The organism is Pseudarthrobacter sp. 1C304 (genome assembly GCF_052245515.1).
In the GTDB taxonomy this organism is placed as follows: domain Bacteria; phylum Actinomycetota; class Actinomycetes; order Actinomycetales; family Micrococcaceae; genus Arthrobacter.
In genome coordinates, this window is sequence record NZ_JBQQCH010000002.1 from 227,689 (window position 1) to 283,798 (window position 56,110).

General features: G+C 67.7%; 52 protein-coding genes and 1 tRNA gene (1 of these 53 cut by a window edge). 15 read left to right on the forward strand and 38 right to left on the reverse strand.

Annotated elements, in window-relative coordinates:
• Positions 1-110 precede the first annotated feature (110 nt).
• On the forward strand, positions 111-380 hold the full coding sequence (locus ACTWQD_RS05085; protein WP_443195090.1) for a putative acetyltransferase: 270 nt from the start codon (positions 111-113) through the stop codon (positions 378-380).
• A 191-nt stretch (positions 381-571) separates the two neighbouring features.
• Here the strand turns inward: ACTWQD_RS05085 and ACTWQD_RS05090 are convergent, their stop codons facing one another.
• The 3 genes from ACTWQD_RS05090 to typA all read right to left on the reverse strand — a co-directional run bounded on the left by ACTWQD_RS05090 (position 572) and on the right by typA (position 4,081).
• Complete coding sequence (locus ACTWQD_RS05090) at positions 572-1,381, reverse strand: type IV toxin-antitoxin system AbiEi family antitoxin domain-containing protein (protein WP_443195091.1); 810 nt, start codon at positions 1,379-1,381, stop codon at positions 572-574.
• Between the two features lie 361 nt (positions 1,382-1,742).
• Entirely contained in the window at positions 1,743-2,120 is a 378-nt protein-coding gene (locus tag ACTWQD_RS05095; protein ID WP_443195092.1) for a hypothetical protein, read from the reverse strand.
• A gap of 32 nt (positions 2,121-2,152) precedes the next feature.
• Positions 2,153-4,081, reverse strand: coding sequence for a translational GTPase TypA (typA, locus tag ACTWQD_RS05100; protein ID WP_443195093.1), 1,929 nt, complete (start codon positions 4,079-4,081; stop codon positions 2,153-2,155).
• A 268-nt stretch (positions 4,082-4,349) separates the two neighbouring features.
• Here typA and ACTWQD_RS05105 point away from each other — a divergent pair, with 268 nt between their 5' ends.
• Positions 4,350-5,219, forward strand: a complete 870-nt coding sequence (locus ACTWQD_RS05105) for an SGNH/GDSL hydrolase family protein (protein ID WP_443195094.1) — start codon at positions 4,350-4,352, stop codon at positions 5,217-5,219.
• 81 nt (positions 5,220-5,300) lie between these two features.
• Here ACTWQD_RS05105 and ACTWQD_RS05110 read toward each other — a convergent pair whose 3' ends face one another.
• The 5 genes from ACTWQD_RS05110 to ACTWQD_RS05130 form a co-directional block, all read right to left on the reverse strand.
• Positions 5,301-7,019 carry a dipeptide ABC transporter ATP-binding protein gene (locus ACTWQD_RS05110; RefSeq protein ID WP_443195095.1) on the reverse strand — a complete coding sequence of 573 codons (1,719 nt, stop codon included), beginning with the start codon at positions 7,017-7,019 and terminating at the stop codon, positions 5,301-5,303.
• Between the two features lie 11 nt (positions 7,020-7,030).
• Positions 7,031-7,981 carry an ABC transporter permease gene (locus ACTWQD_RS05115; protein WP_443195096.1) on the reverse strand — a complete coding sequence of 317 codons (951 nt, stop codon included), beginning with the start codon at positions 7,979-7,981 and terminating at the stop codon, positions 7,031-7,033.
• On the reverse strand, positions 7,971-8,900 hold the full coding sequence (locus ACTWQD_RS05120) for an ABC transporter permease (protein WP_443195097.1): 930 nt from the start codon (positions 8,898-8,900) through the stop codon (positions 7,971-7,973). The genes ACTWQD_RS05115 and ACTWQD_RS05120 overlap by 11 nt, the downstream gene beginning before the upstream one ends.
• A 138-nt stretch (positions 8,901-9,038) precedes the next feature.
• Positions 9,039-10,724 (reverse strand): peptide ABC transporter substrate-binding protein, encoded by a 1,686-nt coding sequence (locus ACTWQD_RS05125; RefSeq protein WP_443195098.1) that lies wholly within the window; start codon positions 10,722-10,724, stop codon positions 9,039-9,041.
• 251 nt (positions 10,725-10,975) lie between these two features.
• Positions 10,976-12,805 (reverse strand): ABC transporter ATP-binding protein, encoded by a 1,830-nt coding sequence (locus ACTWQD_RS05130; RefSeq protein WP_443195099.1) that lies wholly within the window; start codon positions 12,803-12,805, stop codon positions 10,976-10,978.
• 79 nt (positions 12,806-12,884) lie between these two features.
• Here ACTWQD_RS05130 and ACTWQD_RS05135 point away from each other — a divergent pair, with 79 nt between their 5' ends.
• Complete coding sequence (locus ACTWQD_RS05135) at positions 12,885-13,514, forward strand: PH domain-containing protein (RefSeq protein WP_443195100.1); 630 nt, start codon at positions 12,885-12,887, stop codon at positions 13,512-13,514.
• A gap of 33 nt (positions 13,515-13,547) precedes the next feature.
• Here ACTWQD_RS05135 and ACTWQD_RS05140 read toward each other — a convergent pair whose 3' ends face one another.
• The 3 genes from ACTWQD_RS05140 to ACTWQD_RS05150 form a co-directional block, all read right to left on the reverse strand.
• Positions 13,548-14,621: an ABC transporter permease gene (locus tag ACTWQD_RS05140; RefSeq protein WP_443195527.1), complete on the reverse strand. Its 1,074-nt coding sequence runs from the start codon at positions 14,619-14,621 to the stop codon at positions 13,548-13,550.
• A gap of 26 nt (positions 14,622-14,647) precedes the next feature.
• Positions 14,648-16,189: an ABC transporter permease gene (locus ACTWQD_RS05145; protein ID WP_443195101.1), complete on the reverse strand. Its 1,542-nt coding sequence runs from the start codon at positions 16,187-16,189 to the stop codon at positions 14,648-14,650.
• A gap of 177 nt (positions 16,190-16,366) precedes the next feature.
• Positions 16,367-18,148, reverse strand: coding sequence for an ABC transporter family substrate-binding protein (locus tag ACTWQD_RS05150; RefSeq protein ID WP_443195102.1), 1,782 nt, complete (start codon positions 18,146-18,148; stop codon positions 16,367-16,369).
• Positions 18,149-18,517: 369 nt separating this feature from the next.
• Between ACTWQD_RS05150 and ACTWQD_RS05155 the strand changes: the two genes are divergently transcribed.
• Positions 18,518-19,072, forward strand: coding sequence for a DUF3090 domain-containing protein (locus ACTWQD_RS05155; RefSeq protein WP_443195103.1), 555 nt, complete (start codon positions 18,518-18,520; stop codon positions 19,070-19,072).
• 52 nt (positions 19,073-19,124) lie between these two features.
• Here ACTWQD_RS05155 and ACTWQD_RS05160 read toward each other — a convergent pair whose 3' ends face one another.
• Together ACTWQD_RS05160 and ACTWQD_RS05165 are read right to left on the reverse strand one after the other, a co-directional pair.
• Complete coding sequence (locus ACTWQD_RS05160; RefSeq protein WP_443195104.1) at positions 19,125-19,778, reverse strand: SDR family NAD(P)-dependent oxidoreductase; 654 nt, start codon at positions 19,776-19,778, stop codon at positions 19,125-19,127.
• A gap of 19 nt (positions 19,779-19,797) precedes the next feature.
• The gene (locus tag ACTWQD_RS05165) at positions 19,798-20,511 is read right to left on the reverse strand and encodes a helix-turn-helix transcriptional regulator (RefSeq protein ID WP_443195105.1); all 714 of its coding nucleotides are present in this window, start codon (positions 20,509-20,511) and stop codon (positions 19,798-19,800) included.
• Between the two features lie 73 nt (positions 20,512-20,584).
• Between ACTWQD_RS05165 and ACTWQD_RS05170 the strand changes: the two genes are divergently transcribed.
• On the forward strand, positions 20,585-21,310 hold the full coding sequence (locus ACTWQD_RS05170) for an alpha/beta fold hydrolase (RefSeq protein ID WP_443195106.1): 726 nt from the start codon (positions 20,585-20,587) through the stop codon (positions 21,308-21,310).
• Positions 21,311-21,336: 26 nt separating this feature from the next.
• On the opposite strand, the gene ACTWQD_RS05175 is transcribed toward ACTWQD_RS05170, so the two are convergent.
• Both ACTWQD_RS05175 and ychF read right to left on the reverse strand, forming a co-directional pair.
• Entirely contained in the window at positions 21,337-21,861 is a 525-nt protein-coding gene (locus tag ACTWQD_RS05175; RefSeq protein ID WP_443195107.1) for a hypothetical protein, read from the reverse strand.
• 218 nt (positions 21,862-22,079) lie between these two features.
• Positions 22,080-23,165 carry a redox-regulated ATPase YchF gene (gene ychF, locus ACTWQD_RS05180; protein WP_443195108.1) on the reverse strand — a complete coding sequence of 362 codons (1,086 nt, stop codon included), beginning with the start codon at positions 23,163-23,165 and terminating at the stop codon, positions 22,080-22,082.
• Between the two features lie 118 nt (positions 23,166-23,283).
• Here ychF and ACTWQD_RS05185 point away from each other — a divergent pair, with 118 nt between their 5' ends.
• On the forward strand, positions 23,284-24,549 hold the full coding sequence (locus tag ACTWQD_RS05185) for a DNA recombination protein RmuC (RefSeq protein WP_443195109.1): 1,266 nt from the start codon (positions 23,284-23,286) through the stop codon (positions 24,547-24,549).
• A 54-nt stretch (positions 24,550-24,603) separates the two neighbouring features.
• On the opposite strand, the gene ACTWQD_RS05190 is transcribed toward ACTWQD_RS05185, so the two are convergent.
• Both ACTWQD_RS05190 and ACTWQD_RS05195 read right to left on the reverse strand, forming a co-directional pair.
• Positions 24,604-25,692 (reverse strand): 4-hydroxy-3-methylbut-2-enyl diphosphate reductase, encoded by a 1,089-nt coding sequence (locus ACTWQD_RS05190; RefSeq protein ID WP_066437169.1) that lies wholly within the window; start codon positions 25,690-25,692, stop codon positions 24,604-24,606.
• A gap of 76 nt (positions 25,693-25,768) precedes the next feature.
• Positions 25,769-26,617 carry a hypothetical protein gene (locus tag ACTWQD_RS05195; RefSeq protein WP_443195110.1) on the reverse strand — a complete coding sequence of 283 codons (849 nt, stop codon included), beginning with the start codon at positions 26,615-26,617 and terminating at the stop codon, positions 25,769-25,771.
• 232 nt (positions 26,618-26,849) lie between these two features.
• Between ACTWQD_RS05195 and xseA the strand changes: the two genes are divergently transcribed.
• Together xseA and ACTWQD_RS05205 are read left to right on the forward strand one after the other, a co-directional pair.
• Positions 26,850-28,136 carry an exodeoxyribonuclease VII large subunit gene (gene xseA, locus ACTWQD_RS05200; RefSeq protein WP_443195111.1) on the forward strand — a complete coding sequence of 429 codons (1,287 nt, stop codon included), beginning with the start codon at positions 26,850-26,852 and terminating at the stop codon, positions 28,134-28,136.
• Positions 28,137-28,212: 76 nt separating this feature from the next.
• Positions 28,213-28,443 (forward strand): exodeoxyribonuclease VII small subunit, encoded by a 231-nt coding sequence (locus ACTWQD_RS05205; protein WP_443195112.1) that lies wholly within the window; start codon positions 28,213-28,215, stop codon positions 28,441-28,443.
• A gap of 10 nt (positions 28,444-28,453) precedes the next feature.
• On the opposite strand, the gene ACTWQD_RS05210 is transcribed toward ACTWQD_RS05205, so the two are convergent.
• The 9 genes from ACTWQD_RS05210 to ACTWQD_RS05250 form a co-directional block, all read right to left on the reverse strand.
• Positions 28,454-29,308, reverse strand: a complete 855-nt coding sequence (locus ACTWQD_RS05210; RefSeq protein WP_443195113.1) for a PPK2 family polyphosphate kinase — start codon at positions 29,306-29,308, stop codon at positions 28,454-28,456.
• 78 nt (positions 29,309-29,386) lie between these two features.
• Positions 29,387-30,607, reverse strand: a complete 1,221-nt coding sequence (locus ACTWQD_RS05215) for a pyridoxal phosphate-dependent aminotransferase (RefSeq protein WP_443195114.1) — start codon at positions 30,605-30,607, stop codon at positions 29,387-29,389.
• 211 nt (positions 30,608-30,818) lie between these two features.
• Complete coding sequence (locus ACTWQD_RS05220) at positions 30,819-31,781, reverse strand: glycine betaine ABC transporter substrate-binding protein (protein ID WP_443195115.1); 963 nt, start codon at positions 31,779-31,781, stop codon at positions 30,819-30,821.
• A complete protein-coding gene (locus ACTWQD_RS05225; RefSeq protein WP_443195116.1) occupies positions 31,778-32,524 on the reverse strand; it encodes an ABC transporter permease in 747 nt (248 codons plus the stop codon). Before ACTWQD_RS05225 ends, ACTWQD_RS05220 begins: the two co-directional genes overlap by 4 nt.
• Complete coding sequence (locus tag ACTWQD_RS05230) at positions 32,521-33,282, reverse strand: ABC transporter permease (protein ID WP_443195117.1); 762 nt, start codon at positions 33,280-33,282, stop codon at positions 32,521-32,523. Before ACTWQD_RS05230 ends, ACTWQD_RS05225 begins: the two co-directional genes overlap by 4 nt.
• Positions 33,282-34,376, reverse strand: coding sequence for an ABC transporter ATP-binding protein (locus ACTWQD_RS05235; protein ID WP_443195118.1), 1,095 nt, complete (start codon positions 34,374-34,376; stop codon positions 33,282-33,284). Before ACTWQD_RS05235 ends, ACTWQD_RS05230 begins: the two co-directional genes overlap by 1 nt.
• Before the next feature lie 272 nt (positions 34,377-34,648).
• On the reverse strand, positions 34,649-35,842 hold the full coding sequence (rsgA, locus tag ACTWQD_RS05240) for a ribosome small subunit-dependent GTPase A (protein WP_443195119.1): 1,194 nt from the start codon (positions 35,840-35,842) through the stop codon (positions 34,649-34,651).
• 280 nt (positions 35,843-36,122) lie between these two features.
• On the reverse strand, positions 36,123-36,587 hold the full coding sequence (locus tag ACTWQD_RS05245) for an NUDIX hydrolase (RefSeq protein ID WP_443195120.1): 465 nt from the start codon (positions 36,585-36,587) through the stop codon (positions 36,123-36,125).
• Between the two features lie 4 nt (positions 36,588-36,591).
• Entirely contained in the window at positions 36,592-37,524 is a 933-nt protein-coding gene (locus ACTWQD_RS05250) for an N-acetylglucosamine kinase (RefSeq protein ID WP_443195121.1), read from the reverse strand.
• Between the two features lie 36 nt (positions 37,525-37,560).
• Here ACTWQD_RS05250 and ACTWQD_RS05255 point away from each other — a divergent pair, with 36 nt between their 5' ends.
• The gene (locus tag ACTWQD_RS05255; RefSeq protein ID WP_443195122.1) at positions 37,561-38,625 is read left to right on the forward strand and encodes a nitronate monooxygenase; all 1,065 of its coding nucleotides are present in this window, start codon (positions 37,561-37,563) and stop codon (positions 38,623-38,625) included.
• A gap of 192 nt (positions 38,626-38,817) precedes the next feature.
• Here ACTWQD_RS05255 and ACTWQD_RS05260 read toward each other — a convergent pair whose 3' ends face one another.
• Positions 38,818-39,801: a LysR family transcriptional regulator gene (locus ACTWQD_RS05260; protein ID WP_443195528.1), complete on the reverse strand. Its 984-nt coding sequence runs from the start codon at positions 39,799-39,801 to the stop codon at positions 38,818-38,820.
• Between the two features lie 91 nt (positions 39,802-39,892).
• On the opposite strand from ACTWQD_RS05260, the gene ACTWQD_RS05265 reads away from it, so the two are divergent.
• A complete protein-coding gene (locus ACTWQD_RS05265) occupies positions 39,893-41,182 on the forward strand; it encodes an MFS transporter (protein ID WP_443195123.1) in 1,290 nt (429 codons plus the stop codon).
• Here ACTWQD_RS05265 and ACTWQD_RS05270 read toward each other — a convergent pair.
• A complete protein-coding gene (locus ACTWQD_RS05270) occupies positions 41,179-42,342 on the reverse strand; it encodes a trans-sulfuration enzyme family protein (RefSeq protein ID WP_443195124.1) in 1,164 nt (387 codons plus the stop codon). The two genes, ACTWQD_RS05265 and ACTWQD_RS05270, sit on opposite strands and share 4 nt — an antisense overlap.
• Positions 42,343-42,474: 132 nt before the next feature.
• On the opposite strand from ACTWQD_RS05270, the gene ACTWQD_RS05275 reads away from it, so the two are divergent.
• Positions 42,475-42,981 carry an Lrp/AsnC family transcriptional regulator gene (locus tag ACTWQD_RS05275; RefSeq protein WP_443195125.1) on the forward strand — a complete coding sequence of 169 codons (507 nt, stop codon included), beginning with the start codon at positions 42,475-42,477 and terminating at the stop codon, positions 42,979-42,981.
• Here the strand turns inward: ACTWQD_RS05275 and ACTWQD_RS05280 are convergent.
• Positions 42,978-44,219, reverse strand: a complete 1,242-nt coding sequence (locus ACTWQD_RS05280; protein WP_443195126.1) for an MFS transporter — start codon at positions 44,217-44,219, stop codon at positions 42,978-42,980. The genes ACTWQD_RS05275 and ACTWQD_RS05280 overlap by 4 nt on opposite strands.
• Positions 44,220-44,395: 176 nt before the next feature.
• Here ACTWQD_RS05280 and ACTWQD_RS05285 point away from each other — a divergent pair, with 176 nt between their 5' ends.
• From ACTWQD_RS05285 to ACTWQD_RS05295, 3 genes are read left to right on the forward strand one after another with little or no spacing between them, the layout of a single operon-like run.
• On the forward strand, positions 44,396-44,869 hold the full coding sequence (locus tag ACTWQD_RS05285) for an Lrp/AsnC family transcriptional regulator (RefSeq protein WP_443195127.1): 474 nt from the start codon (positions 44,396-44,398) through the stop codon (positions 44,867-44,869).
• Positions 44,870-44,876: 7 nt separating this feature from the next.
• Positions 44,877-45,872 carry a magnesium/cobalt transporter CorA gene (corA, locus tag ACTWQD_RS05290; RefSeq protein WP_443195128.1) on the forward strand — a complete coding sequence of 332 codons (996 nt, stop codon included), beginning with the start codon at positions 44,877-44,879 and terminating at the stop codon, positions 45,870-45,872.
• A 9-nt stretch (positions 45,873-45,881) separates the two neighbouring features.
• The gene (locus tag ACTWQD_RS05295; RefSeq protein WP_443195129.1) at positions 45,882-47,561 is read left to right on the forward strand and encodes an AarF/UbiB family protein; all 1,680 of its coding nucleotides are present in this window, start codon (positions 45,882-45,884) and stop codon (positions 47,559-47,561) included.
• Between the two features lie 74 nt (positions 47,562-47,635).
• On the opposite strand, the gene ACTWQD_RS05300 is transcribed toward ACTWQD_RS05295, so the two are convergent.
• From ACTWQD_RS05300 to ACTWQD_RS05320, 5 genes are all read right to left on the reverse strand, one after another.
• Positions 47,636-47,950, reverse strand: coding sequence for a hypothetical protein (locus ACTWQD_RS05300; protein ID WP_443195130.1), 315 nt, complete (start codon positions 47,948-47,950; stop codon positions 47,636-47,638).
• Positions 47,951-48,019: 69 nt separating this feature from the next.
• Entirely contained in the window at positions 48,020-49,612 is a 1,593-nt protein-coding gene (locus ACTWQD_RS05305) for an ABC-F family ATP-binding cassette domain-containing protein (RefSeq protein WP_443195131.1), read from the reverse strand.
• Entirely contained in the window at positions 49,609-50,085 is a 477-nt protein-coding gene (locus ACTWQD_RS05310) for a GatB/YqeY domain-containing protein (RefSeq protein WP_443195132.1), read from the reverse strand. The genes ACTWQD_RS05305 and ACTWQD_RS05310 overlap by 4 nt, the downstream gene beginning before the upstream one ends.
• Before the next feature lie 36 nt (positions 50,086-50,121).
• Entirely contained in the window at positions 50,122-51,834 is a 1,713-nt protein-coding gene (locus ACTWQD_RS05315) for an ABC1 kinase family protein (protein ID WP_443195133.1), read from the reverse strand.
• Positions 51,835-51,839: 5 nt separating this feature from the next.
• Positions 51,840-52,388, reverse strand: a complete 549-nt coding sequence (locus ACTWQD_RS05320) for a PadR family transcriptional regulator (RefSeq protein WP_443195134.1) — start codon at positions 52,386-52,388, stop codon at positions 51,840-51,842.
• 218 nt (positions 52,389-52,606) lie between these two features.
• Between ACTWQD_RS05320 and ACTWQD_RS05325 the strand changes: the two genes are divergently transcribed.
• Positions 52,607-53,488 carry a glycoside hydrolase family 16 protein gene (locus tag ACTWQD_RS05325; protein WP_443195135.1) on the forward strand — a complete coding sequence of 294 codons (882 nt, stop codon included), beginning with the start codon at positions 52,607-52,609 and terminating at the stop codon, positions 53,486-53,488.
• Positions 53,489-53,510: 22 nt separating this feature from the next.
• Here the strand turns inward: ACTWQD_RS05325 and ACTWQD_RS05330 are convergent.
• The 4 genes from ACTWQD_RS05330 to ACTWQD_RS05345 form a co-directional block, all read right to left on the reverse strand.
• Positions 53,511-53,583 (reverse strand) — tRNA-Ala (locus tag ACTWQD_RS05330).
• Positions 53,584-53,630: 47 nt separating this feature from the next.
• Entirely contained in the window at positions 53,631-54,434 is an 804-nt protein-coding gene (locus ACTWQD_RS05335; RefSeq protein WP_443195136.1) for an SDR family oxidoreductase, read from the reverse strand.
• Positions 54,435-54,539: 105 nt separating this feature from the next.
• Entirely contained in the window at positions 54,540-55,511 is a 972-nt protein-coding gene (locus tag ACTWQD_RS05340; protein ID WP_443195137.1) for a hypothetical protein, read from the reverse strand.
• A gap of 117 nt (positions 55,512-55,628) precedes the next feature.
• Positions 55,629-56,110, reverse strand: partial view of a GNAT family N-acetyltransferase gene (locus ACTWQD_RS05345; RefSeq protein ID WP_443195138.1) — the 3' portion only. 139 nt of this gene lie beyond the right edge of the window; 482 of the gene's 621 nt are visible here — the last part of the coding sequence; the start codon falls outside the window, past its right edge; it ends in the stop codon at positions 55,629-55,631.

Sequence of the window (56,110 nt, forward strand, 5' to 3'; positions counted from 1 at the left end):
AGCGCCGGCTGCTGACTTCTGAGCCTATTATCTCCCAGCCTGTTCCCGCGAACCTAGCCGGGCGTCACACGGGTCCGCACTCGTGGATCCGCCGCGCCTAGGATGAACAGGTGAGTACCCCAACGCCCCTCCCGCCCCTGCCGCCCCAGGCCTTTCTGGCTGCTGCGGAGCTGGGCACCCGCGTGGTGGTCCGGTACAAGATCGAAGGCGGGATGACGGACGCCCTGGGTGAGCTCGTTGCCCGCACCGCCGGTGAGTGCACCGTGCGCACCCGGCGCTCCGACGTCGTGATCCCCTTCCCGCTGGTGGTGGCCGCCAAGGAGGTCCCGCCGGCCCCGCCCCGCCGCAGCCCCCGCCCCGGCGGACATGCCCTCCCCTGACCCCTGCCGGCGGACATGCCCTCCCCTGCACTCGGCGCGTGGACATAACGCCGCTATGCCCGTTCTTCACCGCCAGCACTGGACATGATCCCCGGTCACGGATGCCGCCCGCGGGACATGTCCAGTGGTGGCCGCGGGAGTCTGCACATGTTCCCCCGGCCATCCGTGACACCCGGGGAGCATGTCCAGCCTTAGGCCGCGGCAGAGAGCGTGTTCAGTGTTTCGCGGACCATGGCGATGAACTCGTCCGGCCGGTTCAGGAGCAGCCCGTAACTGACCACAAGCGTCGGCACGCCCAGCCGGGTTGTGACGTTCCACCGGCGCCGGTCTTCCTCGAAGCTCGTCCGGTCCATGTGGTATTTCGCACCGTCGGTCTCAATGCCGAGCCTGCCGTCAACCATGAGATCAAGGTGGCCCATTCCGGGGATGTTGACTTGGGATTCAACATGGAACCCCGCCCTCCGCAGCCAGTACCGGGCCATGCACTCGATGATGGACTGCGACTGGGGAACGATGCTCTGCACCAGTCGCCGTTCCCGGGCATCGTTGCGCCCGGCCAGCCGGTGCCGCAGTTCGGAGAAGGTGACGCCCTTGACGACGACGGCTGACTCGGCAATGACGAGGGCGTCTAGTTCCGGCAGGCACCGAAGGCTTTGCACGATGGTGTCCAGCAGGGTGGGCGGCGCGGCGGACCGGTGGCACACAAATCCTGGATAGTGCCGGCTGTGAGGGACCGCGACATGCGGCAGCGGCGGAGGCTGAAGCACCCAAAGGCCCCGGAGCTGTGCTGCCGTGACGCAGGCCGGCTCGGCTGGCAGAGAGCGGATGGCGACCAGCTGGGCATCGGCATCCGGAACCGCGTAGACACCCCGGGCCACGCGGGCGACATCCCCGCGGGCCAACGCAGACTTGAGCTGGAAATCCGAAACTCCCGCGGCAGCGAGATGCTTGGCGCGGGCGACGCCGTCGTACCTGGCAATCACTTCGATGACATTGACCATGCGGCCATCCTGCCCGCGGCACATGCAGCCGGCACAGGGCCCGGCTTCGCTATGTGCAAAAGGCATGCCCGGTTTTGCGGGCAGATCCGGGACATGTCCCCTTCCGGGGGAAATTAGGCCCTCCGCCGGCGCACCGGGCATGCCCTGTGGCTATGGCCGCGGACGGACATAATGCCGTGATGCGCACTCGGAGGGTCCAGAAATGGGCATGTCCCCCGGGGTGACTGTAGCCAGCAATTGGGCATGCCCCGCTCCTGTGGCCGCGGACGGACATGGTGCCATTATGCGCACCCGCCCGGTCCAAAAATGGGCATGTCCCCCGGGGGGGGAGGTCAAAGAATGGGCATGTCCCCCGGGGTGGTTAGGTGCGGGCCGGGCGGTAGCGCCGAACCCACGCCAGGAGGACGAGTGTGACCACTGCGATGCCGTAGATCCAGACGGTCCCGGCCAGGTCCCCGATAATCAGGCGCTTGCCGTTCCCGAGGGCGGACCACCAGCCCGCCAGGGCGTAGCAGAGGATGCCGCAGACCGCCGTCGGGAGCAGGGAACGGAACGCGGCGCCGAGCCACAGCTCCACAGCGCCGAGCAGCACCAGGGCCGCGGCCGCACCCCAGGGCACCTCGACGCCGGCAACCAGGAAGTCCCGCCCGTGCAGCATGGTGCCTGCCAGGGCAGCAAAAAGAGCTGCCGGTACGGCGGCGGCAATACCGCCTGCCGTACCGGCAGCTCTCTTATTCACAAACGATCCGTTGGTTCAGCGAACGCGGGAGACTAGACCTTCGCGCGGGCGCGGTTGGCCTTGGCACGCTCGTTGGTGTCCAGGATGACCTTGCGGATGCGGATGGCGTCCGGGGTCACCTCAACGCACTCGTCCTCGCGGGCGAATTCGAGGGACTCTTCGAGGGTCAGGTCGCGCGGCGGCGTCAGGTTCTCGAAGGTGTCCGAGGAAGCGGCACGCATGTTGGTGAGCTTCTTTTCCTTCGTGATGTTGACGTCCATGTCGTCGGCGCGGGAGTTCTCGCCGACGATCATGCCCTCGTACACCTCGGAGGTCGGCTTCACGAAGAAGGAGCCGCGTTCCTGCAGGTTGATCATGGCGAACGGCGTCACAACACCGGCGCGGTCGGCGATCATCGAACCGTTGGTGCGGTACTCGATGGGGCCGGCCCACGGCTCGTAGCCCTCGGAGATCGAGGCTGCGATGCCGGCGCCGCGGGTGTCGGTCAGGAACTTGGTGCGGAAACCGATCAGGCCACGGGCCGGAACGATGAACTCCATGCGGCACCAGCCGGTGCCGTGGTTCGCCATGTTGGTCATGCGGCCCTTGCGGGCAGCCATGAGCTGCGTGACGGCGCCGAGGTACTCTTCCGGCACGTCGATGGTCATGTGCTCCATCGGCTCGTGGACCTTGCCGTCGACGGTCTTGGTGACAACCTGCGGCTTGCCGACGGTCAGTTCGAAGCCTTCGCGGCGCATCTGCTCAACCAGGATGGCCAGCGCGAGCTCGCCACGGCCCTGGACTTCCCAGGCGTCGGGACGCTCGGTGGGGAGAACCTTGATGGAGACGTTACCGATCAGTTCCTTGTCCAGACGGTCCTTGACCTGGCGGGCGGTAACCTTGGCGCCCTTGACCTTGCCGGCCAGCGGCGAGGTGTTGATACCGATGGTCATGGAGATCGCGGGATCGTCCACGGTGATCAGCGGCAGCGGCTGCGGGTTCTCGGCGTCGGTCAGGGTCTCACCAATGGTGATTTCCTCGATACCGGCGACGGCGACGATCTCGCCGGGGCCGGCGGACTCGGCCGGAACACGGTCCAGCGCCTTGGTGGCCAGCAGTTCGGTGATCTTGACGTTCTTCAGCTCACCGTTGGCACGTGCCCAGGCAACGGTCTGGCCCTTGCGCAGGGTGCCGTTGTAGATGCGCAGCAGCGCCAGGCGGCCGAGGAACGGGGAGGCGTCCAGGTTGGTGACGTGCGCCTGCAGGACACCTTCCGGGTTGTAGGTGGGCGCCGGGATGTGCTCGATGATGGCCTGGAACAGGGGCTCCAGGTCCTCGTTCTCCGGGGCGGTGCCGTCGGCGGGCTGCTCGAGGGAGGCGCGGCCGACCTTGGCAGCGGCGTAGACGACGGGGACGTTGAGGATCTTGTCCAGGTCGAGGTCCGGAACTTCGTCGGCGAGGTCGGAGGCCAGGCCCAGGAGCAGGTCCATGGACTCGTGCACAACTTCTTCGATCCGGGCGTCGGGACGGTCGGTCTTGTTGACCAGGAGGATCACCGGCAGGTGGGCCGCGAGGGCCTTGCGGAGGACGAAGCGGGTCTGGGGCAGCGGGCCCTCAGAGGCGTCAACGAGGAGGACAACGCCGTCGACCATGGACAGGCCGCGCTCCACCTCGCCGCCGAAGTCGGCGTGGCCGGGGGTGTCGATGACGTTGATGGTGATGGTCTCGCCGTTGGAGGACGGTCCGTTGTAGGCCACGGTGGTGTTCTTGGCCAGGATGGTGATGCCCTTTTCACGCTCGAGGTCACCGGAGTCCATGACGCGGTCTTCGAGGTGGTTGTGCTCGGCAAAGGAGTTGGTCTGCTTGAGCATGGCGTCGACCAGAGTGGTCTTGCCGTGGTCAACGTGGGCCACGATCGCGACGTTGCGCAGGTCACTGCGCGATGCAGTGGCTACCGCAGTGTTGGTGGTGGTTTCAGACATGCGTTATTGCTCGATTCAGTGGTGAAGTCAGCTGTTGTATCGCGACATTTCCAACCGGAACGCACGACGGATACGCCCCTTTGGCACAGGGCACCTTCATCCATTCTAAACGCTAGGGCTTTTGTTGGCCTAAAACCGGCATTCCGCGCGGACCTGCCCGGGCCGTCAGGGCGGGAGTTCGGCCGCAAAATTGTGAGCAAACTCACTGGATTTTCCGGCACCGATGCACCATCATGGCTCTGACAGCAAGCCAGCACGGAGAACATCAATGCGCAATGCCACGGCACTGTTCCGCTGGGCCGCACCGATGATTGCCGTAGGCATCCTGGTTGGCGGCTGCGGACAGCTCCCCACCACCCGCACGGCCGACGGCGGCGCGCCACCGGCGGGCGGGCTCCACGGCCAGGCTGTCCCCGCGCCCGCCGGCGCCCCCGGCAAGCCCATGGCCGCCGGTTCCGCAGGCAGCGGAAAACTGCCCCTGCCGGCCGCGCCGGAGACCATGCCGGCAGGCACCGTCATCCGGAATCCCGCCAACGGCCGCAAGGAGGTGGTGGTGCAGGACATCGCCAGGACTGCGGTGCTGATCGGCGACTCCCAGTCCGAGCCGGATGACTCCTGGCCCCGCCGCGCCTTGGCGGGCCTGGGCTACGCCGTCCACTTCTGCGGCCGGGGCGGCACCGGATTCGTCGCCTCCAACGGCACCACCGGCAATTACATCGACGCCCTGCAGCGCGGCGACTGGCTGCTCCCCTACGGCGCGCCGCCCCTTGTCGTTATTGCGGGCGGCGGCAACGACGCCTCCCGCGGCGCCACGGACCAGCAGATCACGGCCAACGCCGAACGGCTGATTGCCAGCGTCCGGCAGCGCTACCCGGGGGCCAAGATGGCCATGGTGGGGACCCTCGCCCGCGGCGCCGCCAACGGCGGCGGGCGCCGCACCGAGGTGGATGCGCTGCTGGGCGAGGTGGCGGCCCGGCATGCCATTGCCTTCGTGGGCGTCGGGGACTGGCTGACGCGCTACAACCTCACCGGCTTCATGGCCGACGACGTCCACATGGGTCCCGGGGGCCACGCGGCGCTGGGTTCCCTGCTGGGCCGCCGGCTGGACGAACTCGGCTTCCGCTCCCCCGGCGCCTGAAACGGCAAGAGCCGGTGTCCACCCTGCGGGGCGGACACCGGCTCTTGGCCACTCAGTGATCAGGCGGAGCCCGTCAGCCGGTCAGGCCACTTCCGGGGGCAGCATCAGGCGTGCACCCGGGATCGCATTGAGCAGCGCCTTGGTGTAGTCCCGCTGCGGAGCCTCGAAGACGTCGTCGGTTGAACCGGTCTCCACCAGCTTGCCCTTCTCCATAACGCACACGTGATCGGCAATTTGCCGGACCACCGCGAGGTCATGGGTGATGAACAGGTAGGTCAGGCCCAGCCGGGACTGCAGCTCGGCCAGGAGGTTCAGCACCTGCGCCTGCACCAGCACGTCCAGCGCAGACACGGCCTCGTCACAGATGATCACCTCGGGATCAAGTGCCAGGGCGCGTGCGATCGCGACGCGCTGACGCTGCCCGCCCGAGAGCTCATTCGGGTACCGCTGCATGGTGGACTGCGGCAGCGACACCTGGTCCAGCAGCTCGCGGACCTTCTTCTCGCGGCTGGCCTTGTCCCCGATCTTGTGGACCCGCAGCGGCTCCTCGATGGTCCGGTAGATGTTGTACATCGGGTCCAGGGAACCGTAGGGGTCCTGGAAGATCGGCTGCACCCGGCGGCGGAACGCGAAGATCTCCTTGGTGTTCAGCGCCGAGGTGTCCACACCGTCGAAGATGATCTTGCCGGAGGTCGGCTCCAGCAGGTTCAGCACCATCTGGGCCACGGTGGACTTGCCGGAACCGGACTCGCCCACAATCGCCGTCGTGGTGCCGCGCTTGACGTTGAAGGAGACGTCGTCGACGGCGGTGAAGTCGGTGGACTTCCCGAACCCGGCGCGGAGCTTGAAGACCTTGCTCAGGTTCTGGATCTGCAGCACGTCTTCGGTCATGGCCGGTTCCGCCGCGGCGGAACCGCGGGGGGCCAGCACCTCGTCCGTGGAGACGCCGAGTTCCTTGGCCACCTGGATGCGCCGTGACGCCAGCGACGGCGCCGAGGCCACCAGCCGCTGCGTGTAGGGGTGCTGCGGGTTCTGCAGCAGCTCCAGCGACGGACCGGCTTCGACGACGTTGCCGCGGTACATGACCACAACCTTGTCGGCACGCTCGGCGGCAAGGCCGAGGTCGTGGGTGATGAGCAGCACCGAGGTGCCCAGCTCGTCGGTCATCTTTTCGAGGTGGTCCAGAATCTGGCGCTGCACGGTGACGTCCAGGGCCGACGTCGGCTCATCGGCGATGAGCAGGCGCGGCTGGCAGGACAGGCCGATGGCGATCAGGGCGCGCTGGCGCATGCCGCCGGAGAACTCGTGCGGGTACTGCTTGGCCCGCCGGCCGGCGTCCGGCAACCCGGCCTGCGCCAGGACCTTGGCGACGTCGTCCGGGCCGCTGGGGCGGCCGTTGGCCTTCAGCGTCTCCTTGACCTGGTCGCCGATCTTCCAGACCGGGTTCAGGTTGGACATGGGGTCCTGCGGGACCATGCCGATGATGTTGCCGCGCAGTTCGATCATGCGCTTCTCGGACGCATGGGCGATGTCTTCGCCGTCGAGCAGGATCTGCCCGCCGGCCACGCGGCCGTTGCCGGGCAGCAGGCCGATGGCGGCCAGCGCCGTCGTCGACTTGCCGGACCCGGACTCGCCCACAATGGCGACCGTCTCGCCGGGCATGATGGTCAGGTGTGCGTTCCGCACGGCCTGGACCTCGCCGCTGCCGGTCTTGAAGGAGATCGCAAGATCGCGGATTTCCAGCAGGGGCCGGCCGGCCGGGGTTCCGGCCTCTGCAATAGTGACGTCGGAAGTTGTCATGTTTGCCTCCTTCATCGCTGACGGCTCTTCGGGTCGAGCGCATCACGCAGGGCGTCGCCCAGCATGATGAAGCTCAACACGGTGATGGACAGGGCTGTTGCCGGGTACAGCAGGACAGCCGGGTTGGTGCGGATGGACGCCTGCGCGGCGGAGATGTCATTGCCCCACGACATGACGGAGCCGGGCATGCCGATTCCGAGGAACGAGAGCGTGGCTTCGGCCACGATGAACACACCGAGTTCCATGGTGGCGAGCACAATGATCGGGGCCAGCGCGTTCGGCAGCACGTGGCTGACGAGTGACCCGATGCGGGAGACACCGAGCGAACGCGCGGCCGTCACGAAGTCGGCGTTGCGCACCTCGATAACGGCGCCGCGGGTGATGCGGGCCATCTGCGGCCAGCCGAGCACCACCAGCACCAGGACCACTGTCCCCACGCCCCTGTTTTCCCGCATGAGCGGCAGCTGGGTGAGGACCAGGGCGCCGAGGACGATCGGCAGGGCGAAGAAGATGTCGCCGAGGCGGGCGATCACGGTGTCTACCCAGCCGCCGAAGAAGCCGGCGAGGGCGCCGAGGGTGACGCCGATGATCAGCACGGAGATTACGGAGAACACACCCACCATGAGCGAGGCCTGCGTGCCGTGGATGATGCGCGAGTAGATGTCGCAGCCCTGGAAGGTGAACCCGAGGGGGTGTCCTTCCGTGGGCGCGCCGTTGGAGTTTGCCAGCTCGCAGCCATTGTCCGGGGCCACCTGGGTGAACAGCCCGGGGAAGACCGCCACCACGATGATCAGCGCGATCATGATCGCGGAGATGATGAACAGCGGACGACGGCGGAGCTTGCGCCACGCGTCGGCCCAGAGGCTCAGCGGGGCGTCGTCGACCTTGACGGCATCCGTTGCCAGCAGAGGGGTCTCCTCCACCGGGGCAACGTAGTGCTCGGATATGCGGTTAGTTTTCATAGCGGATCCTCGGGTCAAGCCAGGCGTACAGCAGATCGACCAACAGGTTGGCGAGCACGAAGACCAGCACCAGGACGCTCACAATGGCGACGACGGTGGGGCCTTCACTTCGGAGAATGGCCTGGTACAGCTTCTGGCCAACGCCGGGGACATTGAAGATGGCCTCGGTGACGATCGCGCCGCCCATCAGGGCGCCCAGGCTTGCGCCGAGGTACGTGATGACGGGGATCAGCGAGTTGCGCAGGACGTGGGTCATGACCACCTGGCGGCGGGCCAGGCCCTTGGCGGTGGCGGTGCGGACGTAGTCGGCGTTCATGTTCTCGATGACGGACGCACGGGTCAGCCGCAGCACGTAGGCGAAGGACACCAGGCCGAGGACCACGGCCGGAAGGATCAGGCTCCCCCACGTGACGTTGGAGCCGACCGTGGGTTTGGCCCACCCCAGCTGGACCCCGATCAGCAGCTGCAGCGCGAAGCCGAGCACGAAGGTGGGGATGGCGATGACGACGAGCGAGAGCACGAGGACCGTGCTGTCGAAGAAGCCGCCCTTGCGCAGACCGGCGACCAGGCCGAAGGCGATGCCGAACACGCCCTGGATGATGAGGGCCTCGATGGCAAGCATGGCCGTGACGGGGAAGACCCGGGCCAGGGTGTCGGCGATGGGCTGGCCGGTGAAGTCGACGCCGAGGTTAAAGGTAAAGAGGTTCTTGAGGAACAGCCCGTACTGGACCCAGAAGGGCTCGTCCAGGTTGTACTGCTGGCGCAGCTGGGCGATGACCGCCTCGCTCGGCGGGCGGTCGCCGAAGAGCGCGCGGATGGGATCGCCGGGTAGGGCGAAAACCATGAAGTAGACGAGCAGGGTGGTTCCGAGGAAGACCGGAATGACCTGCAGCAGGCGCCGGAGGACGAACTGGATCACAGCAGCTCCTCCGGTGAAGTGGTGGAACGAAGGGGAATCATGGGACAGCTTCCTGCCGGTTTCAAGCGTATGGGGGTCCGGCAAGGCCGGACCCCCAAGCTTTAGTGATGTGGAAAAGAGTTCCGCAGAACTCCGGAACTACTTGGCCGTGATGGCCCAGTACTGCAGAACGCCGTTCCAGCCGGAGTCAACGTTGCTGACATTCTGGCTCCAGACGGCCTGGCGTGCGGAGTACCACAGCGGCAGGTTGGGGAGGTCCTTGAACAGGATCTCCTGGGCCTGGGTGAACTTGGCGTTGGCGTCGTCCGTGGACTTGGCGCCGAGGCCCTCGGTGAGGAGGTTGTCGAACTCGGGGTTCGAGTAGCCCTCGTAGTTGGCGCTGGCGCCGGTCTTCAGGAGCGGGCCGAGGAAGTTGTACAGCGACGGGTAGTCTGCCTGCCAGCCGGCACGGGTCAGGCCCGGCAGTTCCTTGGCGGAGCGCAGCTTCAGGATTTCAGCGAACTTGGCGAACGGCTGGCCTTCGGCCTTGATTCCCAGGTTGTTCTTGAAGTTGTTGGCGACGGCGTCGATCCATTCCTTGTTGCCGCCGTCGGTGTTGTAGGCGAGCTCCAGGGTCTTGTCGGCGGGCCACGGGCTGATCGCGTCAGCCTGGGTCCAGAGTTCCTTGGCCTTCGCGGCGTCGAACTTCAGGACCTCGGAACCGGCAACGTTCTCGTTGTAGCCGTCAACAGCCGGGGAGGTGAAGTCCTTGGCCGGGATGCGGGTGCCGGAGAAGATGACCTTGGTGATCTCGTCGCGGTTGATGGCCATGGAGAGGGCCTGGCGGCGCAGCTGGCCGGCTTCACCCTGGAACTCGGGCAGGTAGCCCGGGATGTTCAGGGTGGAGTTGCCGGCGTACGGCTTGTTCAGGTGGTTCTCCGGGAAGTCCATGGTGTAGGTCTTCAGGGCGTTCGTCGGCAGAACGTCGGTGACGTCCAGGTTGTTGGCCTGGATGTCCGTGTAGGCCGGAGCCGGGTCGGTGTAGAACTTGAAGGTCACGCCGCCGTTCTTGGCTTCGCGGGCGCCCTTGTAGTCCGGGTTCTTGACCAGGGCGATCTGGCTGTCGTGCTGCCAGGCGCCTTCCTTCTCCATCTTGTACGGACCGTTGCCGACCGGGTTCTCGCCGTACTTCTTCGGGTCCTTGATGGCCTCTGCGGGCAGCGGCATGAAGGCGGAGTAGCCCAGGCGCAGCGGCCAGTCGGCTTCCGGCTGGCTCAGCTTGACCGTGATCGTGGAATCATCCACGAGCGTCAGGCCGGAAAGCGTCTCGGCGGTGGGTGCGGGGACCTCGGTTTCCTTGCCGTCCGCACCTGCCTGCTTCTGCGTGGCGCTGACGGCGTCATAGCCCTCGACGGACTCAAAGAAGCTGCTGTTGCCCTGCGCGTTGGTGCTCAGCGCGGCAAAGTTCCAGGCGTCAACGAAGCTCTTGGCGGTGACTTCCTCGCCGTTGGTGAACTTGGTGCCCTTCTTGACCTTGATGGTGTAGTTCTGGCCGTCCGGGGATTCGATGGACTCGGCCAGTGCGTTCACCGACTTGCCGCTGGGGTCGTAGCTGGTGAGGCCCTCGAAGAGCAGTTCGACGACGCGGCCGCCGTAAACTTCGCCGGTGTTGGCGGGCATCAGGGGGTTCTGCGGTTCATTGCTGTACGCAGTGATGACCTTGTTGGGGTCGCCGGCAGCCTGGCTGGCACCGTTTGAGGTGCCGCCTCCGGCACCGCATCCGGTCAGGGCGAGGGCGGCGATGGCCACCATGCCCAGAGCTTTGGAAGTGCGCGAAAAACGCATTCCGCCTCCTATGAGTTGTGGGAGTTCGTGAGGGAAAAACTTGTGCTTCCCCGTAAGCGGGCACAGGGGTATCCCCTGTGACGTGGCCTACATATACGAGTAGCCTAACCCCGGAATGTCCAGATATTGGAACTCCGTTGCCAAACCGTGACCCGACAAAGACGTGACCGTTAGCGTCAAGTGAAATGTATTTCAAGTCACAGGCTACTGGCTGGTAGGATTGGCCGCCCCGCTCTCCCAATTAACCCAAATTAACTCGATTCAGCCGCCAGAAGCTGTGCGCGGAGTTCGCGGCGTTCCCGCTGCTTTTCCGGGTCCGGCAGCGGCACTGCGGCCAGGAGACGCTGGGTGTACGGCTCCTGCGGATTGCGCAGGATCTGGTCCCGGGTGCCCTGCTCGACAATGCGGCCGCGCTGCATCACGCAGATCCGGTCCGCCAGGACGTCGACCACCGCGAGGTCATGGGTGACGAAGAGGCACGCGAACCCGAGCTCCTTCTGCAGGTTCTGGAACAGGTCCAGCACCTTGGCCTGAACGGACACGTCCAGGGCCGAGGTGGGCTCGTCGGCGACCATCAGTTTCGGCTTGAGCGAGAGGGCCCGGGCGATCCCCACGCGCTGCTTCTGTCCGCCGGAGAGTTCGTGCGGGTAGCGGTTGCGGTAGTTGCGCGGGAGCTCGACCTGGTCCAGAAGCGCCTCGATCCGCTGCTGCAACTCGGCGCCTTTGGCGGCACCGGACAGGAACATCGGCTCGCCGATGCTTTCGCCGATGGGAAGCCTCGGGTTCAGGGACGACGACGGGTCCTGGAAGACCATGCCCACGTGGCGGCGCATCTCCTGGAGCTGCCGGCCGTTCCGCTTGGCGGCCGAAATGTCCTGCCCGACGACCTTCATGGTGCCGGCGGCGACCGGCAGCAGCCCGACGGCGGCCCGGCCGATGGTGGTCTTGCCCGAGCCGGACTCCCCCACCAGCCCGACAACCTGTCCCGGGTAGATCACCAGGTTGGCGCCTTCCACGGCGCGGAAGGCGGGCACACGGCCCTGCTTGGGGTATTCGATGGCGACGTCGGTCAGTTCCAGGACCGGCTGGCCCTGGGGCCTGGCGGCCGCCGCGGCCGCCAGGGCTGCGGCGTTTTCACGCTCGCGCCGGAGCAGCTGCTCCTCCGGAACCGAGGTCAGTTCCGCGTGCGTGGCGGCGGCGAGGGCTGCCGTGACGTCCACTTCAGCTGCGGAGTCCGTGCCGCCCTGGCCCAGGTGCGGGACGGCCGCCAGCAGGGCCTTGGTGTACTCGTGCTGCGGGTTGTGGAAGATCTGGGCGGCCGTGCCGGTTTCCACAATGACGCCGCGGCGCATCACGGCGATCCGGTCGGCGAGGTCCGCCACGACGCCCATGTCGTGGGTGATGAGCACAATGGCGCTGTCCAGCTTGTTGCGCAGGTTGCGCATCAGGTCCAGGATCTCCGCCTGGACGGTCACGTCGAGGGCGGTGGTGGGCTCGTCGGCGATGAGCAGCTTGGGATCGCAGGAGAGGGACTGGGCGATCATGGCGCGCTGCCGCTGGCCGCCGGAGAGCTGGTGGGGGTAGGAGCGGAACGCCTTTTCCGGGTCCGGCAGTTCCACGAGCTCGAGCATGCGCAGGGCCCGCAGTTTTGCCTCGTCGGGAGAGACCTCGCTGTGCAGCCGGACCGTCTCCACGATCTGGGCGCCCACGGTGTAGACCGGATTCAGGGCCGTCATCGGCTCCTGGAAGATCACCGCCACGTCCTTGCCGCGGACCGCGCGGATGTTGGCCTCGTTGCCCCCCAGCAGCTCCTGCCCGCCGAGTTTGACGCTTCCGCTCACCCGGCTGTTGCTCGGCAGCAGGCCCAGCAGGGCCATGGAGCTGGCACTCTTGCCGGAGCCGGACTCGCCCACGATTGCCAGCACCTCGCCGGCCCGCACCTCATAGTTCAGTCCGATGGCCGCGGGCACCCATTTCTTGTCCACGCCGAAATCGACGCTCAGGCCGCGGACTTCCAGGACAGGTCCGTTCTTGTCCGGCGCGGGGGTGACCGCCGGGTCGAGGGTGATGAAGTCAGTCATGATGGGGCTTTCCTTCCACCCGGGCCGCAGGTCCACCGGGAATTAGTGCTGCGGCTCGGAATACTGAATTATTGGGGGCATGAGCTCTGCGCCACATGCCGGTACCATCGAAATCTTCAAGGCCCGAACCAACGTCTGGTTCGCCTGGCTCGCCTGGTCGGTTGCCGCCCTGGGCATTGTGGTCACCGTGGTCACCGCCGGCCCGGCGGCCCTGGCTGGAGCGGCACCGCTGCTGCTGATCGGTTTCCTGGGCTGGCAGCTGTTCTGGATGCCCGCCGTTGTGGTGCACGACGACGGGGTGACCCTGGAAAACCCGTTCCGGTCCGTCCTGGTGCCGTGGGCGGCGCTGGTGCACGTAGACACCCGCTTCGCCCTCACCCTTGTCACGGCCCGCAAGAGCTACGCGGCCTGGGCCGCGCCGGCGCCCGGCATCTGGGGCGGGCGCAACGCCCAGCCGGACGACCTCCGGGGCCTCCCGGCCACCACGTATGGCCCCGGGCAGTCCGTGCGGCCCGGCGACCTCAAGACCACAGACTCCGGCCAGGCCGCGCGGCTGGTGCGCGCACGCTGGCAGGCCCTGGTGGAGAGCGGATCCCTGGCCGCCGGCGACGCCGCCACCACACCGGTGAAGGTGAGGTACCGCTGGGTGGCGGCAGCCGCCGTCGTACTCCTGCTGGCAGCGAGCGTCTGGTCGGTGGCTGCCCAGTAGCCGGGCCGGTACTGCACTGCGAAGGGCGGGCACCTAGCGGTCCTTGGTGCTGTCGAACGCGGTAACGGGTGCCGCCTCAAGCGGATGCGTGCCTGCGTCCTTGGCCTTCTTCGCGTTGAACTTCTTCTGCCGGGGATCGAAGGCATCCCGCAGGCCGTCGCCGATGAAGTTGATGCTCAGGCAGATCAGCACGATGAACAGGCCGGGGAACCAGAACAGCCACGGCCGGGTGGCGAAGGCTTCCTGGTTCTGCGAGATGAGCAGCCCCAGCGACGTGTCCGGAGCCTTGACGCCGACACCGAGGTAACTCAGGGCCGTTTCGGTGAGGATCGCCGCTGACATGGTCAGAGTGACGTTGACGATCAGCACACCCACGGCGTTCGGCAGGATGTGCTTGAAGATGATCCGGGCGTTACTGGCCCCGGAGATCCGGGCCGCATCGACGAACTCGCGTTCGCGCAGGGAAAGGAACTCTCCGCGCATGAGGCGGGCGAGCCCCACCCAGGTGATCAGGCCAAGGAAGATGCCCAGGGCGAGGACGCCGTTGTTGGCCGCGAATGCGGAAAACCAGCCGCCGGAGTCCCGCCGGTTGGCCATCTGTGCCATCACGGCGGCGAGCAGCAGGCCCGGGATGATGATGATGACATCGGTGAGGCGCATCAGCACCGCTTCGGTCCAGCCGCGGAAGTAGCCGGACAGGGCCCCGACCACGACGCCGATCAGGCCGGCGATGAGTCCGATCACCACCATGACGGTGATGGACTGCTGGGCCCCGCGCATGGTCATCGCGAAGAGGTCGCGCCCGATCCGGTCCTGGCCGAAGGGATGTTCGCCCCAGGCGAGCGGCCACAGCGAAGCCGTGGGGACGCCGTCGTTGATCAGGGGCGAGACTTCCTCGTGGTTGTATTTCCACCAGCCGGGGATCCCCAAGTACCCCACGGACGTGAAGGCCATGACGAAGATGATGGCGAAGACAACCAGCCCGGCGATGGCGCCGGAGTGGCCCAGGAACCGTTTCCGGACAATCTGCCCCTGGCTCAGGCCTTTGGCTTCGAGGATGGGTTCGATGCCGGCAGCCGGCTGCCGGAGGCTGGCGTCTTCTGCCATGATTTCGTCCTGCTGACTTGGCTGGCTCATGCTTTTACCCTTACGCGTGGATCAAGTGCGGAGTATGCAAGGTCCGCAATGAGGTTGAAACCCATGGCCGTGATGGCCACGCAGAGGAAGACGCCCATGACGGGGTTGGGATCGACGTGGGTGATGCCGTCGAGGAACAGGAAGCCCATCCCCCGGACCGAGAAAACGGTTTCGGTGATGACCGCGCCGCCGATCAGTGCCCCGATGTCGAACGCCACGATGGTGGCGATCGGGATCAGCGCGTTGCGGAACGCGTGGCGCATGACGACGGTCCGCTCCGACAGGCCCTTGGCCCGCGCGGTCCGGATGTAGTCCATGTTCATGATTTCCAGCATCGAGGCCCGGGTGAAGCGGGTGTAACCGGCCAGGGAGATGAGGATCAGTGCCATGGTGGGCAGGATGAGGTGGGTGAAGGTGTCCAGGCTCAGGATCCAGAAGTCGCCCTCAATGTTCGGGGTGCTGGCGCCGATAGTGGCGATGGGACGGCCCCGGACACGGCTGTTGTTGAAGTACGTGGGCCATGCCTGCATAAAGCGGTCCAGCAGGACCAGCCCGCCGACCAGGAACGAGGTGATCGCCGCAGCGCGCATGGACTGGCCGCGGTCGTAGCCGCCCATCAGGTAGCCGATGCCCATGCCGACGAGGATGGCGGCCACGGCCAGGATCACGATCATCAGGAATGTCGCCTCGTTCAGCAGCGGCTGGACGACGAAGTAGAGCACCAGCCCGACGCCGACGGCGATCAGCGCCGACTGCAGCGCCTTGCGGTTCTTGAGGCCGGCGGAGAGCAGGGTGACGGCGAAGGCAATGCCGACGCCGGCGATCGCGATGACCACCGGGCCCAGCCCGGGGTTCTTGAACCACTCCGTGGCGGAGAAGTACATCAGCACGGCGCTGGCGAAGAGGAAGACGACGCCGCCGATCAGCAGCCTGCGCTTCATCTCGCCGCCGAGCGTCACCGCCGTCAGGGCGCCTACGACGGCGCCGATGGCAAGGGCTGCCGGCAAGGGGATCTCCGGATTCCGGAGGAAGTTGTTGAACCCGATGGCGCCGTACTCCTTCAGGAGCACCGCGACCCAGAAGATCGGGAGCGAGAAAAACAGGAAGGCCATGAACGTCACGCCGTAGTCCAGAGTGCTGTACTGGCGCAGGGCGGTGATGATCCCGAGCGTGATGCCGATCAGGATCGCCAGGACGGTGGCTCCGGTGACCAGGGTCAGGGTCTGAACCAGGGCGTGCCCCAAGGCGTCAGTGATCGGTTGGCCGGCGATGTTCTTGCCCAGGTCGCAGGTGCCGGCGAACGGGACGAGGCACTTCGCCGCGCCACCGAGCCACTGGAAGTACCGGATGGGCGCGGGGGTGTCCAGCTGCAGCAGCTCGGTGCGCGCGTCCATAAGCTGCTGTTTGTTCGGGGCGCTGCTGGCACGGAACTCCTCGAGGGGATCCCCTGACGCCGCTGTCAGGAGATACACCATAAAGGATGCGCCGAGAAGTATGAAGGCGGCGGTGATGAGCCGCCGGACTATGTAGGTCACCATGGGAATAGAACCTCGGTATTCGTGCCCGGGGATTGCCCGGGCCGGTCGCAGAGTTTGGCCTGTCCCGCAATGGTAGGGCGGGGCCCGCCATCGTCGGGGGTTTCGCTAGAAAGGCGTCGGGACCAACGTGCCCGGTCCCGACGCCTTTAGCTAGCAATTGTCACTTGCTGTGGTCGGCTACTTCTGTGCCCACTCCCAGAAGTTCCACCAGACACCCGTCTGGTTCGGCATGTACTTCACGCCGGTGATGCGGTCGCTGTACGCGTCCACTCCAACTGCCTGGAACAGCGGCAGGCCGTAAGCGGAAGCCCAGATCTTCTGGTCGATCTGCTTGATCAGCTCATCCTGCTTGCCCTTGTCGGTGGTGACAATGAGTTCGTCCATCAGCTTGTCGGCTTCCGGGTCGCTGAACTGGTTGAAGTTGGAGTCGTTGCCCGACTTGAAGATCTGCGGAACGCCGGAGACGCCGACTCCCGAGTTGATCCAGCCGAAGATGGTGGCGTCGTAGGAGCCGTCACCCAGGGCCTTGCCCCAGTCGGACTTGCCGAGGCCGCCGTCGACGATCTTGAAGCCTGCCTTGGAGGCGGACTCGCTGATCAGGGCAAACATGTCGGCACGGTTGGGGTTGTCCTTGTTGTACATGATGCGGACCTCAGGGGTGGCACCGTTGAGGAGCGACTTGGCACCTTCGATGTCAACGTCCTGGTAGGCCGAGGAACCGTTGTCCTTGACGGACTCGGCGTACAGGGCCTGGTCGGGAACGAACAGCTGCGAATCCAGCGGCTTGGCCTCCGGGTCGAGCTTCTTGACGATCTTGTCGACGATGTCCTTGCGCGGGACGCTCTTCATGAACGCTTCGCGGACGCTCTTCTCAGCGAAAACGCCGCTGTAGTTGAGGTCGATGTGGTCGTAGGACAGCTGGTTGCCGACCTCAACCGTGACGCCCTGGCTCTCAAGCGCCTTCAGCTGCTCCACCGTGTCGGCCGAGGCCTGCGGTGCGATGATGTCGGCTTCGCCGTTCTTGAGCGCCTGTACCTGGGCGGGAGCCGACCCGATGTAGCGGACGGTGATTTCGTCCAGGTTGGCTTCCGGACCCCAGTTGTAGTCCTTGTTCTTGACCATGGTCAGGGACTGGTCCTGGTTGACGTCCTTGACGATGTACGGGCCGTTGGAGAGGTAGAGGCTCGGGTCGGCCGGCAGGGTCTTGGAGTCGAAGCCGGTGTTCCACATCTCCGCCATGGCCTGCAGCTGCGCGTTGGCCGGCTGCGGCGCCTTCGCGTCGCCGCGGGGCATGCCCTTGACCAGGTCAACGAACGCCTTGGCGTCCGCCAGCCCGGCCTTCTTGGCCAGGACGTGCGCCGGGATGTCGATGCCGGGGCCACCGATGGCGATCTCCCAGTCGGCAAACGGCTTCGAGTACTTCAGGGTCATGGAGCGGCCGTCTTCACCGAGCTCCGGGAAGTCCGTCAGGGCAATGCCCGTGGGGTCGCCGGCGTAGGAGAAGTAGGACGTTCCGGTCTTGGCCTCAGGATCGGCGTCGTCGTAGTAGCCGGAGAAGGCGGCCCACTGCAGCACGAGGTCGGCTGCGGTAACGGGGGTGCCGTCGGACCACTTAACGCCTTCGTTGATGGTGTACTTCACCGTCAACGGGTTGTCCGAGACCTTTTCCATCTTGCCGAACTTCTCGTTGCGGACAACGTTCAGTTTATTATCGATGTAGAAGAACCCCGAGTGGGTGGCGTAGCTGACCTTCGAGTTGATGTCGGTGTTGCCGTCCGCCGTGTTGGGGTTGAACGTGTTGAATGCGTTCACCTCCACGACTGTTGCAGAACCGCCTGCTTTGCTTGCTGCCGCTGCGGTGGTGGGGGTTGTCCCGCCACTGTTGCCGGCGCAGGCGCTGAGGGCGAGGGCAGCTGCTGCTGCCACACCCACTGCTTTCGAAATACGACCGAAGCGCATTCCGCCTCCTTGTTTCTGTGGTGTGGTTGAGACCGAGGCCGTAGGCACCGGGCAGACGTCCACACTCCCCCAGCGGCAGTGTGGCCCGTCTCACATGGCATGTAGCGTAAACCCCAAAATGAGTGCCGGGCGATGAAAGTTGACCAGCTGTAAAGTTCGTTACAGAGCTGCAACATTGGAGCGGGATTCGAGGCCCGAATTCAGTCCGGTCTATTGACCTTCGGGCCGCGCCGCGCTAGTGTCACCGGCCGCGGAGAAACCCCCGATTCTGCAATGGAGGCTTCTCGAGTTAATCCGCCATTACTTGATGAATGCATCAAACCGTCAGGCGTGGAAGCGCTGCCGGCACGAACTGCCTAGAATACTTACATGCCTACACGCGTTCACGAGTTTGCCTGGCCGGATCGGGTCGTCGTCGGCACCATCGGCGTTCCGGGGGCGCGCACCTTCTACCTCCAGGTGAGCGCCGGGACGCAGATCGTGAGTATCGCCCTGGAAAAACAGCAGGCGGCTCTGCTCGCGGAGAAGATCGACGAAATTCTTGACCAGCTCGGCACCGTCGAGGGCAATCCCTTCAGCATTCCCACGGGCATCCCCCTCGAACTCGTCGACAATGACGAACTGGAAACCGTTCAGGAGCAGTTCCGCGCCGGCGCCATGAGCCTGGGCTGGGACCCGACCACGGCGCAGGTCCTCATCGAGGCCTACCCCATCGCCGATGTCGATCCTGACGACGACGACGAACCGCTCGATGAGGGCGGCGCTGACGCGTCCGAAATGCTGCTGGTGCGAATGCCGGTCGGCACTGCCCGCGCCTTCGCCCAGCGCACCCGCGAGATCGTGGGCGCCGGGCGTCCGGCGTGCCCCCTTTGCGGCTACCCCATGGACGCCGACGGGCACACCTGCACCATTCCCGGGGGCTGACGCCCCGCAGTTGGCCCTGCGACCGGTCACGTGGACTGAAGCTCCGTCGGGCCTAGAAGGCAGCGCTGGGCAGGTCCTTCTCGCCGTCGACGATCGCGGTGACAATCCGCGCCGCAACCACATCTGGATCCAGCGCCGCACCGAAGCGCGGCGCTGCGCCGGCGATCGGATGCTCGGACAGGGCAGTGCCAGTGTGGCCCGGCCGGGCATCCATGATTCGGATGCCCGCGCGCCGGTACTCGCGCGCCGCTGCGGCAACGAAGGCCGCGAGCCCGGCCTTCGACCCCGAGTATGCGGCCAGCCCGGCGACGGGCGCTTCAGCGACGACGCCGCTCAGTGTGACCACGAAGGGCTCCCGGCCCTCGCGTGCTGAGGCCGCGAGGTAGGGCTGGCTTTGGGCAATGAGCTGGATCGCACTGGTCGTGTTCACGGCGAAGAGTTCGTCCACCGTGGCGGGTTCCAGGTCCGATACGGGGCCGAAGGCGACGACGCCGGAGGCAACCACCAGCCCGTCGAGACGTCCATACCGCGCATTGGTGTCAGCCAGCACCTCCCGGACCACAGAGGGGGTGCGGAGGTCGTGTCCGGCAGACTTTGAGGACCGTGCGACGACGGCGCCCTTACTCTCCAGCTGGGCGGCGATGCGTGAACCGAGTCCGCCGCTGGCGCCGACCACCAGAACAACCGCGCCCTGAAGCATCGTCATGGGTAGATCCTAAGTCACGTCACGGCTGACCCGCCCGCTCAGGGTCAAGGTGTACTGATTTGGAGGTTGCCGGCGGGATGCCGATCTCCTCCACGCTATGGGTGCCGCAGGGCGTCTTGGTCGCGGTGGCGTGTTCGATGCGGCCCACCCGGAACCAACGCATTTCGTCGCGAAGCCGGCACCAGCCGATCAGATGCCAGTGGCCGTTCGTTGAGGCGAAGATTACGGGTTCGACGTCCCTGGTGGTCGTACTGCCATTCTGTGCGGCGTACCGGATGCGGACCACTCGCTGCTCGGACATCGCTTCTTCAAGGGCCGACCTGACGGCCCGCGTTCCAGGCTGATCCGTGTTGACCCAGATGCGGCGTGCCAGTTCATCGACCTTTACCCGGGTCGGCGGATCAAGTACGGCCACGATTTTGCTGATGGCCACCGAGGCAAGGTCGGCGTAAGGCGCATCGGGGGCAGCCGAAACCGCTGCGAGAAGGGCCACTGCTTGAGCGGGGGTCAAACGCACAGGCGGGAGGTCGGCCTGGGTAGCCAGACCATAGCCGCCGCGGGGTCCCGGACGGGACCAGATCGGAGCCCCACTGTTTTCCAGCGCGTCGATGTCCCGCTTTATGGTCCGTACAGACACGCCGAACTCGTCGGCCAGCCGGTCCGCCGTGCATCCACGGGACGCGCTGCGTCGGAGCATCTCCGACAATGCGTGGAGCCGCTCCACTCGCTTCATTTCTCCACCCGTCACTGATCCGTGCCATAAATAGTGCCACACAGTTGTCCGGGAGGCGGGCGAGGATGGTGGCATGACAACAGAGACAAGCAATCCGACAATCCTTCTTGTCCCCGGCCACTGGCTGGGGGCATGGGCCTGGGACGAAGTCCTGGAGCACCTCACATCCCTGGGCCACCGGGCCGTCCCGCTGACCCTGCCCGGCCACGACGAAACGGACACCGGCCGGGTGGCCAGGACGCTGGACGAGCAGGCAGCGGCAATCGAACAGGCCGCCGCTGGCAGCTCCGGCCCGGTGGTCATCGTGGCGCACAGCGGAGCCAACGCTCCGGTGAGCCTTGTCCTCGACCGGCACCCCGAGCTGTTCAGCCGCGTGATCTGGGTCGACAGCGGCCCTGCGACGCCCGGCGTCGCCTTTGCCCCCGACTTCCCGGAGGACCGGGAGGAACTCCCCCTGCCACCCTTCGAGATACTCGGGGAACAGGCCAGCACGGAGGGCCTGAGCGCCGATGCACTGGAGCGGTTCCGCGAACGCGCGGTGTCCGAGCCCGGAACTGTCCTCCGTCAGACCGTGCAACTGACAAATGAAGCACGTTTCAACGCACCCACCACGTTCGTGTGCTGCTCCATGCCGAGTTCGCAGGTACTGGAATTGGTCAAGGCCGGTCACCCCATGTTCGCCGAGGTCGCCAATCTCCAGAGCGTTCGCTGGGTTGACCTTCCGACGGGCCACTGGCCTATGTGGAGCCGCCCGGCCGACCTCGCTCACATCCTTGCAGCGGAATCCTCAAACAACTGAGAGAGCACGGATCTGCGAAACCGCTGTCAACAAATCATGTAAGCGAATCCGCGCCCGTCCCGGGCCGCCGCGCGGACGAAGCCTCTGGCCCTGTCCAGGAACGCGGCGGCATAGGCCACCTCTGACTCCGGCGCCTGACCAGTCGCGAAGGACCCGCTCAGGCCGGCTTTGATGTCGTCGTCGTTGATCGTCTCAAGGTCCCGGGCGATCAGTGTGACGTCGTGCGGCGCAAGGGCGCGCACCCACGGATGCCAAGTGCAACCGTCTTCAGCGAATGTCACCTCCCCTTCGAACATTCGGTAGGCAGCTCTGGCTACACCATCCGAAGAGCGCGGAGCCGTGAGGCGCTGCAAGTATGGCCACGCCTTGTCGAGGTAGAGGAGGTCGCGCTCCGGCAGGGACTGCCGGAAGTCTGTGACGCCCTCCGTGGAGCCAGGTTCGAGGCCCCAGGCGTCTGCCAAAGGGTCGGCGCCGATCACGGTGAGTGGATCAGCAAGTGCCTGCACCGTCTGGTCGCTATCGAAGGCATATGCGTAGTATCTGATTCCCATAGGACGATTCTGAGGGGCCAGCACGATGCGACGGACAGAATCTTGCCCTATGTGGATAAATCGAAGCGACGGACCGGCCGTCGTCGGACAACGCGGTTGTCAGGCCGTTAAGCGGCGGCACTCCACCCGTTCGCAGCCAGCCGTCCGGTGGCAAAAAGCGATGGCCGCTAAGAACACTTGTTCTTAGCGGCCATCGCAGGGTCTCGAGGAATCAGGACCTAGACGTTGAAGCGGAACTCCACCACGTCGCCGTCGGCCATCACATATTCCTTGCCTTCGATCCGGACCTTTCCGCGGGACTTGGCTTCTGCCATGGAGCCGGCTTCGATGAGGTCGTCGAAGGAAACAACTTCGGCCTTGATGAAGCCGCGCTGGAAATCGGAGTGGATCACGCCTGCGGCCTGCGGTGCGGTGTCGCCCTGGTGGATGGTCCAGGCCCGGGTTTCCTTGGGTCCTGCCGTCAGGTAGGTCTGGAGCCCCAGGGTGTGGAAGCCCACGCGTGCCAGCTGGTCCAGACCCGACTCGGACTGGCCGTTCATTTCCAGCATCTCGCGGGCTTCTTCCTCGTCGAGTTCCACGAGGTCGGATTCGAGCTTGGCGTCGAGGAAGACGGCGTCCGCGGGGGCCACCATGGCCCGCAGCTCTTCCTGCTTCTCGGGGTTGCCGAGGATGCCCTCGTCCGCGTTGAAGACGTAGATGAAGGGCTTGGCGGTCAGGAGGCCGAGCTCCTTGAGGTGCTCCATCTCCAGCTTGTCGCTCTTGATCGAGGAGAAGATGGTGTCGCCGCGTTCCAGGACAACCTGGGCCGCCTTGATGGCAGCCAGTTCAGCGGCTTCCCGCTTCTTGATTTTGACTTCTTTTTCGATCCGGGGGATGGCATTTTCGATCGTCTGGAGATCGGCCAGGATCAGCTCGGTGTTGATCGTCTCCATGTCGGAGCGGGGATCCACCTTGCCGTCGACGTGGATCACGTCGGGGTCATCAAACACCCGCACCACCTGGGCGATGGCTTCCGCCTCACGGATATTGGCGAGGAACTTGTTGCCCAGCCCTTCACCCTCCGAGGCGCCCTTGACGATCCCGGCGATGTCCACGAAGGACACCGGGGCGGGCAGCAGGCGCTGGGAGCCGAAGACGGCGGCCAGCTTGGCGAGCCGCGGGTCCGGCAGGTTGACCACGCCAACGTTGGGTTCGATCGTGGCGAACGGATAGTTCGCTGCGAGCACCTGGTTGCGGGTCAGTGCGTTGAAAAGGGTTGATTTGCCGACGTTGGGCAGTCCGACGATGCCAATAGTTAGAGCCACGAGCATTAATTCTACCCGCTGCCGCCCGGGCCCCTGGAACGCCCGGCGGAACTGGCATGGAAGGGCGCCGGCAGTGCGTCGGCCCGAAACTGTCGGAGGGGCGTGCCAGAGTGAATCCATGGACGCTTTCGGATTCATTCTTTCCCTTCTCATGCTGCTCATCGGCGCTGTCGCCGGTGCCGCTGCCGTGTACGTGATGCTCCGCCGCCGCACCCTCGCTGTGGAGCAGGACTTCGACGCCGTGTCATCCCGGCTGTCCGAGGTCAGCGCGCAGTACGCTGCGGCCGACGCCGAGAGGCGGCTGCTGGCCGCCCAGAACCGGGAGCTGGGCGAGTCCCGGAACCAGGACGGCAGTGTGCTGCGGGCCCTGGCGCCCGTCGCGGAGAAGCTCACGGCCGTGCAGCAGCAGGTGTCCCTGCTGGAGCGCGACCGGCTGGAACAGTACGGGCAGCTCGCCCAACAGCTGCAGGAGGCCCGGCTGTCCGACGAACAGCTGCTGCGCTCCACCCACGCCCTGGAGTCCGCGCTGCGCTCCAACAGTGCCCGCGGACAATGGGGCGAGGTCCAGTTGCGCCGCGTGGTCGAGGCCGCCGGGATGCTGCGCCACGTCGATTTCCATGAACAAGTCCACAGCGGCCCGCACAGCAACGCCGCGGAAACCACCCTCCGGCCCGACCTCGTGGTCCAGCTCCCGGGCGGCAAGCAGCTCGTGGTCGACGCGAAGGTGCCGCTGTCCTCGTATCTGGCGGCGCAGGAGCTTGGGGCGTCCGCAGGCGGGCAGCAGCAGGCTTTGCCGCTGGGCGGACAGCAGGCCCACCTTGCCGCGCATGCCAAGGCCCTGAAAGCGCACGTGGACGCGCTGAGCAGCAAGAAGTACTGGGACATTCCGGGCAACTCCCCGGAGCTTGTGGTTTGCTTCCTGCCGGCCGAATCGATCCTGGCGGCGGCACTGTCCGCGGATCCTGCGCTGCTGGACCACGCCCTGTCCAGGAACGTGGTGCTGGCCTCCCCGTCAACCCTGCTGGCCGTCCTCAAGTCCGTCGCCTTCACCTGGCGCCAGGACGTGCTGACGGACAGCGCGCGGGAACTCTTCGAACTGGCCCGCCAGCTGTACGAGCGGATGGGCACTCTCGGCGAAAACGTCACCAAGCTTGGCTCGTCACTCAAGACGTCTGTTGACCGCTACAACTCCATGGTGGGCACGCTCGAGGCCCGGATCCTGCCTACGGCCCGCAAGCTCAATGCCTTGGACGCAACCGGGCTGGCCACCCCCGCCGCCGTCGAGGCGATGCCGCGTTCCCTGGCCGCCCCGGAGCTGCAGTCCGGGAATGACTCGGACGGGCTGGACGGGCGTGCCGGGGAGGGCCGGGAGTCCGCCGCCTGACGGGCTCCTCCGCGCGCGGGTTTCCGTGCGCGGAGGAAACCGCCCCTGCCTCGGCTAGTTTCGGGCCGGGCGCGGCTGGCGACCGCCGAGGGCCCGGGAGACATCGCCGGCCTGCTTCAGCGTGGCCCGGAGTTCCTTCGGCAGCGAGAACAGCAGGTCCTCCTCGGCCGTGACCACTTCCTCCACCGTGCCGTACCCGTAGTCGGCGAGCAGGCGCAGGACGTCCTTGACCAGGACTTCCGGGACCGAGGCGCCAGAGGTCACCCCGACCGTGGCCACACCCTCGAACCAGGACTCGTCCACTTCGTTGGCGAAGTCCACGCGATAGGAGGCCTTCGCACCGTATTCCAGCGCCACCTCCACCAGACGGACCGAGTTCGACGAATTGGCCGATCCGACCACAATCACAAGGTCGGCCTGCGGCGAGATCTTCTTGATGGCCACCTGGCGGTTGGTGGTGGCGTAGCAGATATCGTCGCTGGGCGGGTCCTGAAGAGTGGGGAACCGTTCCTTGAGGAGGCGGACGGTCTCCATGGTTTCGTCCACGCTGAGGGTGGTCTGGGACAGCCAGATGACCTTTTCGGGGTCCCTGACGGTCACCTTGTCGACTTCGTGCGGGCCGTTGATGATCTGGATGTGTTCGGGGGCCTCGCCGGCGGTTCCTTCCACTTCCTCGTGGCCGTCATGGCCGATCAGCAGGATGTCGAAATCGTCCTTCGCGAAGCGCACCGCTTCCTTGTGCACCTTGGTCACCAGCGGGCAGGTGGCGTCGATGGTCCGCAGGCCACGGTCCTCGGCGGACTGGACCACGGCGGGCGAAACCCCGTGCGCGGAGAAGATCACCAGGGCGCCCTCGGGGACCTCGTCGGTCTCGTCGACGAAGATGGCGCCCTTTTCTTCCAGGGAGCTGACCACATGCACGTTATGGACGATCTGCTTGCGGACGTAGACCGGCGGGCCGTAGTGCTCCAGGGCCTTCTCCACCGCGATGACCGCGCGGTCGACGCCGGCGCAGTAGCCGCGCGGAGCGGCGAGGAGGACCTTTTTGGGCCCGGAGACGGGGGCTGCCGCCAGCACTTCTTCCGGTGAACGCCGCCGGCGCGGAACGGTTGGCATCGGGATGGAAACAGCAGTGGAGGTCATTCCCCCATGCTACCGGTGTTGTGCGGGGCGCCGTGGTGGCCCGGTCCCGGAGGCCCTGCTGCCCGGGCCGCTGCCGTCAGGCTCGGCGGCTTCCGCCGACGGCACGCAGGACGAGTCCAGCCGCCAGCAGAACACCGCCGCCGATGGCGGCGGCCAGGGTCCACTGGCCGAAACTTGCGCCGGCGGCTGCCACAAATTCGCTCTTGAAGATCTCTGCGACCTCGTTGCCGCTGCTCGTGGCCGTCACAGCGCCCCCGACGGCGTTGGCGGCCAGGGTCCAGACACCGGCCAGCACCAGGGTCCCGATCCCGATGCCGGCCAGGACCGCCCAGCGCCGCCGGGCGGCCACAAAAGCCAGCGCAAACGCGATCAGGGCCCCGACGGCCACGGCGTAGCCCATGGGAGCGAAAGCCGCCACCCGGTCGAGGGCCTGCCGGTGCTGGGGCTGCCCGATGGTGATCAGAAGTTCCTCCGGGGCCTCGACCGGCAGGGTGGTGGCATCCGCGACCTGCTTCGCCACCAGGCCTACCAACGGCGCAAGGTCCAGGGTCAGCGAGGTGGAACCGTCGGCTTCGGCGGCGCCCGCAGGGTCGGCGGGGTCGGCGAAATTCAGCCGGTGGCTCTTGCGCAGGGTTTCGGTCCAGGCGTCAGGGTAGCCGGGCATGGTGGTCAGGGACTGTGCGGCGCTTTCCAGAATGGGCGCCACCAGGCCGCTGAGCGCCTCGGGAATCCGGTCCGCGCCGAGGCTGCCGACGGCGGCGGCGGCCAGCCGCTCCTGGAAGGCCGGGTCTTTGCCCAGCGGTGCGGTGAACGCCACAAAGCCGTCCTCCTGGACGATGTTCCGGTCCACCCACATGGCAGGGACGGCAACAGCCGCGAGGACCAGCCCGATAAGTACCGCTACGGCTGAGACAAAAGTGCGCACAAAAATTCCTAGCAGGTTGATGGTGACTGCCATCCTACGGGGGCGCCTCATGGAACGATAAAGTCGGGCCCCGGTGGTAAAGCTATGGATAGAGTTGAAACAGACAGCATCAAGCTGCCTGCCGGTCCCGCTGGCTGACGCGTATGCGCCAGGGCAGCACCGGCGGGCAGCCCGCCCCGGCAAAGGACATTCACCCGTATGCACAAGGCCATCTCCGTCCCGGGTTTCCGGCATGTCTGAGGACGTCGCGGCAGCCACCACTCTGCCGGCCACGGCGGCTGAGACCAGCCCGGACAACCCCTGGCCGCTGCAGCTGCTGTCGCAAAAACTCAAGATGCACATCGACCGGGCCCCGTCCGCCTGGATCGAGGGGCAGGTCATCGAAATGAACCGGCGCGGCACCAACGCCTACCTCACGCTCCGGGACATCGACGCGGAGATCTCCCTCCCCGCCTCCGCCTGGACCAAGGTCCTGGACCGGCAGGAAATCCCGCTGGAGCGGGGTTCACGGGTGGTGGCGCTGATCAAAGCCGAGTTCTGGCTGAAGACGGGCCGGCTGAACATGTCCGTCAAGGACATCCGTCCGGTGGGGCTGGGAGACCTGCTCGCCCGGATTGAGCGGCTGCGCCACGCGCTGGCCGCGGAAGGACTGTTCTCCGACTCCCGCAAGAAGCGGCTGCCGCTGCTCCCCCACCGGATCGGCCTGATCACGGGCCGGGATTCCGATGCCAAGAAGGACGTGCTGCGCAACGCAGCCCTGCGCTGGCCCGCCGTCGAATTCGACATCCGTGAGGTGGCCGTCCAGGGCAACACCGCCGTGGCACAGGTGATCGCCGCCTTGCGGGCGCTGGACGCGGACCCCGCCGTGGACGTGATTGTCATCGCCCGCGGCGGCGGCTCCCTGGAAGACCTGCTCCCCTTCAGCAACGAGGAGCTCATCCGGGCCGTGTCAGCCGCTGCCACCCCGGTGGTGAGCGCGATCGGCCATGAGGCGGACCGGCCCATCCTCGACGACGTCGCGGACCTGCGCGCGTCCACTCCGACGGACGCCGCCAAACGGATCGTCCCGGACGTTGCGGAAGAGCTTGCGCGCGTCCGCCAGGCCAGGGACCAACTGCGGCGCGGCGTCACCCGCCTGGTGGAACGCGAAGCTGACCGTCTCGCCTCGCTGCGCTCCCGCCCCGTGCTCGCGTCCCCCGAGGTGATGGTCAGCCACCGGCACGACGACGTCGAGCGGCTCAAGGGCCGCTCGCAGGCGGCAATGACCACCGCCGTCGTCCGGGCCACGGACCAGCTGGTGCACCTCAAGGCCCAGGTCCGCGCCCTGTCGCCGCAGAAGACCCTGGACCGGGGCTACGCCGTGGTGCAGCTCGCCGGAACCGGGCCCGCCGCCGGGATCCGCGGGGACGTGGTGCGGCATCCTGACCAGGCTCCGCCGGGCACGCCGCTGGCCGTCCGCGTCGCAGCAGGCCGGTTCACCGCGGAGTCGACCGGCGGCCAGGAAACCGCCGAAGAGTGACCGGCCACCCCCCAGCCCGCCCGAACCGAACCGCCCCCGCGGCAGTACCCCGCGACACAGCAAGGAGCAGCACAGCATGGCAGCAGAAACAGCGCCGAACACCGACATTGAGGCCCTGAGCTACGAGGAGGCCCGCGAGCAGCTCGTCGGCGTCGTCAGCCGGCTTGAGGCCGGCGGCGCCAGCCTCGAAGAGTCACTGGCGCTCTGGGAGCGGGGCGAGGCTCTGGCCAAACGCTGCGAATCGTGGCTCGAGGGGGCCCGCAAGCGGCTGGCCGCAGCGCGGGACGAGCCCGCCCAGGACAGCTAGGCCCCGCCGGTCAGGAACGCTCCACGAGCTCCCGTTCCGTGGGGACGTCCAGCTCCGGCACCGGCCACTGCAGCTTCAAGCCCTCCAGCGCCTCCAGAAGCAGCTGCTGGACGGCGATCCGGGCGTACCATTTCTTGTTCGCCGGGACGACGTACCACGGCGCTGACTCGGTGGCGGTCTTCTCCAGTGCCTTCTGGTAGGCGTCCATGTAGTCGCCCCAGAACGCGCGTTCTTTGAGGTCGTTGCTGCTGTACTTCCACAGTTTGGACGGATCATCCAGCCGGGCGAGCAGGCGTTCCTTCTGCTCATCGCGGCTGATGTGGAGCATGACCTTGACGATTTTGGTGCCGGCGGCCGCCTGCCTGGCTTCGAATTCGTTGATCGCGACGTACCGGCGCTCGAGTTCCTTCGGGTCCGCCCAGCGGTGGACCCGGTGGATCAGGACGTCCTCGTAGTGCGACCGGTCGAAGACGCCCATCATGCCGGCGGCCGGGACTTCCTTCTCGATCCGCCAGAGGAAGTCGTAGGACTTCTCCTCCGGGGTGGGCGCCTTGAACGACTTCATCTGGACGCCCTGCGGGTTCATGGCCCCCATCACGTGCGTGACGATCCCGCCTTTGCCGGCCGTGTCCATGGCCTGCAGGATCAGCAGGACCCGTTTGGTCCCCCCAAACCGGGACTCGGCGAAAAGCCGCTCCTGCAGGTCGGCGAGGTCGTCGTCGAGGTGGTCGAGCAGCGCTTCGCCGTCGCTTTTGTCCCCGCTGTAGCCGGGCGTGGCGTCCGGATCCGTGTCTTTCAGGTTGAAGCCCTCGCCCACTTTGAGGGTAACTGAAGGGCTCTCGTTGAAGTACACGACGTCTGACATCCGTTGCCTCATTCCGTTTCGGGCAGCCTCTGGCCGGACCGGCCAACCACCGCCCGTGCCGCGCTGCTGAGCCCTAGGCTAGTTCCCCTTGTACCGGCTCAGGAAGTCCCCCATGCGGCCGATCGCTTCTTCCAGGTCTTTCACCAGCGGCAGGGTGACCATCCGGAAGTGGTCCGGGCGCACCCAGTTGAACGCCCGGCCATGGGAGACCAGGATCTTCTGCTCACGCAGCAGGTCCAGGACGAACTTCTCGTCGTCGCGGATGTGGTAGACCTCGGGGTCAAGCTTTGGGAAGAGGTACATGGCTCCCCGTGCCTGCTGGGTGCTGACCCCGGGAATGGCGTTGAGCATGTCGTAGGCCTTGTTCCGCTGCTCCAGCAGGCGCCCGCCGGGCAGGATCAGATCGTTGATGCTCTGGTATCCGCCCAGTGCGGTCTGGATGGCGTGCTGGGCCGGGACGTTGGCGCACAGGCGCATGTTCGCGAGCAGGCTGATGCCCTCAAGGTAGTCCGCGGCGGCCTTCTTCGGACCCGAAATGGCCATCCAGCCGGCCCGGTAGCCGCACACTCGATAGGCCTTGGAGAGCCCGCTGAAGGTCAGGCACAGGACGTCGTCGCCGGTGAGGCTGGCCATGTTCACGTGCACGGCGTCCTCGTAGAGGATCTTTTCGTAAATTTCGTCGGCGAAGAGGACCAGGCCGTGCTTTTCGGCGAGGGCCACGATCTTCTTGAGGGTGTCCTCCGGATACACGGCACCGGTGGGGTTGTTCGGGTTGATCACCACAATGCCCTTGGTGCGGGGGGTGATCTTCGCCTCGAGGTCCTCCAGGTCCGGCTGCCAGCCGGCTTCCTCGTCGCAGAGGTAGTGCACGGGCCGGCCGCCGGCCAGGGCCACCGACGCGGTCCACAGCGGGTAGTCCGGGGTGGGGATCAGCACCTCGTCGCCGTCGTCGAGCAGCGCCATCAGCGACATCGTAATGAGTTCGCTGACGCCGTTGCCCAGGTAGATGTCGTCGACGTGGATGTTCTGGATGCCGCGGGTCTGGTAGTACTGCGAAACGGCCGTGCGGGCGGAGAAGATGCCGCGGGAGTCGCTGTAGCCCTGGGCGTGCGGCAAGTGGCGGATCATGTCCACCAGGATGGCGTCCGGCGCTTCAAACCCGAACGGGGCAGGGTTTCCGATGTTCAGTTTGAGGATGCGGTGGCCCTCAGCCTCCATCTGCTGGGCGGCCTGAAGAATCGGTCCACGGATGTCGTAGAGGACATTGTGAAGCTTGGTGGACTGCTTGAAATCTGCCATTTATCAAATATGCCATATGGCGGATGTACTTCCGCTGAGACTTGCCTCACAGGGCCACCCCGCGGACGCGGGCAGGAATATGAACAGAAACGGACGACGGCGGCTGCCGGGCCCCGGGAACGGGGTGTCCGGCAGCCGCCGTCGTGCGTCAACGCCATGCTTCAGAACAGGGCGTCAGAACAAGGGCGCCAGTCCAGCGCGGCGGGAGCAGTTACTGGACCAGGCCCTTCTCCTTGAGCCACGCCGCAGCAGCGTCCTTGGGGTTCTGCTTCTGGCTGCCGCTGACCGCGCGGTTGAGGTTGATCAGATCCTCGGTGGTGAGGACCTTGGAGACGGCGTTCAGGGTTTCCTTCGCCTTGTCCGTCATCTTCGCCGTGTTGTAGAGCGGCAGGACCTGCTGGGCGATGAAGTTGTTCTTCGGGTCCTCCAGCACCACCAGGTCGTTGTCGGCGATGGACGGGGTGGTGGTGTAGATGTCGGCCACCTGCACCTGATCCGACAGCAGGGCCTTGAGCGTGACCGCTCCGCCGCCGTCGCTGAACGGTTCCAGCTTCTTGGGCACGCAGTTGTAGTTCTTCTCCAGGCCCGGGAGCCCGTACGCCCGCTCGGCGAAGGTGGCCGGGGCGCCCACGACGATTTCGCTGCAGACCTTGGCGAGGTCCTCAATCGACTTCAGCTGGTACTTCTCCGCGGTGGCCTTCGTGACCACCATGGCGTCCTTGTCCTCGGCCTTGGCCGGCTCCAGCACGGCCAGACCCTCCGGGAGCTTGCCCGGCAGCGCCTTGTAGATGTCCTCGGCCGACACCTCCGTGGCGTCCTTGCTCACGTGCAGGAGCAGGTTGCCGCTGTAGTCCGGAATCACGTCCACCGAGCCATCCTGGACGGCCTTGAAGTAGACCTCGCGGGAGCCGATGTTCGGTTTGGTGCTGGCGGTGACGCCGGCTCCGTTCAGCGCCCCGGCATAGACCTCGGCGATGATCTGGCTCTCGGTGAAGTCGGCGGACCCGATCACCAGGGGCGCTCCCGCGCCGGACGTGGCTCCGCCGGTGGCGGGGGCTGTGGAGAGCGGATCGGATGAGCCTCCGCAGGCGGACAGTGCGAGGGCCAGGCCTACGCCGGCGGCCAGACCGCCGAATGCGCGCCGGCCGAGGCCCAGTGGGCGGGTTTCCTTCATGACGTACCTCCTTGAACAACAGTCCCCGCGGGAACGGGGTCCGTGAGATCAACCGCAGCCTGCTGGCTCCGGTCTGGCTGGTGGGAGGCGCCCCGGGACAGGAACAGCCTCTGGATGAGTGCGAGGACAAGGTCGACGGCGATCGCCAGGCCAGCGATCAGCAGGGACCCGCCCAGCATCTGGGGGAAATCGGACAGGACCAGGCCGTCGAAGAGATACCGGCCGAGTCCGCCGAGGTTGATGTACGCCACCACGGAGACGGTGGCGATGGCCTGCAGCACGCCGGTCCGGAACCCGCCGTACATCACGGGCAGGGCGTTGGGGAACTCGGCGCGGAACAGCACCTGGAGCTCTGTCATTCCCATGGCCCGGGCGGCGTCGACCACGTTCCGGTCCACGCTGGCGATGCCGGCGTACGTTCCGGCCAGCAGCGGCGGGACCGTCAGGATCACCAGCGCCCAGATCGGCGGCATAAGCCCGATGCCGGCCAGCAGGACGAAGAGCGTGAGCAGGCCCAGGGTGGGCAGGGCCCGGAGTGCGCCGGCCACGGCGACGGCGGCGACCCGCCCCCGGCCGGTGTGCCCGACGTAGAGCCCGATGGGCACCGCAATGGCCGTGGCGATCACCATCACCAGGCTGGTGTAAAACAGGTGCTCGGCCACCCGCGCCGGGATTCCGGCGCTGCCGGACCAGTTCGCCGGGTCGCTGAGCCAGGCGAAGGTGTCGGTGACCACGTTGCTCATGCGTTCCCCCCTCCGGTCTTGGGACGCGCGAACCGCAGCGCACCGGCAGCTGTGCCTGCTTTGTCCCCACCGGCAGCTGTGCCTGCTTTGTCACCGCTGGACGCTGTGTCGGCGCTGCCCCCGGCGGCGGCACGGGTCCAGGGGGTCAGGAGCCGTTCAAGGAGGACCAGGACGGCGTCCATCACAAGCGCGAGGATAAGGATGGCGATGATCCCCACCACCACTTCGGTCACAAAGTCCCGCTGCAGGCCGGAGGTGAAGAGCATCCCTAGGTTGCCGATGCCCAGCAGGGCCGCGACGCTCACCAGCGAGATGTTGCTGACGGAGACGACGCGCAGCCCGGCGAAGAGCACCGGCAGGGACAGCGGCAGGTCGATCTGCAGGAAGCGGGCGAACGGTTTGAATCCCATGGCGACGGCGGCTTGCCGGAGGTCCTCGTCCACTGAGTCGAACGCGTCCAGCGTGGCGCGCACCAGCAGGGCGACGGCGTAGATGGTCAGGGCCACCACAACGTTGACGGGGTCCAGGATGCGGGTGCCGAGGACGGTGGGCAGGATGATGAACAGCGCCAGGGACGGGATGGTGTAGAGCAGCGACGACGCGGTCAGCACCACGGACCGGAGCCCGCGGCTCTGCCGGGCGAGCTGGGCCAGCGGGACGGCGATGAGCACCCCGAACACCATCGGCAGGATGGCCAGGACAAGGTGCTGGCCGGCGAGGCTGTAGACCTGTGCGCTGTTGGCCAGGAACCACTCCATCAGAGCGCACCCTGGCGGACGGTCCGGTCCGATTCGATCACGGCGAGGACTTCCGCGGCGGTGATGACGCCCGCCACCCGCCCGTCGGCGTCCACGGCGACGCCGAGGCCGGACGGTGAGGACAGCGCGGCGTCGAGGGCGCGGCGGAGCGTGTCACCCTTCCGGAAGAGGGAGCCGCCGGGCACGGTCGCGGAGCCCTTGCCCGGGCCCGACCAGCCGAGGGGTCGCAGGGCGTCGTCGACCACCAGCTGCCACTCCTCCGAAGGGTTCCCGGCGCGCTCCAGTTCGGCGGGGGTAACCGTTGCGGCGCGGTGCACTGTGACGCCGTCGGACGGGCTGAACGCCAGGTGCCGGAAGCCGCGGTCCCGGCCCACGAAGGACGCCACGAAGTCATTGGCCGGTGCCCGGAGGATTTCCTCCGGGGTGGCGTACTGGGCGAGTTTTCCGCCGAGGCCGAAGACCGCCACCTTGTCGCCGAGGACGGTGGCCTCGTCAATGTCGTGGGTGACGAAGACGATGGTCTTGGCCAGGTCCCGCTGGAGCCGGAGGAGTTCCTGCTGGAGCTCGTCGCGCACCACGGGGTCCACGGCGCTGAAGGGTTCATCCATCAGCAGCACGGGCGGGTCCGCGGCGAGGGCCCGGGCCACTCCGACGCGCTGCTGCTGGCCGCCGGAGAGCTGCGCCGGGTACCGCTTGCCCAGTGCGGACGCCAGCCCGACGACGTCGAGCAGTTCCTGCGCGCGTTTCCGCGCCTCGGCCTTGCCCACGCCGTTGAGCCGGGGCACGGTGGCGATGTTGTCCAGCACGGAGCGGTGCGGCATCAGCCCGGAGGACTGCATCACGTAGCCCATGGAGCGGCGCAGCTTCGCCGCCGGCACAGCGGTGACGTCCTCGCCGCCGACGGTGATGGTGCCGGAAGTTGGCTCGACCATGCGGTTAATCATCCGCAGTGACGTGGTCTTGCCGCACCCCGATGGCCCGACAAACACCGTGATGGCACCCTTGTCGATGGACATGGTCAGCTCATCGACGGCAGGCTGCCCGCTCTGGTATTGCTTGGTGACGCTCTGGAACTCGATCATGGCTTCAGCCATTTCCGGGCTTACCTAACTGTTCGAAGCAACATCGGACCAGCCAACTGATCATAGGCACGCCGATTTTTGGCTGTAAAGCACGTGGAACTCAGCCTAGCCAGCGCAGCCGACAAAGTCAGGGACCTTATCAAATTGCGCCGTGGCCGACGTTGCAATTCGGTGCCGGCCTGCCCGCGGATGGGTGGCGGTCAACGCGGGGTCACACCGCGCCCATCCCGGCGGTCGGAATGGGCCGCACGTGACCCCGCGTTGCTTCATACCGCGCCGCCCGGTCAGCGGCCCCGCCGGGCGGTGCCGCGCCGGCCCTTGCCGCCGGACCGTTCGCGCTGCCGTTCGGCCGCCTCATGGCTGTCCCTTTCCGCGGAGCGCTGGCTCTTGCCGCCGGCGGAGATTTTCTGCTGCCACTCCCGCGCGTACGCGCGCCGCGCGGCCGCGTCATGCCGCCGGGCCAGGGCCGCGAGTTCGCGCTGGAGTTTCAGGTAGCTGGCCCAGCGGCGCTCATCCAGGGCCCCGTCCGCGATCGCGGACTGCACGGCGCACCCGGGCTCGCGGCCGTGTGCGCAGTCCGAAAACCGGCACTGCCTGAATAGCTCGTCGAGGTCGCCGAACATCTCCTCCATCCCGGTCTCGGCGTCGAACAGCCCGTACCCGCGCACCCCGGGGGTATCCATCAGGACGGCGCCGCCCGGCAGGGGCACCAGCTCCCGCGAGGTGGTGGTGTGCCGGCCTTTGCCGTCGCCGGCCCGGACAGTCCCGGTTTCCTGGATGTCGACGCCGGCCAGGGCGTTGATGAGCGTGGACTTGCCGGCCCCCGAGGGGCCCAGCAGCACCAGGGTGCCGCCGGCCGGCAGGTGGCCCAGCAGTTCGTCGAGGCCGTCGCCCTGTTCCGCGGAGGTGGTCACCACCGCGACACCGGCGGCCTGGAGGACCACTTTCCCGACGACGTCGTCCGCGATGTCGGCAAGGTCCGCCTTGGTGATAATCACCAGCGGGGTGGCCCCCGAGTCCCACGCCGCGACCAGGGTGCGTTCCAGCCGGTTGTGGGTGAGCGGCCGGTCCACGGGCACCACGACGCCAACAATGTCGATGTTGGCGCCGAGCACCTGCGAGTCCGACGAGGATTCAAACGCGCGCTTGCGGCTGAGTTCCGAATGGCGCGGCAGGATCCCGGTGATGGCGGGCTCCCCCGCGGTGTTGGCTCCCAGCCAGACCCAGTCCCCGGTGGCGGGCAGCTCCCCGCCGCCGGGGTAGGCCAGGTGGAGGGTGGCATTATGCGCCGCGACCAGGACCCGGTTGCGGTCCACGCGGATGACCCGGCCCGCCCCGGTGCCGCCCGGTACGGGGTGGGCGGCAAAACGTTCGGCGACGGCGGGCGTGAAGCCGTAGCCGGCCGGGCCGGGGAAGGTGTTGGTGTTGCCGGGGGTGGCTCCGGCTGCGCCTGGTTGTGCGAGAGAAGAAGTAGTCAACGAAAAACCCTTTGATGGGCCCCGGGTGGTGTGCCGCCGCGGCAAAACTGGCGGTGGTGGGAACCTCGCAGCTGCTAGCGGGTGCTGGTGGCCGGGGCAGGAATAATGACGTGGTTGGGGTTGGCGCGCAGCGCGCACCGGACTGTTGCAGTCATCGTCTCCACCTCCCCGTTCCCTCTCGCTCCACCCGGGATCCGGGCGGTTTATTCAGCGTGTTCCTTCAGCGCGGCCGGGTCCTGCCCGGCGGTTCCTTCAGGGTAGCCGGGCCCGGCCGCGCTGGCTAGGGAATTTCCGCGGAAAGTTTGCCGTCCAGCGGCCGCTCCCGGTAGAGCCGGAGGGCCACCTCAACCAGCGAGACCTTGTTCAGCTCCCCGACATCCCCCAGCGGGATCCACGCCGCGTGGGTGGTGCTGCCGTTTACCTCGTGCCGCAGCTCCCCGCCGGTCACCTCCGCTTCGTAAATGAGCCGGAGGGACTGGAAGTCGCGTTCGCCGCCGTCGATCCGGATTTCCGCGGGCCAGTGCCCGACGTCGATCCCCAGCATGGTGCCGACCCTGGCGGAGTATCCGGTCTCCTCATAGACCTCGCGTCGGCATCCGTCCACCGGATGCTCGCCCAGGTCCAGGCCGCCCCCCGGGAGCGTCCAGCCTTCCTTGCCGCCCTGCTTCCAGTACGCCAGCAGGATGGCGCCGTCGCGGATGATGACCGCGTAGGCAGCGGGCCGGGTGTCGAAGTTCAGGCTCATCCGTTCAGCCCTGCTCGGCCACGAGCTGGAGCACCCCGAAGACGGGATCCTGCTCGAGGATCCGGACGTCGGTGATGCCTGCAGCTGCGAGCGCTGCACGGAAGGACTCCTGCAGTCGCGGAACGTTCATGCCCAGTCCCCCGCCGAGGATCACCGGGCCGTCGATGCCCAGCTGCCGGACCGTCTGTTCGGCGAGCGCGGCGAGGTCGTCCCCGGCCTGGTCCACAAGCTCTTGGCTCGCGGCGTGGCCGGCGGCGGCAGCCTCGACCACCAGCCGGGCCCTCTCGGCCCAGTACCGGCGCCCGGTGTCCGGGGCGTGGAAGAGCGCGATCAGTTTGTTGGGCTCGTCCACGCCGCAGGAGGCGAGCAGGGCCGTGGTCAGCTGGTCCGGCTGCTGCCCCTGGTTCATCCGGCGCAGGCTGTGGCGGACGGCCTCGCGGCCCAGCCAGTACCCGCTGCCCTCGTCGCCCAGCAGGTACCCCCAGCCGCCGGCGCGGGCCTCCGCGCCCAGGCTGTTCCGGCCCCAGGCCGCTGAACCCGTTCCGCCGATGACTGCGACGCCGGTGCTCGCCCCACCGGCGGCCAGCAGCAGCCTCGAATCATGGACCACCGTGATCCGGGCGCCGGGGACGTGCGGCGCGATCAGCGCGGCGAGCGCCTCGGCGTCGGCCTCGGTATCAATGCCGCCGGCCCCCGCATACACCTGGGCCACCGTCCCGCCGCCGATCCGGCCGAAGAGTTCCGCGAGGTGCAGGGCGGCTTCCTCGCGGCTGACGTTCTGGACGTTGGAGCTGCCCACAGACGCATCGCCGACCGCGGCCCCGTCCTCGAAGCGGACGCCGCGGGTCTTGGTCCCGCCGATGTCGAGGCCGATCACGGCGCCGGGTACGGTCGGGGCAACGGGGTCCGCCGACGGCGGGATGTCAGAATGGGTCACCGGAACAGCCTACTGAATCACGCACAGGAGTGAGCAATGTCGCACGGTATCTTCGGCACCCGGATCATCGCCGCGCCCATGGCCGGCGGGACGTCCACCCCCGGGTTCGTGACGGCCGTCCATGGCGCCGGCGGGCTGGGTTTCCTGGCCGCAGGCTACAAGACCGTGGCAGCCATGCAGGCCGAGATCGCCGCCGTCCGCTCCGCGGGCGCCCGGTTCGGCATGAACCTGTTCGTTCCCGACCCCGCGCAGCTTCCGCCGTCCCCGGCCGTCCGGTCCCGGCTGGAGGACTACCGGGCGCAGCTGGAGCCTGATGCCCTGCGCTACGGCGTGGTCGTGCCACCGCTGCGGCTCGACGACGATGACTACTGGGACGGGAAGGTGCAGGCTCTGCTGGACGACCCCGTGGAGTGGGTCAGTTTCACCTTCGGCCTGCCCGGGGCCGGCATTGTGCAGGCGCTGCAGCGGGCCGGCTCCACGGTGCTCGCCACCGTCACCACGGTTGACGAGGCGCTTGAAGCCGCCGGACAGGGCGTGGACGCGCTGGTGGTGCAGCACCCTTGCGCGGGCGGGCACAGTGCGGCGTTCCAGCCGCAACCCACCGGAGGTGGTGACAATGCCGGTGGTGACAATGCCGGTGGTGAGGGGGTCCCGGGTTCGACGGCGGGGCTGGTCACCCGGGTGCGGGCCGCCGTCGGGCTCCCGCTGGTTGCCGCCGGCGGCGTGACGGACCGGGCGGGAGTCGACGCGGTCCTGGCCGCGGGTGCGCAGGCGGCCCAGCTGGGCACAGCGTTCCTGCGCACCGGCGAGAGCGGCGCCCGGCAGCTGCACAAGGACGCCCTCGCCAGCCCGCACTTCACCCGGACCGGAATGACCAGCGCTTTCACCGGCCGGCCGGCCCGGGCCCTGGTCAACGAGTTCGTCCGGGACCACCCCGTTGCGCCGGAATCCTACCCGGCGGTGCACCACCTCACCGCTCCCCTGCGCGCGGCGGCCGCGGCGGCCGGGGATCCGGAGCGGCTGAACCTCTGGGCCGGAACCGGCTGGCGGCAGGCCGGGACCGGGTCCGTGGCAGAGGTTCTGGCGGGGCTGCTGGACTGACGGGAAGCCACACCGCGCCCCGGCACGGCCCGCCCCCGCCGCCGCGCACCCCCGAGGTCGTCCAGTTCGCCGGAGCCTTGCGGGTTCGCCGGAACGTTCCCGCGATCTCGCAGGCTTCCGGCGAACTGGACGCCACGGGCCGGTTGAGGCACCCGGAGCCGGCTCAGGTACTTGGCGCCGGCCCGGGCCCGCTCAGACGCCGGAGCGCCCGCGGACGAAGGCAACGAGCAGCGCGGGGCCGTCGCTGAGCACCAGCTCCCGGAACAGCCGCACCGGGTCCGGCTCGGCGTCCGCTCCCCCGCGCCGCTCCCGCCAGGCCAGCCCGATTTCCCGGAAGGCCAGGCCTGAGTCGAGGGCCAGCTCCACCCAGCCCAGGTCCCCCGACTGCGCCGCGACATGCCGCCCGGGGGCCATCCCGCCCGGCGGCAGGATGCTCACTCCGAGACCTGCCGAGACGAGGCCACGGGCCGTGTGGGAGTCCTGGCTCTCGAAGGCGATCCGCGGCCGGAAGCCGGCCTCGCGGAAGAGCGCATCGGTCAGCGAGCGCATGCCGTAGCCGGGCCCCATGGCCACGAACGGCTCATGCCGGATCTCCTCGAGCCGGGCGCGCCGGCGTTTGGCGAGCGGGTGGCGGTGGTGGACCACCAGGCGCAGCGGTTCCCGGTACAGGGCCGCCGAGGAGATCAGCCGGCTCGGCGGCGCCACCGGGGCCGTCAGGGCCAGGTCGGCGTCCCCGGCGGCCAGCTCCGCCAGGCAGCCGTCCCGGGCACCTTGGCTGAGCTCAAAGGCCGGCTGGGGATACCGGCTCCGGAAGGCACTGATCAGCAGCGGCAGCATCGCCTCCCCGAACGTGTGCTGGAAGGACACCGCGATCCGGCCACGGACCACCTCCGCGTCATGCCGCACCAGGTCCAGCCCGGCCTGGAACTCGCCCAGCGCCGCCTCGATGTGTGGCAGCAGGGCTTTGGCGGCCGCCGTCAGCCGCACGCCGCGGCCGTCGCGGATCAGGAGCTCGGTCCCGATGATGCTGCTGGCCCGGGCAATGCCCCGGCTGACCGTCGACTGCGGCAGGCCCAGCACCTCGGCCGTTTCCGTGATGTGTTCCGTGCGGCCCAGTTCTGCCAGCAGGGGCAGCAGCGGCAGCAGCTGGACCAGCTGCCTGTGCTCGACGTCCATGGCGGCTTCCTCCATTTTGATCCACTTTTGCTATGTATCCTATGAGAATCATGCATTGGAGGCATGTTCCGGGGAAGCCTACGCTGGGGACATGCCCCATCTTCCGCTGCTCCGCCGCACCGCCGTCCCGGCCGACAGCCAGCCCGCCTTGGCGGGTCATGCTGCCGGGCATGCGAAGGGGTCCGCGGCCTACCGGAAGATCCTCGCGGCGCTGGCGTTCGCCGGCGTCGCCACGTTCGCCCAGCTCTATTCCACCCAGGCGGTGCTGCCCCTGATGGCGGCGGAGCTGCAGGTGACGGCCGCCGAGGCGGCACTGACCATCTCCCTGGCCACCGTGGGGCTGGCCGTAACGGTGCTCCCGTGGTCTTTCCTTGCCGACCGGATCGGCCGGGTCCGGGCCATGACGTGGGGCATCCTGGCCGCCACGGTCCTGGGCCTGCTGGTCCCGCTGGCCACCACCTTCCCCATGCTGCTGGGCCTGCGGATGCTCGAAGGAATGGCACTGGGCGGCATTCCCGCAATCGCCATCGCCTACCTCAATGAGGAGGTCAACAAGGCCCATGCCGCGCTGGCGGCCGGAACGTACGTCGCAGGCACCACGCTGGGCGGGCTGGCCGGGCGGCTGCTGGCCGGCGTCACCGGCGAGCTCTGGGGCTGGCGAGCCGCTGCGCTGTCGGTCTCGGTCCTGGCGGCCGTGGCGGCCGTCCTGTTCCTGGCCCTCGTGCCGCGGGCGCAAGGATTCACCGCGGCCGCGGCGGGCGGATTCCGTGGCGCCCTCAGGACGCTGGCAGGCCACAGCCGGAACCCGCGGCTGCTGGCGCTCTACGTCCAGGCGTTCCTGCTGATGGGCGGTTTCGTAGCGGTCTACAACTACCTGGGATTCCGGCTCTCCGGGGAGCCCTTCAGCCTCCCGGCCGGCATCATCAGCCTGATCTTCCTGGCCTACCTCTCCGGGACGGTCTCCTCCCGCTGGGCCGGCGGGCTGGCGGCCCGGTTCGGGCGGCGCACGGTGCTGATCTCGGGAACGGTGCTGATGGCGGCGGGCCTGGCCCTGACACTGACCACCATGCTGCCGCTCATTCTGGCGGGACTGCTGCTGTTCACCGGCGGCTTCTTCGCGGCGCACAGCATCGGCGCGGGCTGGACCGGCGCCATCGCCGCAACCGGGCGGGCCCAGGCCGCCTCGCTCTACAACCTCGCGTATTACCTCGGCTCCAGCGTCATCGGCTGGGCCGGCGGGCTGGTCTTTCAGTCCCTGGGCTGGCAGGCCCTGGCCCTGACCGTCATCGGGCTCGCCTGCACGACGGCGGTGATCACCGCCGTCGTGCATCCCGCCGGAACCGCCGGCGGCACGCCCGCCGCCCCCGCCGGAGCGTGCTAGCGCGTCGCTTCGATGGCCTGCACCAGGTCGGCCACCACGTCGGCGGGGTCCTCCAGGCCCACGGACACCCGCAGCAGGGTGGCGTGCGGCTTGGCGTCGGCGGCCACCGGCCGGTGGGTCAGCCCGGCAGGATGCTGGATCAGGGTGTCGATCCCGCCCAGTGAGACCGCGTGCGTGATCATGCCGACGGCGGAGGGAATCCGTTCGGCGTGCTCCGCACTGCCCACCTCGAAGGCCAGCAGCGAGCCGGGACCGGCCATCTGGGTTCCAACGAGCCCCTGCGGATCGCATTCAGGCAGCCCCGGATAAAACACCCGCCGGACCAGGCCGTGGCCGGCCAGGGCGACGGCGACTTTCTGCGCGCCGGCCTGCTGGGCGCGCACCCGGACCGGCAGGGTAGCCAGCCCGCGGTGAAGCAGGTAGGCGGGCCAGGGTGTGAGGATGCCGCCCGTGACGGCCCGGATCTGCCGCAGCCGGGTGGTCCACTCGGGAGCGGCCGCCACCACCCCGCCCATGGCGTCGCCGTGTCCGCCCAGGAACTTGGTGGCACTGTGCAGCACCATGGCGGCACCGTGCGCGAAGGGCTGCTGGAGGATCGGACTGGCGAAGGTGTTGTCGACCAGCAGGGGCACGCCGTCAGCGGCCGCGGCCATTGTGGCGATGTCGACCAGTTCCAGGCTCGGGTTGGCCGGCGTCTCGAGGATCACCAGGCCGGTGTCGGGGCGGAGTGCGGCGTGGACGCCGTCGGGGGTGGTGAAGGTGACCTCGGTGCCGAGCATCCCGGAGGCCAGCAGGTGGTCGCTTCCGCCGTACAGCGGCCGGACCGCGACCACATGCTTCTTTCCGGTGGCGACGACGGCGAGCAGCACCGCGCTCAGTGCCGCCATGCCTGTGGCAAAGGCGACGGCCTCCGGGGTTCCTTCCAGGACGGCGACCCCCTCCTCGAAGCGTGCCACGGTGGGGTTCCAGAGCCGCTGGTAGACAGTGCTCTGCCCCTCGACGTGGGCGCCGCCCGTGGCCATGTGCTCATAGGCCAGGCCGCCGTCGTGCACGGAGGGAAGGGGCGCCGTGGTGGACAGGTCGATGGGCACTGCGTGGAGGCCCAGCTCCGTGAGCCCGTTCCGGCCGGCGTGGACCGCCAGCGAGTCTTGAGAAAGCACCTTGCTCCTTATGAATATTCGCCATTGAATCCGGCAAGTATCTGGCAATAATTCGGAGTTTTACAGAGGACGTGAATGGAACCGGCGGATATTGCCGTTTATGATGAACTGACAACACTTCAAGGAGGATCCGTGAGTAGCAGTGCGAAGAATCTTCGGCCGGGACCCGCCGCCGGAGAGCCGCTGGACGCCATTGATGAGCGCCTGCTAGCTGCCCTCGTGGCCGATGCCCGGATCTCCAACAAGCAGCTGGCCGAGCTGGTCGGCATTGCGCCGTCCACGGCCCTGATGCGCACCCGCGCCCTGTCGGAGCGCGGCATCATCGAGGGCTTCGAGGCGAAACTGAACCTCTCCGCGATCGGCCGCTCCGTCCAGGCCCTCATCGCCGTCCGGCTCCGCGCCCACGACCGCGAACAGATCGACCGGTTCACGTCCCGGGTGCCCCGGCTCCCCGCAGTGCTTTCCACCTTCCACACCTCCGGGTCAGTGGACTACCTGCTGCACATCGCCGTCGCCACCACCGAGGACCTCCGGGACTGGGTGCTGGACAACCTGGCCACCGATCCGGTGGTGGGCCACACAGAGACCACCCTGGTGTTCGACCACATCCAGGGCAACCACGGCCCGCTCCCGGACTAGCCTGCCTGGCGCAGGGAGGCCCGCAGGGCGACCGCCGCGAGGACGACTGCCGCGGCGGCGCACAGCGCCACAAAACCCGCAACCGCCGCCTGCAGGCCGACGACGCCGACGGCAAGCCCCAGCCCGATCACCGGGAAGGCGCTGCCGAGGTAGGTGATGACATAGACGGTACTGATGATCTGCGCATGGCGAGAGGCCTCGACCTTGCCGGCGACGTCGTTAAAGACCGTCCGGAACGACACGCCCTGCCCGATGCCGGCGGTGATGCTGGCGAGAATCAGCAGCCAGGGGCTGCTCCAGGCCGCGGCCGCCGCGATCAGCAGCACCGACGCGGCCAGCAGGGTAAGGCCGGCCGGCACCACAAACTTCCCCCGCACGGCCATCAGCTGGCTCAGCGCCGAGGACCCCAGGGTCAGCCCGGCCAGCAGGCCGATCAGGGGCCGCGAGTCAGCGTGCACAATCTGGGCAAAATAGCCCGGGGCCAGGGAGAGGCAGAAGCCGAAGACGGTGAAGCTGAGGAATCCCACCGATGACGCCAGCCAGAAGGCGCCGCGGGCGGACCGGGAGACGGAGGGCCGGCGGGGCGCCAGAACACGCAGGGGCTGCGGGCCCGCGGCCAGGGTGATGGCCGGCCGGGCCTTCAGCAGGTACAGCGGAACCAGCAGGGCTGCCAGCACCACGGAATGCAGGAAATACGGTGTGGTGGTGGGCCCGGGCAGTAGCGAGAGCACTCCCCCGATGGCGGGCCCGGCTGCCACGCCGCCGGCGGACGCCAGCAGCGTAAACCGCGAGGCCCACTCGGGCCGGCTGGGCAGCAGCTCGCGCAGGGCGGCGGAACTGGCGCCGGTGGCGAGGGCCACCGCGATGCCCTGCAGGGCCCGGCCGGCACACAGCGCCAGCAGGCTGTCTGCCATGGCGAAGACGGAGCCTCCGGCGAGGCCAACGAGCACCGCGAGCACCAGGGCGGCCCGGCGGCCGATGTGGTCGGACCAGTGGCCGGCCAGGATCAGCGTGGCCACGAGGGCCAGGACGTAGGCGGAGAAGGCCACAGTGACGTCCAGGGAGGTGATGCCGAGTTTGGCCTGCAGCAGCGGGTACAGCGGGGTGGCCAGGTTGGCGCCGACCAGCAGCGTGAAAATCACGACGCCGGCCATCACCAGCCGCGCCGAGGTGGAGGCGTCCCAGCCCCAGCGCTCTGCCGTGGCCGGGCGCATGCGGAGTTCGCTGAAGACGGTCATGTCTGTGCCCTTGCGTCAAAGCGGGCCGCGCGCTCCCTGCTTGTGGGGGAAGCGCTGGCCCGCGGAAAAGTCGGTACCTCCAGAATGCGGCACCACTGATCCTCACGGCTGAAATTCATGACAAAATTGATCAAAACCGTCAATCACGCGCAGCGAGAATGAACTGGAGTGATGATTTGAACAGTCTGGACCCCACTGACCTGAAGATCCTGCTGGAGCTGATCCGGGATCCGCGGATCCCGATCGGCGAACTCAGTGACACCCTGGGCATAGCCCGCAACACCGCGCAGACCCGGGTCCGGCGGATGCAGCGTTCCGGCCTGCTGCACGACGGCGGCCGCGAGATCGACCTCGAAGCCGTGGGGTACGACGTGGTCGCCTTCGTGACGATCGAGGTCAACCACCGGGAACTTGACGGTGTGGTGGGCGCCCTCCGCCTGATACCCCAGGTGCTGGAAGTCCACGAGATCTCCGGCCGCGGCGACGTGTGGTGCCGCGTGGTGGCCACCGATACGCATAACCTGCAGGCGTCCCTGCGGTCCATCCTGCGGATCAAGGGCGTCATCCGGACCGAGACCGTCCTGGCCCTCCACACCCACATCCAGTACCGCACTGAACCGTTGATCAGCCGGCTGGCCCAGGCAGGATAATGGGCCGGTGACTATCATCGATAACGCCGTCTACGTTGACGGTGTCCGCAGCGCCGAGCCGCAAAGCCTCGAACAGACCTTTGAGACCCTGGAACGGCACGGCGGGATGGCCTGGATCGGCCTCTACCGGCCGACTGAAGACGAGATGGCCGCCGTCGCGGCGGAGTTCGGGCTGCACCGGCTCGCCGTCGAGGACGCGATTTCAGCCCACCAGCGCCCCAAGCTGGAACGCTACGACGACAACCTCTTCACCGTGCTGCGGCCCGCCCGGTACCTGGATGCGACCGAAACCGTGGAATTCGGCGAGCTCCACGTGTTCACCGGCGAGAATTTTGTGGTCACCGTCCGGCATGCCGAGACCGGCGGGGTGGCCCAGGTCCGCCGGAAGCTGGAGCGACGCCCCGATCTGCTGTGCCACGGCCCGGAGGCGGTGCTCTATGCGCTGATGGACCAGGTGGTGGACGACTACGTGCCGGTGGTTGCGGGACTGGAAAACGACATCGACGAGATCGAGGACCAGCTGTTCAGCGGCGACGCCACAGTCTCCCGGCGGATCTACGAACTGGCCCGTGAGGTGATCCAGTTCCAGCGCGCCATCCATCCGCTCCCGGCCATGATCCAGCTGCTCCGCCGCGGCTTCGAAAAGTACCAGGTCGATTCCGAACTCCAGCACAACCTCCGGGACGTCGAGGACCACGTGGAGCGGCTGATCTCCCGCGCCGATTCCTTCCGGGACCTCCTGCAAAACGCCCTCACCTTGGACGGAACCCTGACGGCCAACCGGCAGAACGAGGCCAGCGCCGAACAGAACGAGCAGGTCAAGAAAATCTCGTCCTGGGCCGCCATCTTCTTCGCCCCGTCGTTTGTAGCCGGGGTGTACGGCATGAACTTTGAGCGGATGCCCGAACTGCAGTGGAGCTTCGGCTACCCGATGGCCATCGGGATGATGGCTGCCACCGCGGCGCTGATGTACGTCATCTTCAAACAGAAGGGCTGGCTGTAGTCTGGCGTCATGAGCGCGCGGCGGGACCGGTTCCGGCACATCGTTGAGACCCTGACAAGGCACGGACTGGGCTTCGCGCTGGGGGGCCTCGGGCTGGACCGGCTCCGGCCCGCCGCCGGAATTCCGGGGCAGGCGCTGCCGCCCCGCGGGGGCCTGCCGGTGCGCGTCCGTCTTGCCCTGGAGGATCTGGGCGCCGTATACGTCAAGTTCGGCCAGATCGTTTCCACGCGCACCGACGTGCTCCCGCCCGAGTTCGCCACCGAGCTCGCGAAGCTCCAGGACGCGACCCCGCCCATCTCCGCGGCTGAGGTGCGCGCCGTCATCGCCGAGGAACTCGGCACGGCGGCGGACGTGCTGCTCGATTCGCTGGACGACGCCCCGCTCGCCACCGGCTCGATTGGGCAGGTCCACTGCGGCCGGATCGTTCCGGGCGGCGGCGAGGCAGCTGCCGCGGGCAGCGGGCGGGCCGTCGACGTCGTGGTGAAAGTCCGCCGGCCCGGTGTTGTGGCGCAGATCAACGAGGACCTGGAGATCATGGCTGAGCTGGCCAGGCGGGCGGAGCGGGCTTCGGCGCGGGCCGCCGGCATCCACCTGGCCGCGCTGGTGGACGAGTTCTCCCAGACCCTGCGGGCCGAGCTGGATTACCTGCAGGAGGCCCGGAACGCGGAACGTTTCGCAGCGAACTTCGCAGGCGACGCCCGCGTCCACATCCCGCGGGTTTTCTGGGACACCACCACCTCCCGGGTCCTGACGCTGGAACGCATCCGCGGGATCAAGGTCAACGATGCCGCCGCGCTGCGGGAGGCGGGGATCGACGCCGGCGCCCTGGCCAGGGAGGCGTGCAGTGTCCTGCTGAAAATGGTGTTCGAGGACGGGTTCTTCCACGCCGACCCGCACCCCGGGAACTTCTTCGTCGAGGCGGACGGGCGCCTCGGCATCATCGACTTCGGCATGGTGGGTACCATCAGCGACGCGACACGCGACCAGCTGGTCAGGATGCTCCTGGCCATCGTGGAGCAGGACGCGGCCCGGCTGACCACGGCCCTGGTCCGCATGTGCGGGGCGCAGACCGACGGCGGATTCGGCGGGCTCCAGGCGGAGCTGGGACGGCTCGTGGACCGCTACGCCGGCCGGCCGCTCGCGGACGTACCGATCGTGGCGGTCCTGGCGGACCTGGCGGCGCTGCTTCGCGAGTACCGGCTGCGGCTGCCGCGGGAGACGGCCCTCATGCTCAAGATGCTGGTGATGGCGGACGGGCTGGGCAAACAGCTGGATCCGGGGTTCGAGCTGACCACCCAGCTGGGGCCCTTCACGGAGCGGGTCATCCTCGCGTCGCTCTCCCCCGAGGCCCTGGCGGAACGCCTGAGGAAACTCGGCCGGGAAGCCCTGCGCCTGGGAACGGACGCGCCGGACATCATCCGCCGGATGGTGGACGTCCTGGAACGCGGCGGAATCGACATCCGCTTCCGGGCCGACGAACTGGACCGGCTGATGGACAAGGCGGAAAAGACCGGAAACCGGATCGTCGCGGGGCTCATCACCGCCGCCCTGATCAACGCCGTCGGGGACCTGGTCTCCGTGCAGCCCGACCGCTGGCGGAACTGGCCCAAGACCCTCTTTGCCGCCGGCCTCGGCGGGGTGGGCGCCCTGGGCGCCTACCTGGCCGTAACGTCCCGGCACCGGCGGTAACGGCCCTTCCGGTGCCCGGCGCGGCCCTTGGGGTGCCCGGGACTGCCCGCCGCCGCACGGCTTGGCTGCACAGCTCAGCGGCGCCGCCGGGCCTGCGACACCAGCCGGCTGAAGGCCAGGACAAAGACGGCCTCCACCAGGACCATAAGCCCCAGCAGCAGCCACTGGCCCGCGCCGATGAACCACACCGCGCCGACCACCACCAGCGTGGTTCCCAGGACCAGGGCGTAGACGGCGAAACCGATGGCCACCTTCGCGCTGCGCACTCCCGTGCGGAAGCCGAAGCCCACGGGTTCACCCCCGGGGTAGCCCCCGACGCGGTCCGGCGCCGCCGGCTGGTGCCTGTCGAACTCCTCCCACGGGTCGAGGCCCTGGTCCTGTTCCGTCATGCTCCCATTATCCCGCTGTTCATTACGCCGGAACGGTTCTCCGGGGCGTCGGCGCTGGCATGACTGCCCCTAGGCGGCGCGGACGTCGATTTCGCCCGGCGCCGCGCCGTCGGCCCCGAACACCAGGTGGCGGTTGGCGATTTTTTCGCTGAAGAACCGGTCGTGGCTGACGGCCACCACGGCTCCGGGGAAGTGCACCAGCGCGCGTTCCATGACCTGGGTGCTGGACATGTCGAGGTGGTTGGTGGGCTCGTCCAGCAGCAGGACCGAGGCGCCGGAGAGGAGGCACTGTGCCATGGCGACACGCGCCTTTTGCCCGCCGGAAAGGTTCCCGATCTTCTGCTTGAGGTCCGCCTCGGAGAACTGGAACATCGAAAGGAACCGGTTGACGGATTTCCTGGTGGCGCTGAACGCCAGGCTGCCCGGCAGGGCGTTGACTGCGTGGGACACAGTGTCGGCGTCGTCGAGGTCGGTGAGCATCTGGTTGTAGGAGACGAACCCGGGACCCTTGGCCCAGGCCACCTCGCCGGAATCGGCCTGCTCCTCGCCGGTCAGCACCCTCAGGAGCGTGGACTTGCCGCTGCCGTTGGCGCCGAGCACCACAATCCGGTTGCCCTTGCGGATCTCGAAACTCAGGTCCTCAAACAATCGCTTGCCGCCGTAGGACTTCCCCAGCCCCTCCACCCGGCAGAGGACGTCCTTGACGTGCAGGCCGCCGTAAATTTCGGTGACGATCTGGTCGACGGGGCGTGGTGTGCGGGACTTCTTGATCTTTGCGAGCTGGTTCCCCAGCCCGCGGCTGGCTGCCTTGGCGGCCTCGCGGCGGTCGGCGATTCCTTCGGCTTCAAAGGCCAGCAGCTCGGATTCGTGCACAAACTGCTGTTCGAGGGTTTTGAGCCGGAACTGCTTTTGCACGACGTATTCGCCAAAATTGCCGGGGTATTCGTGCAGGTGGAAGTTTTCCACCTCGATGATCCGGGTGACGACGGCGTCGAGGAACTTCCGGTCGTGGGACACGATGACCGCGGCACCCTTGAAGTCCCTGAACCAGTTCTCAAGCCATTCCACGCCCGCTACGTCCAGGAAGTTGGTGGGCTCGTCGAGCAGCAGGACGTCGGGGCCTTCGAGGAGGATCTTGGCCAGGGCCGCGCGGTTGCGCCAGCCGCCGGACAAGTCGTCGATCGGGCAGGTGCGGTGCGCGTCGTCGAACCCCAGGGTGGTGAGGACGGTGTCGATGCGGCGGGGGTAGTCCCAGCCGTCGAGCCGTTCCATGTCCTCGAACAGCTCGGCCTGGCGGCTGATGTGCCGGTCGAGTTCGGCGTCGCCCGGCCCCGCCGCGATGGCGGCGTCGATCGCGGCCAGTTCGGCTTCGACCGCCTGGATCCCGGAGAATAGTTCGTTCAGCACGTCGGAAATCGTGGCTTCCCCGTTGAGTTCGGAGAACTGGGAGAAGTAGCCGATTTTGGTCCCGGGTTCCACGGTGACGGTGCCGGCGTCGGGGGCCACCTGGTCGAGGACCAGCTTGAGGATGGTGGTCTTGCCGGTGCCGTTCTTGCCGATCAGGCCCACGCGGTCCCCCGCCTCAAGGCGGAAGAACGCTTCCCGGAGGATCTGGGTGTTGTCGAAGCGCACGCTGACGTCGTGCAGCCGGATCAGGCTCATGGGGAGGTCTGCGCGATGCGGCTGCGGACGATGTCGCTGACGGCCTTGCCGTCGAAGCGGCCGACCACCTTGGCGGTCACCGGCTTCATGACGGCGCCCAGCTGGCGCATGGTCAGTTCGGTGCCGTCGGCCGTGAGCTCGCCGATCACCGCGTCGACGATCGCCTCCACTTCGGCAGCGGTCAGGGCCTTCGGGAGGTACGCCTCGATGATTTCGGCCTCGGCGATCTCCGCAGCGGCCCGGTCCGGTTCCCCGGCCTCGGCGTAGATGCGGGCGGTGTCGCGGCGTTTGGCCGCTTCTTTCTGCAGCAGGGACGTCACCTGGGCGTCGTCCAGGACCACCGGCGTCTTGCCGGACTTTTCCCGGGTTTCGATCTCGCCCAGGACGTTGCGGACCGTGGTGAGTGCGACCTTGTTCCGGTCCTTCATGTGGCTGACGACGTCGGCGTGCAGGCGTTCTTTCAGGGTGGTCATAGTTCTCCTCGTCTCACTGGACAGGATATCGGGCTGTCAGAGACCGCTGCGTCCCGCCCACAGTCCGTGCAGCAGCGGAACCACCGATGCGATCATGAGGACGTTGCCGAGCACCGTGTCATCCGCGCGGACCACAGACCCCGCAATCAGCAGGGCACCGAAGACCAGGGCCGACGCCGAGCGCCGCACCGTGCGGTCAAGCCGCTTTACCTGCTGCTCCAGGCGCGGACTGGCAACCGCCAGCGAACCTTCCTCCAGCCGGGTGAGGACCCCGTTCAGGCGTTTCGGCAGGCCAAGGGCCAGCCCGGCGGCGTCGAGCGCCTGCTGGGCAGCGTCCTGGACAATGTTGCCGCGCTCGTCGCGCAGCAGCTGTGCCGCGTAGGGTTCGACCGAATCCCAGAGATTGAACCGCTCATCCAGCGAGCTGCACACCCCGGACGTCAGTGACATGGCCCGGATGATGAGGAGGAAGTTTTCCGGCAGCTGGAACGGCAGCGAGCGGACCACGTCCCCGAATTCCACGGCGAAGTCCCGGAACTCCCGGGGGTCCACCTCGCGGAGCTCGGCGAAGCCCATCCCGCCAAAGCGGGCGAAGAGGTGCGTCATCGCCCGCTCAAGCTCCGCCGTGTCGGCAGAGGGCATCAACACCCCCACGTTCCTGATGGCGGCCACCAGCCCCTCGCCGTCACGCGCGGCGGCCGCGATGAGCAGTTTTCTCAACCCGCTGCGGGTGCGGGGCGGAACCTCGCCCATCATGCCGAAGTCGATGAACGTCAGCTTCCAGGGACGCGCTGCGGACGGACCGGCCACCGGTGTCACGAAGATGTTGCCCGGATGGGGGTCGGCATGGAAGAAACCGGTCGTGAACAGCTGCTCGAACATGACCGAGGCGAAGACCGGTGCCACCTCCGCCGGGTCGATGCCCGCCGCCAGCAGCGCCGCCGAGTCCGTGATCTTGATGGCGGTGACGTCCTCGAGGGTGAGGACCCGGCGGGTGCTCCGCTCCCAGACGACGGCGGGCACATCCACCCGGCCGTCAGCGGCGAAATCACCCGCGAACCGGTCCGCATTTGCCCCCTCGTTCAGGTAGTCGATTTCCTCCAGGCTGGTCTGGGCAAACTCCTCGACGAGGGCGGGCATGTCGGCACGATCGGACACCAGCCGGAACCGGCTGAGCCAGCCGCCCACTTTACGCAGTGCCGCCAGGTCGACGTCGACGATCGCGCCGATGCCCGGCCGCTGCACCTTCAGCACCACCCCCGCAAGCCCGGTGGCGGCGGCGTCGCCCGGGCGGAGCGTCGCCCGGTGCGCCTGCCCAAGGGAGGCCGCCGCGATCGGCGTCTCCTCAACCGAAGCAAACACGTCCGCCAGCGGCGCGCCCAGCTCAGCCTCGGCGAGGGCGCGGATGGCAGCGAACGGCACCGGGGGCACCTCGTCCTGCAGCCCTTCCAGTTCCTTGGTGAGCTCAGGCGGCAGCACGTCGAGCCTGGTGGACAGGAACTGGCCCACTTTGATCATGAGGCCGCCAAGGTCCAGGGCCAGCACGCGGAAGCGCTGCGCAAAACGCCGCATCCGTCCCACCCTGGTGCGATCGGCAACCCAGGCGAGGCCGAGCCGAGGGAGGAACAGCTCAAACCACCAGGTCTGCGCGAGGTGCCATGCGGCGAAGCGCAGGATGCGCCGGTAGCGGGCGCGGTGGGGCCCGCCGCCGGGCATCGGATCTGCGCGGTCCCGGCGAACCGAGGGCACCCCCGTCAGCCCTGGGCGAGGATCGCGTACAGCCGGCGCCGTGCGTCGTCAAGCACTGCGACGGCTTCCTGCACCTGTTCCGGGGTGCCCGTCCGGCCGACCTGGGATGCGGCCTGGGCGAGCTCGAGGCCTGCCTTGGGCAGCGCCGCGAACCCCGTGCCCGACGCCGGTGCCGTGGGGTCCCAGGGCGCTGACGCATCGGCGCCCGCATGCGCCGTTTCCTCCCTGCCCGCATCCGTCAGGGAGTAGATCTTGCGGCCGTTGGATTCCTCGGCACGGATCAGGCCCTCATCGGCCAGGAGCTGGAGCGTGGGATAGACGGAGCCCGCGCTGGGCTTCCAGCTGCCGCCGCTGCGCTCCTCAATTTCCCGAATGATCTGGTAGCCGTGCATCGGCCGCTCCGCGAGCAGTGCCAGCACGGCCGAGCGTACTTCGCCCCGGCCCGCACGGGAACCCGCGCGCTTCTCGAACCTGGAACGCAGCTCCTCGACGGCCTGCCACATGCTGTCGACGTTGTTGCCTCGAAATCCGCCGGCCGGGTATGAATTGCGCATGATGCTCTCCTCGGGCTAGTCGCGAACGATATACAGCGATAGTTAACGATACTTCCGAAATCCCATAAACCAAGAGGGTCGAATTAGCCGTACGGCCAAATTTTTCCGGCGTACCCACGGGTTCGGTGCCACTATGGAATCACGGTGTTTTCCCGCCGCCCCGTTCGTCCAGCTCCGCGGGTGGCGCCCCCGACCGAACGTGAGCTCCAGGAGCAGTCATGAAGAAACTCACCACGTTGGTTTCCGGTACGGCGGTGGGGGCCGTGCTGTCGGTCGCCGCGTCCCTCGGCGCCGGCGCTGCACAGGCGGCATCACCGGACACGCCCGCCGCCCGGGTCAGCACCCCGGGATGCACCCTCGCCCTCAGCGGCAGCTGCACGTCTTCCTTGGCAGCAATACCGCCGGCAGTCCCGGCGGCTGCCGCGCCACTTGCTGCAACCCAGTCCGCACCGATGCCCGTGGGGGTCCCCGGCGCGTGGACCCTGACCTTCGGCGATGAGTTCGACGGAACCACGCTCGACACGAACAAGTGGTCCCGTTCCTGGTTCGGCGGCGGCCGGGTGAACAACGTCAAGACCGACCCCGCGAACGTCACCATCGGGTCCGGACACCTCTCCCTGAAGCTCGCCAAGGCCGGCACCGGCGCCCTGGTGTCGTCAAACCCGAAGGACACCGCCAAGACGGGCTACGAGTTCCGCACCGGATACGTCGAGGCCCGCATCTCCTTCCCCGGCAACGGCAAGCTGCTGCACAACTTCCCCGCGTGGTGGACCACCGGGCAGACCTGGCCGGCGACGGGCGAGAACGACATTGCTGAAGTTCTCGGGGGGAAGCTGACGTCCAACTACCATTCAAGCTCCGGATCCCGTAACCACGGACCGATTCCGGGCTACTGGGGCGATAAGTTTCACACCTACGGCTTGTGGCGCAAAACCGACCGCTCCGAGGTCTATGTGGACGGCGTGATGGTCAAGTCGTTCCGGACCGACGACGGGAACGCCCCGCAGTACCTCGTGCTGAACATCGGCAAGGGCGGCCCCAGCACCGTTTACGGGAAGGCGTCCACCGTCAAGGTGGACTACGTCAGGGCCTGGCAGTAGATCCGGGACCCTGGAAAAATTGTGGAGCTAAGGAGATTCGAACTCCTGACCTCTTCGATGCGAACGAAGCGCTCTACCAACTGAGCTATAGCCCCGAAACAACGCCGCTCCCGAAGGTAACGGCGTTGCCGGTTTCCCTAGGCTACAAACTATCAGCGCTCTTTGCCAGCCAGCCGCTGAATGTCTCTCCGGCGTGGCGGTCCTCCGGAACCAGGTTCAGCCCCGCGCGCAGGTACCTGCCCATCGCGCCGGGCAGCGGCAGGCGCACAAGGACGCCGCGGGAGCCTGTCGCCGCCTTCCACTGCCGGGCGAAGTCCTCCATGTCCCGGATCTCCGGACCGCCGATGGTCCTGGTCCTGTGCCCCTGGCCCGTGCCGGCGGGGGCCAGCGCCTCCTCCAGCAGGGCCCGGGCTGCGTCGGCGGGTGCGATCGGCTGGAACCGGGCGCCTTTGACCACCGGAACCACCCGCAGCCTGGACCCGGCCGCAAACACCGCCGCCAGCAGCGAATGGAACTGCGTCGCCCGGAGCGTCACCGTTTCAAGCCCGGACCGGCCATAGGCCTGTTCCTTGGCCGCTTTGGCGGCGTAGTAGCCCAGGCTGCTCCGGTCGCAATTGACGATGGACAGCATCACAGCCCTGGCCACCCCTGCGTCCCGGGCCGCGGCGAGCAGCCGGGCGCCGCCGTCGGCGTAGTTCTTCAGCGCCCGCCCGGAGCGCCCTTCCAGGCAGTCGATCACGACGTCGGCCCCGGACAGGGCAGCGGCCAGCCCCTCGCCGGTGGTGACGTCCGCCGCGAAGTACTCCGCACCATCCACCCGCGCCGTGGAGCCGGGGCCGGGCGGATTCCGGCTGAAGGCCGCCACGCCGTGGCCGGCCGCGATGGCCTGGCGGACCACTTCACGCCCCGTCTGGCCGGTGCCCCCGGCAACGCAAATTCGTGTCATGCCCCGAGGCTACCGGGCCGCGCCCGGTTCCGGCGCTCCCGGCCCACAGAAACAGCAAACCCCCGGACAGCCGTTTCTGGCTGTCCGGGGGTTTGCGCAAGAGGGTTAGGCCCGGCGTCGCTGCAGGACGTCGTCCAGGTTGCTCAGGGCGCTCTGCGCCTTGCCCAGGGGTTTAGCTTCCTCAGCCCCGGGGCCGCCGGCCTGCGGCAGGCCCTGCTTGAGGGACGGCTTTCCGACGGCCTTGGGTGCCTCGGGCAGGTCGAGAGGCTCGGGCGCCGCCCGCTCGGCCTTGGGGGCCTCCACGTAGGTGGGCTTGGGGACCTCCACGGGCTCCCAGCTGGCGCCTTCGGAGGCCGGGGAAGCGACGTCTCGGCGGACGGATGTGTCGCCCGAGGCAGCAGCTTCGGCCAGGGCCGCCTGGCGGAGTTCCTGGACGGTAAGCGGCTTGGGCGCCGGCTCCCGATCGGCGGTGGCGGCCTGGGCGTCAAAAAGCGGAACGTCGGCCTGCTCACGGGGCTCCACAGCCGGCTCCCGGAACGGCCGCTCCGGCGTGGACCGGTCCTGCCGGGCCGGTGCGCCCATGGCGGCGCGGAACGCGGCGTTCATTTTGCGGCGTCGGTCCCTGACTGCAAGCCAGCGGAGCGTGAAGACAGCGGCAACGGCCCCCAGCAGCGCGACGGCGGGCAGCCACCCTGTGCCGAGGCCGAAGATGAGCAGTACTGCCGAGACGATTCCGGTGAGCAGCGAGACCAGGCCTGCCAGCGCCAGCGCCAAGCGGCCGTAGCGGATCTTGAACGCCGGGCCGGACGCGACGGTTTTGGGGCCGCCGTCGTGCCCTGCGGTCGCCGGGGAGGACACTGTGTGCTGGGTGCTGGTCATGGGTTTCTCCTGCTGGGCCGCCATCTGCATGACGTTCCCGGCTTGCGGGGCTGTTTCACGATCGATGGCGTCCGCCGCAAAGTCGCCCGCAGGCTGCAGCTGGTGACGCCCGTTCCGGAGCATGTAGGGGGCAACCCACACAATCCAGAGCGCAACAGCAATGACAAGGATCACAGAGCTGCTAAGAGGGAAGTCCACATCAAAACCGTATGAGCAATGAAGGGTCCGGGGCCGCATTGTCCCCGGTGTGTCGCGGGAGATCTGCCATTTGGCTGGATTGGGGACGAAACGGCAGGTCAGGCGGGGTATGACCGGCTACGCCGGGCGGTCCTTGAGCCAGCGTGCCAGCAGCCCGCCGGGTACCTCCTCGGAGGTCAGGGCGAAGCTCCTGTGGTCGGCCCACTGGCCGTTGATGTGCAGGTACCGGGGCCGGTATCCCTCGTCCCGGAAACCCAGTTTTTCCACCACCCGGAGGCTGGGACCGTTTTCGGGGCGGATGTTGATCTCCATCCGGTGCAGCCCGAGGCTCTGGAAGCAGTGGTCGGTTGCCAGCGCGACGGCGGTCGGGGCGATGCCCTGGCCTGCCCGGTCCTTGTCCACCCAGTACCCGAGCGTGGCCGTCATCGCGGAGCCCCAGACAATGGAGGACACCGTCAGCTGGCCCACGATCAACGGGTCGCGGAACCCCGGGGTCCAGGCGGTGATCAGAAACGGCAGGGCCGTGGCCTGGGCGGCCTGGGCTTTAAGGGAGCGCACCATCTGGCGGTAATCGGGCAGCCCGCCCCCGGGAGCCGGGT

Bases quoted from the DNA above. Each gene is read 5' to 3' on its own strand.
- ACTWQD_RS05335 (WP_443195136.1), bottom strand. From the start codon at position 54,434: ATGACACGAATTTGCGTTGCCGGGGGCACCGGCCAGACGGGGCGTGAA.
- ACTWQD_RS05295 (WP_443195129.1), top strand. From the start codon at position 45,882: ATGAGCGCGCGGCGGGACCGGTTCCGGCACATCGTTGAGACCCTGACA.
- ACTWQD_RS05230 (WP_443195117.1), bottom strand. From the start codon at position 33,282: ATGGAGTGGTTCCTGGCCAACAGCGCACAGGTCTACAGCCTCGCCGGC.
- ACTWQD_RS05090 (WP_443195091.1), bottom strand. From the start codon at position 1,381: ATGGTCAATGTCATCGAAGTGATTGCCAGGTACGACGGCGTCGCCCGC.
- typA (WP_443195093.1), bottom strand. From the start codon at position 4,081: ATGTCTGAAACCACCACCAACACTGCGGTAGCCACTGCATCGCGCAGT.
- ACTWQD_RS05170 (WP_443195106.1), top strand. From the start codon at position 20,585: ATGACAACAGAGACAAGCAATCCGACAATCCTTCTTGTCCCCGGCCAC.
- ACTWQD_RS05190 (WP_066437169.1), bottom strand. From the start codon at position 25,692: ATGACCTCCACTGCTGTTTCCATCCCGATGCCAACCGTTCCGCGCCGG.
- ACTWQD_RS05210 (WP_443195113.1), bottom strand. From the start codon at position 29,308: ATGTCAGACGTCGTGTACTTCAACGAGAGCCCTTCAGTTACCCTCAAA.
- ACTWQD_RS05185 (WP_443195109.1), top strand. From the start codon at position 23,284: ATGGACGCTTTCGGATTCATTCTTTCCCTTCTCATGCTGCTCATCGGC.
- ACTWQD_RS05135 (WP_443195100.1), top strand. From the start codon at position 12,885: ATGAGCTCTGCGCCACATGCCGGTACCATCGAAATCTTCAAGGCCCGA.
- ACTWQD_RS05305 (WP_443195131.1), bottom strand. From the start codon at position 49,612: ATGAGCCTGATCCGGCTGCACGACGTCAGCGTGCGCTTCGACAACACC.
- ACTWQD_RS05105 (WP_443195094.1), top strand. From the start codon at position 4,350: ATGCGCAATGCCACGGCACTGTTCCGCTGGGCCGCACCGATGATTGCC.
- xseA (WP_443195111.1), top strand. From the start codon at position 26,850: ATGTCTGAGGACGTCGCGGCAGCCACCACTCTGCCGGCCACGGCGGCT.
- ACTWQD_RS05115 (WP_443195096.1), bottom strand. From the start codon at position 7,981: ATGAAAACTAACCGCATATCCGAGCACTACGTTGCCCCGGTGGAGGAG.
- ACTWQD_RS05150 (WP_443195102.1), bottom strand. From the start codon at position 18,148: ATGCGCTTCGGTCGTATTTCGAAAGCAGTGGGTGTGGCAGCAGCAGCT.
- ACTWQD_RS05300 (WP_443195130.1), bottom strand. From the start codon at position 47,950: ATGACGGAACAGGACCAGGGCCTCGACCCGTGGGAGGAGTTCGACAGG.
- ACTWQD_RS05265 (WP_443195123.1), top strand. From the start codon at position 39,893: ATGCCCCATCTTCCGCTGCTCCGCCGCACCGCCGTCCCGGCCGACAGC.
- ACTWQD_RS05220 (WP_443195115.1), bottom strand. From the start codon at position 31,781: ATGAAGGAAACCCGCCCACTGGGCCTCGGCCGGCGCGCATTCGGCGGT.
- ACTWQD_RS05175 (WP_443195107.1), bottom strand. From the start codon at position 21,861: ATGGGAATCAGATACTACGCATATGCCTTCGATAGCGACCAGACGGTG.
- ACTWQD_RS05280 (WP_443195126.1), bottom strand. From the start codon at position 44,219: ATGACCGTCTTCAGCGAACTCCGCATGCGCCCGGCCACGGCAGAGCGC.
- ACTWQD_RS05110 (WP_443195095.1), bottom strand. From the start codon at position 7,019: ATGACAACTTCCGACGTCACTATTGCAGAGGCCGGAACCCCGGCCGGC.
- ACTWQD_RS05140 (WP_443195527.1), bottom strand. From the start codon at position 14,621: ATGGCAGAAGACGCCAGCCTCCGGCAGCCGGCTGCCGGCATCGAACCC.
- ACTWQD_RS05235 (WP_443195118.1), bottom strand. From the start codon at position 34,376: ATGGCTGAAGCCATGATCGAGTTCCAGAGCGTCACCAAGCAATACCAG.
- ACTWQD_RS05160 (WP_443195104.1), bottom strand. From the start codon at position 19,778: ATGACGATGCTTCAGGGCGCGGTTGTTCTGGTGGTCGGCGCCAGCGGC.
- ACTWQD_RS05320 (WP_443195134.1), bottom strand. From the start codon at position 52,388: ATGCGCAATTCATACCCGGCCGGCGGATTTCGAGGCAACAACGTCGAC.
- ACTWQD_RS05225 (WP_443195116.1), bottom strand. From the start codon at position 32,524: ATGAGCAACGTGGTCACCGACACCTTCGCCTGGCTCAGCGACCCGGCG.
- ACTWQD_RS05145 (WP_443195101.1), bottom strand. From the start codon at position 16,189: ATGGTGACCTACATAGTCCGGCGGCTCATCACCGCCGCCTTCATACTT.
- ACTWQD_RS05260 (WP_443195528.1), bottom strand. From the start codon at position 39,801: ATGGACGTCGAGCACAGGCAGCTGGTCCAGCTGCTGCCGCTGCTGCCC.
- ACTWQD_RS05130 (WP_443195099.1), bottom strand. From the start codon at position 12,805: ATGACTGACTTCATCACCCTCGACCCGGCGGTCACCCCCGCGCCGGAC.
- ACTWQD_RS05125 (WP_443195098.1), bottom strand. From the start codon at position 10,724: ATGCGTTTTTCGCGCACTTCCAAAGCTCTGGGCATGGTGGCCATCGCC.
- ACTWQD_RS05255 (WP_443195122.1), top strand. From the start codon at position 37,561: ATGTCGCACGGTATCTTCGGCACCCGGATCATCGCCGCGCCCATGGCC.
- ACTWQD_RS05165 (WP_443195105.1), bottom strand. From the start codon at position 20,511: ATGAAGCGAGTGGAGCGGCTCCACGCATTGTCGGAGATGCTCCGACGC.
- ACTWQD_RS05325 (WP_443195135.1), top strand. From the start codon at position 52,607: ATGAAGAAACTCACCACGTTGGTTTCCGGTACGGCGGTGGGGGCCGTG.
- ACTWQD_RS05205 (WP_443195112.1), top strand. From the start codon at position 28,213: ATGGCAGCAGAAACAGCGCCGAACACCGACATTGAGGCCCTGAGCTAC.
- ACTWQD_RS05215 (WP_443195114.1), bottom strand. From the start codon at position 30,607: ATGGCAGATTTCAAGCAGTCCACCAAGCTTCACAATGTCCTCTACGAC.
- ACTWQD_RS05245 (WP_443195120.1), bottom strand. From the start codon at position 36,587: ATGAGCCTGAACTTCGACACCCGGCCCGCTGCCTACGCGGTCATCATC.
- ACTWQD_RS05310 (WP_443195132.1), bottom strand. From the start codon at position 50,085: ATGACCACCCTGAAAGAACGCCTGCACGCCGACGTCGTCAGCCACATG.
- ACTWQD_RS05155 (WP_443195103.1), top strand. From the start codon at position 18,518: ATGCCTACACGCGTTCACGAGTTTGCCTGGCCGGATCGGGTCGTCGTC.